This window comes from uncultured Pseudoteredinibacter sp., from assembly GCF_947500695.1.
GTDB lineage: Bacteria > Pseudomonadota > Gammaproteobacteria > Pseudomonadales > Cellvibrionaceae > Pseudoteredinibacter.
In genome coordinates this window covers 115,343-173,013 of sequence record NZ_CANMSS010000009.1, presented here as the reverse complement: position 1 = coordinate 173,013, position 57,671 = coordinate 115,343, and the positions used below count along the sequence as shown (strand labels likewise).

Annotated in this window: 44 protein-coding genes (2 of these 44 running past the window's edge); 16 read left to right on the top strand and 28 right to left on the bottom strand. The window is 45.7% G+C overall.

Features of this window, described 5'->3' with window-relative positions; all coding sequences use genetic code 11:
- A protein-coding gene (paaE, locus tag Q1A08_RS16240) for a 1,2-phenylacetyl-CoA epoxidase subunit PaaE (protein ID WP_299774810.1) crosses the window boundary here: on the top strand, nucleotides 1-630 show its 3' portion. The gene continues 450 nt to the left of window position 1, outside the view; 630 of the gene's 1,080 nt are visible here — the last part of the coding sequence; its start codon lies beyond the left edge, outside the window; the stop codon is at nucleotides 628-630.
- 93 nt (nucleotides 631-723) lie between these two features.
- Here the strand turns inward: paaE and Q1A08_RS16235 are convergent, their stop codons facing one another.
- Together Q1A08_RS16235 and speB are read right to left on the bottom strand one after the other, a co-directional pair.
- Entirely contained in the window at nucleotides 724-1,605 is an 882-nt protein-coding gene (locus tag Q1A08_RS16235) for a universal stress protein (protein ID WP_299774808.1), read from the bottom strand.
- A 194-nt stretch (nucleotides 1,606-1,799) separates the two neighbouring features.
- Nucleotides 1,800-2,726: an agmatinase gene (gene speB, locus Q1A08_RS16230; protein ID WP_299774806.1), complete on the bottom strand. Its 927-nt coding sequence runs from the start codon at nucleotides 2,724-2,726 to the stop codon at nucleotides 1,800-1,802.
- A 333-nt stretch (nucleotides 2,727-3,059) separates the two neighbouring features.
- On the opposite strand from speB, the gene Q1A08_RS16225 reads away from it, so the two are divergent.
- Complete coding sequence (locus Q1A08_RS16225; protein ID WP_299774804.1) at nucleotides 3,060-4,433, top strand: hypothetical protein; 1,374 nt, start codon at nucleotides 3,060-3,062, stop codon at nucleotides 4,431-4,433.
- Nucleotides 4,434-4,535: 102 nt separating this feature from the next.
- Here the strand turns inward: Q1A08_RS16225 and Q1A08_RS16220 are convergent, their stop codons facing one another.
- From Q1A08_RS16220 to cmoA, 3 genes are all read right to left on the bottom strand, one after another.
- Nucleotides 4,536-8,402 (bottom strand): Ig-like domain-containing protein, encoded by a 3,867-nt coding sequence (locus tag Q1A08_RS16220; protein WP_299774802.1) that lies wholly within the window; start codon nucleotides 8,400-8,402, stop codon nucleotides 4,536-4,538.
- A 394-nt stretch (nucleotides 8,403-8,796) separates the two neighbouring features.
- Nucleotides 8,797-9,768, bottom strand: coding sequence for a tRNA 5-methoxyuridine(34)/uridine 5-oxyacetic acid(34) synthase CmoB (cmoB, locus tag Q1A08_RS16215; protein WP_299774799.1), 972 nt, complete (start codon nucleotides 9,766-9,768; stop codon nucleotides 8,797-8,799).
- The gene (gene cmoA, locus Q1A08_RS16210; protein ID WP_299774922.1) at nucleotides 9,765-10,475 is read right to left on the bottom strand and encodes a carboxy-S-adenosyl-L-methionine synthase CmoA; all 711 of its coding nucleotides are present in this window, start codon (nucleotides 10,473-10,475) and stop codon (nucleotides 9,765-9,767) included. Before cmoA ends, cmoB begins: the two co-directional genes overlap by 4 nt.
- Before the next feature lie 257 nt (nucleotides 10,476-10,732).
- Between cmoA and Q1A08_RS16205 the strand changes: the two genes are divergently transcribed.
- Both Q1A08_RS16205 and Q1A08_RS16200 read left to right on the top strand, forming a co-directional pair.
- A complete protein-coding gene (locus Q1A08_RS16205; protein WP_299774798.1) occupies nucleotides 10,733-12,382 on the top strand; it encodes a tetratricopeptide repeat-containing response regulator in 1,650 nt (549 codons plus the stop codon).
- Between the two features lie 37 nt (nucleotides 12,383-12,419).
- Nucleotides 12,420-13,100 carry a sensor histidine kinase gene (locus Q1A08_RS16200; protein ID WP_299774797.1) on the top strand — a complete coding sequence of 227 codons (681 nt, stop codon included), beginning with the start codon at nucleotides 12,420-12,422 and terminating at the stop codon, nucleotides 13,098-13,100.
- 83 nt (nucleotides 13,101-13,183) lie between these two features.
- Here Q1A08_RS16200 and Q1A08_RS16195 read toward each other — a convergent pair whose 3' ends face one another.
- The 3 genes from Q1A08_RS16195 to Q1A08_RS16185 form a co-directional block, all read right to left on the bottom strand.
- Entirely contained in the window at nucleotides 13,184-13,573 is a 390-nt protein-coding gene (locus tag Q1A08_RS16195) for a thioesterase family protein (protein WP_299774796.1), read from the bottom strand.
- A 72-nt stretch (nucleotides 13,574-13,645) separates the two neighbouring features.
- Nucleotides 13,646-16,567 carry an insulinase family protein gene (locus Q1A08_RS16190; protein WP_299774794.1) on the bottom strand — a complete coding sequence of 974 codons (2,922 nt, stop codon included), beginning with the start codon at nucleotides 16,565-16,567 and terminating at the stop codon, nucleotides 13,646-13,648.
- A 140-nt stretch (nucleotides 16,568-16,707) separates the two neighbouring features.
- Nucleotides 16,708-17,337: an arylesterase gene (locus Q1A08_RS16185; protein WP_299774792.1), complete on the bottom strand. Its 630-nt coding sequence runs from the start codon at nucleotides 17,335-17,337 to the stop codon at nucleotides 16,708-16,710.
- 180 nt (nucleotides 17,338-17,517) lie between these two features.
- Here Q1A08_RS16185 and Q1A08_RS16180 point away from each other — a divergent pair, with 180 nt between their 5' ends.
- The 4 genes from Q1A08_RS16180 to tsaA all read left to right on the top strand — a co-directional run bounded on the left by Q1A08_RS16180 (nucleotide 17,518) and on the right by tsaA (nucleotide 22,316).
- Complete coding sequence (locus tag Q1A08_RS16180) at nucleotides 17,518-18,207, top strand: ABC transporter ATP-binding protein (protein ID WP_299774791.1); 690 nt, start codon at nucleotides 17,518-17,520, stop codon at nucleotides 18,205-18,207.
- Nucleotides 18,201-20,690, top strand: coding sequence for an FtsX-like permease family protein (locus Q1A08_RS16175; protein ID WP_299774789.1), 2,490 nt, complete (start codon nucleotides 18,201-18,203; stop codon nucleotides 20,688-20,690). The genes Q1A08_RS16180 and Q1A08_RS16175 overlap by 7 nt, the downstream gene beginning before the upstream one ends.
- A gap of 131 nt (nucleotides 20,691-20,821) precedes the next feature.
- Nucleotides 20,822-21,532 carry a glutathione S-transferase C-terminal domain-containing protein gene (locus Q1A08_RS16170; protein WP_299774787.1) on the top strand — a complete coding sequence of 237 codons (711 nt, stop codon included), beginning with the start codon at nucleotides 20,822-20,824 and terminating at the stop codon, nucleotides 21,530-21,532.
- A 61-nt stretch (nucleotides 21,533-21,593) separates the two neighbouring features.
- Nucleotides 21,594-22,316 carry a tRNA (N6-threonylcarbamoyladenosine(37)-N6)-methyltransferase TrmO gene (tsaA, locus tag Q1A08_RS16165; RefSeq protein ID WP_299774785.1) on the top strand — a complete coding sequence of 241 codons (723 nt, stop codon included), beginning with the start codon at nucleotides 21,594-21,596 and terminating at the stop codon, nucleotides 22,314-22,316.
- On the opposite strand, the gene Q1A08_RS16160 is transcribed toward tsaA, so the two are convergent.
- The gene (locus tag Q1A08_RS16160; RefSeq protein ID WP_299774783.1) at nucleotides 22,313-22,762 is read right to left on the bottom strand and encodes a hypothetical protein; all 450 of its coding nucleotides are present in this window, start codon (nucleotides 22,760-22,762) and stop codon (nucleotides 22,313-22,315) included. The two genes, tsaA and Q1A08_RS16160, sit on opposite strands and share 4 nt — an antisense overlap.
- Nucleotides 22,763-22,922: 160 nt before the next feature.
- On the opposite strand from Q1A08_RS16160, the gene Q1A08_RS16155 reads away from it, so the two are divergent.
- On the top strand, nucleotides 22,923-24,824 hold the full coding sequence (locus Q1A08_RS16155; protein ID WP_299774781.1) for a GGDEF domain-containing protein: 1,902 nt from the start codon (nucleotides 22,923-22,925) through the stop codon (nucleotides 24,822-24,824).
- Between the two features lie 17 nt (nucleotides 24,825-24,841).
- Here Q1A08_RS16155 and Q1A08_RS21515 read toward each other — a convergent pair whose 3' ends face one another.
- The 3 genes from Q1A08_RS21515 to Q1A08_RS16145 form a co-directional block, all read right to left on the bottom strand.
- Nucleotides 24,842-25,135, bottom strand: coding sequence for a DUF3325 domain-containing protein (locus tag Q1A08_RS21515; RefSeq protein WP_363323545.1), 294 nt, complete (start codon nucleotides 25,133-25,135; stop codon nucleotides 24,842-24,844).
- 11 nt (nucleotides 25,136-25,146) lie between these two features.
- The gene (locus Q1A08_RS16150; protein ID WP_299774779.1) at nucleotides 25,147-26,709 is read right to left on the bottom strand and encodes a PepSY-associated TM helix domain-containing protein; all 1,563 of its coding nucleotides are present in this window, start codon (nucleotides 26,707-26,709) and stop codon (nucleotides 25,147-25,149) included.
- Nucleotides 26,710-27,368: 659 nt separating this feature from the next.
- The gene (locus Q1A08_RS16145; protein ID WP_299774777.1) at nucleotides 27,369-27,833 is read right to left on the bottom strand and encodes a DUF4920 domain-containing protein; all 465 of its coding nucleotides are present in this window, start codon (nucleotides 27,831-27,833) and stop codon (nucleotides 27,369-27,371) included.
- A 272-nt stretch (nucleotides 27,834-28,105) separates the two neighbouring features.
- On the opposite strand from Q1A08_RS16145, the gene Q1A08_RS16140 reads away from it, so the two are divergent.
- The 6 genes from Q1A08_RS16140 to Q1A08_RS16115 all read left to right on the top strand — a co-directional run bounded on the left by Q1A08_RS16140 (nucleotide 28,106) and on the right by Q1A08_RS16115 (nucleotide 37,259).
- Nucleotides 28,106-30,337, top strand: coding sequence for a TonB-dependent receptor (locus Q1A08_RS16140; RefSeq protein ID WP_299774776.1), 2,232 nt, complete (start codon nucleotides 28,106-28,108; stop codon nucleotides 30,335-30,337).
- A gap of 217 nt (nucleotides 30,338-30,554) precedes the next feature.
- The gene (locus Q1A08_RS16135; RefSeq protein WP_299774774.1) at nucleotides 30,555-31,829 is read left to right on the top strand and encodes an imelysin family protein; all 1,275 of its coding nucleotides are present in this window, start codon (nucleotides 30,555-30,557) and stop codon (nucleotides 31,827-31,829) included.
- Nucleotides 31,830-31,842: 13 nt separating this feature from the next.
- Nucleotides 31,843-33,300 (top strand): di-heme oxidoredictase family protein, encoded by a 1,458-nt coding sequence (locus Q1A08_RS16130; RefSeq protein WP_299774772.1) that lies wholly within the window; start codon nucleotides 31,843-31,845, stop codon nucleotides 33,298-33,300.
- Nucleotides 33,290-34,366 (top strand): imelysin family protein, encoded by a 1,077-nt coding sequence (locus Q1A08_RS16125; RefSeq protein ID WP_299774771.1) that lies wholly within the window; start codon nucleotides 33,290-33,292, stop codon nucleotides 34,364-34,366. The genes Q1A08_RS16130 and Q1A08_RS16125 overlap by 11 nt, the downstream gene beginning before the upstream one ends.
- A 6-nt stretch (nucleotides 34,367-34,372) precedes the next feature.
- Nucleotides 34,373-35,560, top strand: a complete 1,188-nt coding sequence (locus Q1A08_RS16120; RefSeq protein ID WP_299774769.1) for a DUF1513 domain-containing protein — start codon at nucleotides 34,373-34,375, stop codon at nucleotides 35,558-35,560.
- A 295-nt stretch (nucleotides 35,561-35,855) separates the two neighbouring features.
- Nucleotides 35,856-37,259: a multicopper oxidase family protein gene (locus tag Q1A08_RS16115; protein ID WP_299774767.1), complete on the top strand. Its 1,404-nt coding sequence runs from the start codon at nucleotides 35,856-35,858 to the stop codon at nucleotides 37,257-37,259.
- 53 nt (nucleotides 37,260-37,312) lie between these two features.
- On the opposite strand, the gene Q1A08_RS16110 is transcribed toward Q1A08_RS16115, so the two are convergent.
- The 13 genes from Q1A08_RS16110 to Q1A08_RS16050 form a co-directional block, all read right to left on the bottom strand.
- The gene (locus Q1A08_RS16110; protein WP_299774765.1) at nucleotides 37,313-39,517 is read right to left on the bottom strand and encodes a TonB-dependent hemoglobin/transferrin/lactoferrin family receptor; all 2,205 of its coding nucleotides are present in this window, start codon (nucleotides 39,515-39,517) and stop codon (nucleotides 37,313-37,315) included.
- Between the two features lie 17 nt (nucleotides 39,518-39,534).
- Nucleotides 39,535-40,989 carry a DUF2271 domain-containing protein gene (locus Q1A08_RS16105; protein WP_299774763.1) on the bottom strand — a complete coding sequence of 485 codons (1,455 nt, stop codon included), beginning with the start codon at nucleotides 40,987-40,989 and terminating at the stop codon, nucleotides 39,535-39,537.
- A gap of 61 nt (nucleotides 40,990-41,050) precedes the next feature.
- Complete coding sequence (locus Q1A08_RS16100) at nucleotides 41,051-42,082, bottom strand: hypothetical protein (RefSeq protein WP_299774761.1); 1,032 nt, start codon at nucleotides 42,080-42,082, stop codon at nucleotides 41,051-41,053.
- A 12-nt stretch (nucleotides 42,083-42,094) separates the two neighbouring features.
- Nucleotides 42,095-42,910 carry a DUF4198 domain-containing protein gene (locus tag Q1A08_RS16095; RefSeq protein WP_299774759.1) on the bottom strand — a complete coding sequence of 272 codons (816 nt, stop codon included), beginning with the start codon at nucleotides 42,908-42,910 and terminating at the stop codon, nucleotides 42,095-42,097.
- Nucleotides 42,911-43,054: 144 nt separating this feature from the next.
- The gene (locus Q1A08_RS16090; RefSeq protein ID WP_299774757.1) at nucleotides 43,055-43,633 is read right to left on the bottom strand and encodes a PepSY-associated TM helix domain-containing protein; all 579 of its coding nucleotides are present in this window, start codon (nucleotides 43,631-43,633) and stop codon (nucleotides 43,055-43,057) included.
- 3 nt (nucleotides 43,634-43,636) lie between these two features.
- Entirely contained in the window at nucleotides 43,637-45,043 is a 1,407-nt protein-coding gene (locus tag Q1A08_RS16085; RefSeq protein WP_299774755.1) for a tetratricopeptide repeat protein, read from the bottom strand.
- A gap of 6 nt (nucleotides 45,044-45,049) precedes the next feature.
- A complete protein-coding gene (locus Q1A08_RS16080; RefSeq protein WP_299774753.1) occupies nucleotides 45,050-45,736 on the bottom strand; it encodes a hypothetical protein in 687 nt (228 codons plus the stop codon).
- A 1-nt stretch (nucleotide 45,737) separates the two neighbouring features.
- Nucleotides 45,738-46,148 (bottom strand): biopolymer transporter ExbD, encoded by a 411-nt coding sequence (locus tag Q1A08_RS16075; RefSeq protein ID WP_299774751.1) that lies wholly within the window; start codon nucleotides 46,146-46,148, stop codon nucleotides 45,738-45,740.
- On the bottom strand, nucleotides 46,138-46,533 hold the full coding sequence (locus tag Q1A08_RS16070) for a MotA/TolQ/ExbB proton channel family protein (protein ID WP_299774749.1): 396 nt from the start codon (nucleotides 46,531-46,533) through the stop codon (nucleotides 46,138-46,140). The genes Q1A08_RS16075 and Q1A08_RS16070 overlap by 11 nt, the downstream gene beginning before the upstream one ends.
- The gene (locus tag Q1A08_RS16065; protein WP_299774747.1) at nucleotides 46,530-47,873 is read right to left on the bottom strand and encodes a MotA/TolQ/ExbB proton channel family protein; all 1,344 of its coding nucleotides are present in this window, start codon (nucleotides 47,871-47,873) and stop codon (nucleotides 46,530-46,532) included. Before Q1A08_RS16065 ends, Q1A08_RS16070 begins: the two co-directional genes overlap by 4 nt.
- On the bottom strand, nucleotides 47,870-48,661 hold the full coding sequence (locus tag Q1A08_RS16060) for a DUF3450 family protein (RefSeq protein ID WP_299774746.1): 792 nt from the start codon (nucleotides 48,659-48,661) through the stop codon (nucleotides 47,870-47,872). The genes Q1A08_RS16065 and Q1A08_RS16060 overlap by 4 nt, the downstream gene beginning before the upstream one ends.
- On the bottom strand, nucleotides 48,658-49,149 hold the full coding sequence (locus tag Q1A08_RS16055) for a DUF2271 domain-containing protein (protein WP_299774744.1): 492 nt from the start codon (nucleotides 49,147-49,149) through the stop codon (nucleotides 48,658-48,660). Before Q1A08_RS16055 ends, Q1A08_RS16060 begins: the two co-directional genes overlap by 4 nt.
- Before the next feature lie 338 nt (nucleotides 49,150-49,487).
- The gene (locus Q1A08_RS16050; RefSeq protein WP_299774742.1) at nucleotides 49,488-51,380 is read right to left on the bottom strand and encodes a hypothetical protein; all 1,893 of its coding nucleotides are present in this window, start codon (nucleotides 51,378-51,380) and stop codon (nucleotides 49,488-49,490) included.
- Between the two features lie 412 nt (nucleotides 51,381-51,792).
- On the opposite strand from Q1A08_RS16050, the gene Q1A08_RS16045 reads away from it, so the two are divergent.
- Nucleotides 51,793-53,739: a GGDEF domain-containing protein gene (locus Q1A08_RS16045; RefSeq protein ID WP_299774740.1), complete on the top strand. Its 1,947-nt coding sequence runs from the start codon at nucleotides 51,793-51,795 to the stop codon at nucleotides 53,737-53,739.
- Nucleotides 53,740-53,785: 46 nt separating this feature from the next.
- Here Q1A08_RS16045 and Q1A08_RS16040 read toward each other — a convergent pair whose 3' ends face one another.
- From Q1A08_RS16040 to Q1A08_RS16030, 3 genes are all read right to left on the bottom strand, one after another.
- Nucleotides 53,786-55,324, bottom strand: coding sequence for a PepSY-associated TM helix domain-containing protein (locus tag Q1A08_RS16040; RefSeq protein WP_299774738.1), 1,539 nt, complete (start codon nucleotides 55,322-55,324; stop codon nucleotides 53,786-53,788).
- 34 nt (nucleotides 55,325-55,358) lie between these two features.
- Nucleotides 55,359-55,658, bottom strand: coding sequence for a hypothetical protein (locus Q1A08_RS16035; RefSeq protein WP_299774736.1), 300 nt, complete (start codon nucleotides 55,656-55,658; stop codon nucleotides 55,359-55,361).
- 294 nt (nucleotides 55,659-55,952) lie between these two features.
- On the bottom strand, nucleotides 55,953-57,671 hold the 3' portion of the coding sequence (locus Q1A08_RS16030; RefSeq protein ID WP_299774734.1) for a TonB-dependent receptor. 342 nt of this gene lie beyond the right edge of the window; 1,719 of the gene's 2,061 nt are visible here — the last part of the coding sequence; its start codon lies off the right edge, out of view; the stop codon is at nucleotides 55,953-55,955.

Genomic DNA, 57,671 nt, shown 5'->3' with positions numbered 1-57,671 from the left:
GGCAATAAGAGTGTGTCCAATATGATGTTCCGCGAAACCATTCTTGGCTTGAAGAATCGCTACCCTGAGCGTTTTCAGCTATTGAATGTGCTCAGTCGCGAGGAACAGGAATCTGAAATCCTTAACGGCCGTATTAACGCCGAGAAGGTGAATATGCTGGCCGATAAGGTCTTGGATGTGGCCAGTGTTAACGAGGTTTATATCTGTGGCCCACAAGATATGACCGAGGCGATTCGCGATACGCTACAAGAGCGTGGAATGGATAAAAAGAATATCCATTTTGAATTGTTCGGTGTCGCGCCAACAGCGGCTAAAAAGCAAGCTGTAAACCCAGAAGATGCTGGCCCAGTTCGCCAGGTTGCGGTCATTGTTGATGGTATGCAAACCAACCTAGAAGTCGCTGAAGGTGGTGTGAATATTCTGGACGCCGCTTTAGAGGCTGGAGCCGATCTACCTTTCGCTTGTAAGGGCGGTGTGTGTTGTACCTGCCGAGCTAAGGTTGTCGAAGGTGAAGTTAAGATGGATGTTAACTATGCCTTGGAAGACTGGGAAGTAGAAGAGGGCTTTGTTCTGACCTGTCAGTGTCACCCAACTACCGATAAAGTGGTTATCGACTTCGACGAGAAGTAAAGGGAAACGCTGCAAGCAATAAAAAAGGGGCTAAGGCCCCTTTTTTATTGCTTGCTTAAAGATCTTTGTTTTTACAGACTATGGTTTTACGGACTATGGTTTTACCACCAAGATATCGGTATAGAGCTTTTGAACAATCGCCTCAGCGGAATTGCCCATCAGTTTTGCTTTGACACCTTTTCTTGCCATAGAGCCACAAACTAAAGCGTCTGCCTTTACCTTGTTGGCAATACTGGGCACCACCTTGCTGGCATCGCCTTGTTTGATATGCACGTTTTCTTTTTTAAGTTGATATTCTTCACAGAGCTTTTCAATTAAAGGGGCTAGTTTCTTGCGTTTCTCCGCGACGTACTTTCTTGGATCGATCAAGTCCATATCTGCCAATACCTCTGGCACTTTTAATGCGTAGACTAAATGAACCTCATCGTTGAGATCATGGGCGAGGGCTTTAGCTTGCTCGATCACTGAGTGATTGAGTTTTATCTTGGCTTTATTGCGGCTGCCCAGATCGACGGCTGCCAAAATCCGTGGTTTTTTCTTCCAGCCTTTGCCGGCGGTGATCATTACGGGTGATTTACAATAGCGGAATAGTTGCCAGTCGGTAGAGGTATACATCCAAGTTTCACTGCGATGCCCTGACTTTATCACTAAGTCTACGTCATGACTTTCACAGAACTTACAGATTGCCTTGCTGATGTCTTTGCTCCAAACGGCTTTGGCGGTCACCTGTTTGGCGCTTAGCTTTTCTTTCTTGAGTAGAGTTTTAAGTTCGGTATTCCGTTGTTTTAAGACAAAATTCTCAAGATCTTTGCGACTGAGTTTGGCCGCTTCCAGATCTTCTGGGTTCTTGATGTCGGCGTAGCAAAACCCTAACAAGGTGATATGGGCCTTAGTCTTTTCCTGTAGGCTTAAGGCTCTTTTGAGTGCGGAATTTTTGCCTCCGCTGCGATCACAAACAACCAGTATGTGCTTCATGGATATCCCCGTTTGGCTAGTGTATACCCAATATATTAAGGGGGTGATTGTTTTTCAATCAATTTGCGCAACAATCGATTTGAAGTTTGTCTTAGATCATAAATTAGACGTCGTTAAAATACGACGGAACTGGTTGAGTGCTCAGAAATCACATGTTCTGAGCACAGTTATTAATATGGGAGCTAAGCAAGCTGCTATATAGCGCTACGTTTTGCGGCGATGACATGTAACAGCTCAAGAGCTAATGTAGCAGCCGCCAAGGATGTAACCTCGGCATGGTCGTAGGCCGGAGCGACTTCCATGACATCGGCCGCCACTATATTTAGATCCTGTAGACCCCTTACAATTTGTAGGGCTCTGTCCGAGCTTAGGCCGCCACTCACGGGCGTGCCAGTACCAGGTGCATAAGCAGGGTCAAGGCAGTCGATATCAAAGCTTAAGTAGACGGGCATATCCGCTACACGTTGCTTAATATTGCTAAGCACCTCTTCCAGTGAGTGTTCATTTGCCCAGGCAGCGTCCAGTACTTGAAACGGATGATTGTCATAATCGTACTCTGTACGGATACCTACTTGAATGCTGTTCTCAGGCTTTATTAAGCCTTCTTTAGGTGCATGGTAGAACATCGAGCCATGGTTGTATTTGGCCTCACTGGCTTCGGTATCGGTATGAGCATCAAAGTGTATAAGTGCCATTTGACCGTGCTTTTCTGCAGCGGCACGGAGCAGGGGTAGGGTAAGAAAATGATCCCCACCAAAACTAAGCAAGGTTTTATCGGCGGCAAAAATCTTGCTTGCCTCGGCTTTTAAGACTTCTAGCATTTCGTCGCTGTCGCCATCGGTAAAGCAAATATCGCCATAATCCACACAGCGTAATTTGTCGGCCAAGTGGAATGTCCAGGGCCAGCGCTTTTCTTCCCAGCGTAGTTGGGCGGAAGCTTGACGAATACCTGTGGGGCCCATACGTGCCCCTGAGCGTCCTGATGTGGCCAAGTCATAAGGGATACCCATGATCACAGCGTCAACGTCCTCGTTTAGTTCTCGACTAAGTGGCAGCCCCATAAAGCTAAATACATTGGCATAGGTATTGGGTTCGTTATCTAAATCTCTGACATAAAACATAGGCTATCGGGTCTCTTTGACTTCATTATTATGTATTTAGCTGGAACGACTGCAGTAATAGTTTTCATTACTCAGTTGTTGACAGTTTACGAATTATTCGAGCTTAAGGTCGGTTTTTCAAGGGGGAAATACCACTTGAGGGGTAGCTATAGAATTCTAGGTGCTTAAAGTTAATTAAATATGGGCCTGTTAGTAATCTAAAATATCGATTGGAAAAGCGGCTGATGTTGGCTTAGATTTGTATGTTTTTATACTTCCGAGAGGGATTACCCCTAAGGTAGTATATTGTCGTAATGGACGGCAGTGCAGAAAATCAATAAATAGGATGTTTTTATGTTTCACAAGCCCTTCGCCCGCTTGCTCTTCGCAACGGCATTTTTAAGTAGTAGTTTTTTAAGTACTAGCTTCGCGAATGCAGAAGAGAGCGGTATTCCCCACCTAAGTGGTCAATTGAAAGTGTCCATTAAGCAAGGAACCGTTGATGCAAATATTACCATCAGCAATATTCCTCGCTCAAAGGATCATAGCTTTCAGCTTAATACGGGCTTGAATATAAAGGGCATTACCAACGAGGACGGTTCGGAAAACTTCGCTTATCGCAGAAAGTCTTTAGAGCAGTTCTATGAGAGCTTTGCTTATACGATACCCAGTGATGTTCCCAATGAACTGTATCAGCCTGAAGTATTGAACTTTCGCTACAGCGGTAAATACCCGGTCTATGGCGAAGCTTTTAAGGCTCGTAGCGATTGGAAAGGTAACATCGCTTTTAATGGCAAAAGCCTTAGAATTGATGGTATGCAGACGGCTTTATTACCCATCTACTACGACAAGCTAAGCGATAGGCTTTATAAGGATGTCACTTACGACCTTCAAATAGACTGCGTAGATTGTACAAGTCTTTTTGTGAATGGCTCCAGTCCGGCACGCGCTTCCAGTCACCGATTTGTCTCTAAACTACCAGCTGAGCCGATGATGTATTTGGGAGATTTTGATTATATTGAACTTGGTGGTAATCGTGTTCTGAATCCGATTGTCAAAAAAGATCATATTAAAAAGGGTTTAAGTGTTGTTGCGCAGTATAAATCACTGTTGAGTAAGTGGTTTGATCAACCGTTAGGCAATGGCATCACCTTTATTCAAACTACACCGGTGAGCGAAAAGAACTCTTGGCTGTGGGTGTCGGGCGGCACAATTGTTTCCATTTCTCATGATTACTATGCCTTGGATAGACTATTTAGCGAAGAGGGAGATGCTCGTTTTAAGGCTCATGACTTTATTGCTCACGAACTCGGTCATGTGCTTTTCAATAGTTATCCTGGCTTACAAGGAGAGCTTTCGAATATCGTTGAGGAAGGTATGGCTGAATATTTGTCGTGGAACTTAGTCGCAGAGCTAAATGGGGAAAGGGCTAAGCAGTACTTAGTGGATTGGAGAAAGGAGAGGCTTAAAGGTAAAAAGCAAAAGCCATTAAGTGAGCTAAGTTTAGGCGATGATTTTTTTCAATCGAATAGCTTCCGTTACAATGTAATGCCTTTGTTTATCGATGCAATGGATACTTTGATTGGTCGAGAGAAGGTCATTCAATGGATGCAGGAGTTAGCATCTCAAGAGAAGTCTTTAAATGCTGAGAGTTTCCTTGCTTCTATTGAAACAGCGATCAATGATAATGATCAATATCAACATTTGATCCAAAGGGTAGAGTGGTAGCATGTTGGCTAGAAAAGCCGTCAGGCGGAAAATTCTGGCTTTGATCTTTTTATAGCTATTGAAATACCTGTGTGGTGGGCCATCCTTGGCCCACCAAGCACTTTAGATGATGTGGTTAACGTCATGACCTTCTTGCAGAAGGTTTATCTCAGCGAGTGAAAATTGTAAATTGCCAAGGTCTATATAGCTACCCATTGAGTTGTCATTCCAAATCGAATCTAGGCTGTTTGAACCGGACGTTAACTCAAGACTTGTTAATTCAGTCGACAATAAATCACTGAATAGAAGGGTGCTATCTTGAACTATTAATGCCAAGTCTTCTGCAAAATCATCTAAATCGATTGGGTCAGTATCACTGAAGCTTTCAATGAAGCTAGGAATTGTTTCGTCGTTCAGCTCGGCAATAAGGTTGCTTTCAGAAGTTACACCTTTGTCGTCGGCGCCAGTAACTACAAAGTTATTTCCTGATAAGCTGCCATCTGGGTTGAACTGCTGCCCATGCACTCCGAGTAACTCGCCTTCCTCATTGACCTCTACCCATGTAATTAGGTAGCCACCGTCTTTTAGGCTTAAAGTGTGCGATTCAACTTGTTGCCCAGCTTGGTTTTGATTGACAAGCGTTTGCTCTACAACAAGCTCCCCCTCAGGAGAAACAATGCTGTAATAAACTCCAGTATTATCGTCATCTTTCGAAACCCAGCTGACAAGAATGTTGCCGTCATCCAAGCCTGCTATTTCTGCTTGCTCTCCGGCTGAGGCATTAGCAACAAAGAAGGCTTCATCGTTTAAGGCTGTACCGTTTTCATCAAAACTCTGCATCATTACAGCTGACTCGCCGTGCTCATTACTTTCATGCCAACTTACTGCAAAACCTCCATCATCAAGTGCGCTGATGAATGGCCATTGTTGAGCAGCAGCGCTTGAGCTGATATCAAAGTTGCTTTGTAGGGGCTCGCCGGTGGCCGAATAGATTGAAGCCCTAATAATGCCCGCTTCGCCGAATTGATGATCTTGCCAGCTAACCACGATATTGCCATTGCTGAGGGTCGTGATAGAAGACATAACTTGGTGGGAAAAGGCGTTATCGGAAACTTGAATGTCGTGACTAATAGCCTCGCCATTACTGTCATAGATTCGCAAGAATACGCCTAGCCCGCTACCATCTTGTTCTTCGCTCATCCAGGTTACAGCAAAACCTGCACCTTCTAGAGCGGTAATCTCTGCTAGGGACTGATTGCTTTGAGTAAATTCATTAATAAGAATCTCGTCTCCCATTGCTTGTCCATCAGCGTCGTATCGACGTGCATAAACACCTAGCTTGTCACCGTCTTGATCTTCAGATTGCCAAGTTAAAACAAAGCCACCATCATCCAGGCCTACAGCGTCTGAGTGGCTTTGATTGCCAACTTCCTCTTGGTTAACTAAGAAGGCCTCACCGACTTTCTCTCCAACGGCGTTATAACGTTGAGCGTAGATGTCAAAGCCATTGCCTTCGATGTCAGAAAGCTGGGCAAAGCTTACGACATAGCCGCCGTCTTCTAGAGCGGCGATTGGATCCCAGTGGCGCGGAGGAGGAGGTGGCGGTGGGGTTCCGTACCTAACCGCAGTAGAGCTATTGGAGATGTTGCCTGCTACATCCTCAAAGCGTGCATAAATATAGCCGAAAGTCCCCCAGGCATGATTTGCTGAAAAAGCGTATCCATTTGTTAGGCCACTGGAATATAAAGTGCCAGAAACAGTATCAGAACCTGTTAAGGAATATCTAACGGCTTCGCTAGTGGTGGCGTACAGGCTGAATTGGAGAACTTGGGTTTGCCACTCCATACCAGCCCCGGCTTGATTCAAGTAGGCAGTGTTTTGGGTATCGATTGTTAATGAAAGATTACTCGAATCCCTACTCAGTCCAAATGCTTCGCTGGTGACATGAAAATCATAGTTGCCATGATAAATATAGGGCACATCGTATTCCCATTCACCGTTGCTATCGACATTCACATCAGCGATTTTACTGCCGTTTTGGTAAAGCGAAATTGTGGAATTTGCGCGAGCAGTACCCTGCAGGGTAGGCGTGGTATCGTTGGTCACATTATCCCAGTCGTACCAACCACTATCACTTGAACTTTTAAGATCGATAGTAGGTGTTGGAAGTTCTGGGGTAACTTCAAGGCTAACTGTCGCCGTTGATGTGCCGCCTCGGCCGTCACTGATTTTGTACTTTATTTCATCGTTAACAACGCTGCTTAAGCTATTGTCTGGGGTATATAGCAGCTTGCCATCATTTGTAATGCTAACTGTACCATGGGAAGGCTGTTGAACAATTTTAGTAATTGTCAGTGAATCCCCATCGGGGTCTTTATCGTTGTTAAGAACGTTTAGGGTGGTTTCGCCCTGTACCTTATAGTTATCGTCTTTGGCTTCAGGTGGGCTATTCAATACGACTTCAAATTTAAACTGCCCAGATTTGTCGCTGCTATTGCCCGCCAGATCTGTTTGAGAAGCCTTAATTTTGTGCATTCCCTCTTTCAGATCGCTAGCGACGGTGATCGACCAATTTCCGTTTTTATCGGCGGTGGTATCACCGATATTTTTTCCGTTTACCCATACGGTGACTGTCGCATGGGCTTCAGCGGTACCAACGATTTCAGGTTTAGTGTCATCGGTTATGTCTTGATGTTTAACTTTACCTTTGTCTTTTCCGACATTGTCTACGAGGTGAGTAATTTCAGGTGCTTCTATCGAACGGTCGACAGTAATTTCAAAATCATTACTCTTACTACTCAGGTTTCCTGCTGCATCGATGGAGTAGGCGCTAAAGCTGTGTTTGCCTTCGAGCAAGGCTGCAGTTGGAGTAAAGGACCAAACTCCATTGCCATTGCCGTCATCGATTACTTTGGTAAAACCAAAGAATTGGCCCTCTTTATAGATAGTGATTGTGCTGCCGATCTCACCAGTGCCGTTGAGGGCAGGGGTGTCATCATCCGTGTGATCTTGATGTTCTAGATCGTCCTGTAGTGTCCCAACGTTGTCTTCACCGTAGACAATCGCCGGGCTGTCTGGAGCTTCTGTATCGATGATGATGCGATAACCGATATAGGCATCCCCAGAACTATTGCTGGCTTTGGCGGCAAAAAGGGATTCGCCTTCGGGTAGTGGCACAGTAACCTGAATTTCCCAAACCCCTGAAGCATCGGTGGTGACTGGGCCATAGGTAGTCCCTTGCACTGTCATGGTTACGCTAGATCCGGGGGTAGCGGTACCTCGAATAAGTGGTGTGTTTTCATTACGAAAGCCATCATCCACTATCTTTGTGTCAGGTGGTAAAACTACCGCTGGTGCAGAACTGCTAGTATTCGTATTACCCCCTAACTGGGAACTTTGAGCGGCTAATATCTCTAATTTCGCTATCTTTTCGACACTGCTGGTATTACCTGCTTGGTCGGTAACTTTGGTACTTAAATTGTGTGCGCCTTCGTCCAGTTTAATATCGACCGTCCATTCGCCTTTGTCATTGGCAGCTACAGTGGCGATGACTTTATTATCATCCATGATTTCTACGTTAGCACCAGCTTCCGCTCGACCTTTCATGGTAATGTCGCCATCAGTTGTTGACTGACCACTGATTAGGGCCTGCTGATCATTGCTCAAAGATACGTTTTCAGTCATCTTGACGCTGTGATCAACGGTCACGTTAAATGATTGGCTATGGTTAGATTCTTTACCTTTACTATTAACTTGTGTGACAGTAAAGGAGGCTTCTCCTTCATCTAGGCCATTGGCATTGAACTTCCAAATGCCACCTTTATTGGTTTTGGTCGTGCCGATAAGCTCTCCATCTTTATAGATATTTATCTTTTGTCCTGCTTTCGCCGTTCCGCGCAGTTGAAGAGACTCATCGTCGGTCACTCCTCCTTGTCCCACTTGTCCTTTTATTGAACCGTAGTCGTCAGAGATATTGGTAATATTGGCCATGTCTAGTTCCCTGCTTGGCGTAGAGCCTAATCGCACTTGTTTGTTTTTAAGAATGTGACTCGAGCAAGTAGATATTATTTAAAGTGTGATAAAGGTCTAGCTTTTCTTGGGAAAATACGTAATCTGAATGAGCTAATTCAGTGAGCGTTAAGAAATTCTAATTCTTTCGGTGGGTGTGCCAAGAATAATTATGGCAAGTAAGTAAATGAGTTGAGTAAGACGCCTAAAAAGAACCACTAAAAAGTGACGGGACGAACTAAGAAGTTATTGCGGGTAAGATTTCGATTGCTAATGAAAAGCGCCTAGGCAATATTGTTTAAGCAGTCAACCATTACTTTCGATAGCAAGGTAAATTGCCTAATGGGTAAGTACGCGATTTACCTTGCTTCAGGGGCTATACTTCTGCAACAAAAACAGCTCGTCTTGGAGCAGGGTGCCCCTCTGCGGTCTTGCTTTCATCATCGGGATCTAAGAATTCATTTAAAGAATGAAACAACATCCAGTCGGTACTGCGTTGTTCTTCACAGCTGGTGGTGTTTTCATCGACCACTCTTGGATTTTTGTAACCACACTTCCTCATCCAGCTTAAAAGTGTTGCTGAGCTTGGTAAAAACCAAACGTTATTCATCATTGCATAACGTCCTTCTGGTACCAAGCATTCCCCAAGTTCACCCTCGATTACTAGTGTTTCTAGTACGAGCTGCCCCCCAGGCTTTAGGGTGGCTTTTAATTCTCGCAAATGATCCATGGGGGAGCGGCGGTGGTAGAGAACCCCCATGCTGAATGTCGTGTCAAAGGCTTGAAGGTTTTCAGGCAATTCTTCAATGCCAATAGGCAACAAATCGACAGGAGCCTTTCCGATAAGCTGTTTTAACATATAAAACTGCACAACAAAGCGCGGTGACGGATCAATGCCGATGACACGGCTTGCACCCTCCCCAAACATTCGCCAGCAATGATAGCCGTTGCCGCAGCCAACATCTAATACAGTTTTATTTTTAAGGGGCGCTAAATGCGGTAATACTCGGTCCCACTTCCAGTCGGAACGCCACTCGGTGTTAATAAAACTATCGAAGACTTGGTAGGGCCCTTTGCGCCAAGGGATTAGTGCGCGTAACTGTTGATCCAATTGAGTTTGCGTATATTGATCAATCTCATCGTGCAGCCCAATATGCACCTGATCTTTAAAGTTCAGGTATTCAGCTTCGATTTCAGGCATGGCAGCCATAGCTGCCTGCCACTTAGGCAAATCTCCATAACGCTTTTCATTAAGGTGGGCAGAAATTTGGACGGGCATGATTCGGGCCCATTTTTCTAGTGGGCCCGAATCTAAACTGTTTAAGAGGTCTTGGTAATACTCAATCATTTAATGGCTATTAAAGAGGCAAAATTAAAACACTGAAACCAAACATCAGCACTGCTAAAGCCGGCATCGCTTAATCGTTCTTTGTGCACATCGAGTGTTTCGGGGATGAGCACGTTTTCTATGGCACTGCGTTTCTGAGCGATTTCGAGATCGCTGTAACCATTCGCGCGCTTGAAATTATGGTGCAGTTCAACCATTAGCTCCTGGTGAGCTGGATTTTCGAACTGGACTTTCTCTGAAAGAATTAACACTCCGCCAGGCAGTAAACCTTGATAAATATTGTGAATTAGCTGGCTGCGCTCTTGTTTGGGAATAAATTGCAGCGTGAAGTTAAGCACGACTACAGATGCCTTCTCTATTTGGCAATCTTGTAAATCTTGGCAACGCAGATTCACAGCTAGCTCGCTGCTATCAGCCGCCATGACCTGTCGACAGCGATCTATCATAGCTTCTGAGTTATCAATCGCGATGATTTCACAGTTGCTGGCACGAATATGATGACGCATGGCTAGGGTCGCTGCTCCCAATGAGCAGCCTAGGTCATAGCAAAAGCTGTTGCTCTGGGCGTAACGTTGGGCCAGATCACCAATCATGCTGATGGTTGTGGCATAGCCCGGAACAGACCGCTTGATCATGTCGGGAAAGACATCTACTACCTTTTGATCGAACTTAAAACCGGCGATATTGGCCAATGGCTCGGCGAAAATTTGATCGCTTAGCCCGCCTTCTTTATTGGCTTTAGGGCTTTTTGGCTGATCTGACACCTAATTTACCTTTTTTGGGGGGCCAAGCTGAAGATTAGTCATAACTGGCCGATATATTGAGGGCGAGATTTTAGCGGTGCCTAGAGCAAGTGACAAATGTAAAAGCAGATTTCCGTAAAAGTGCTATAACAATAGATAGAAAAATACAAAAACAGCCGCTTCTCGCGGATAGTGTTTGCTGATTTTAGAGTTAATCATCTATGTCCTACCCCAATTATGGTTCCTTAAGGATGTTAGTTGTCGATGATTTCGATAACTTTAGGGTAACCGTAGCCAAATTAATGCAATCCCTCGGGGTTGCTGCCGTCGATATGGCTGTTAATGGCACTCAGGCTGTTAGAGCCTGTAAATCACGTCGATATGACGTGATTCTATGCGATTTCAGTTTAGGTCAAGGTAAAAACGGCCAGCAGGTTTTGGAAGAGCTCATGCAGGAAAAGCTGTTACCAAAAACTAGCTTATTTGCTTTTGTTTCGGCGGAATCCAGCCGCAGTGTTGTGCTTGCGGCGAACGAGTTTGAGCCACATGGCTATTTTACTAAGCCGATTAATGGCAAGGCTTTACAGCAACGACTAGAGCGCATGCTGCTTCAGCGAGACGCTCTTATGCCAGCTTTGAAAGCTCTGGATGAAAATAATCACGAATCGGCCATTGCCCATCTTCAAGAGTTAATTGACTCTAGTAGCCGCTATACCACAGCCTGCCAAAAACTGCTTGGCCAACTTTATATAGATACAGAAAATTACACATTGGCAGAGCTGCTTTTTGAAGGTGTGTTAGAAGCTCGCCGAGTTGATTGGGCCGTAGTAGGACTGGCAAAAGTAAAGCAGTGCCAAGGGCTCTGGGATGTTTCTACTAAGATGCTACGAGAGATTATCTTGGAAAACCCTTTGTGCATGATGGCTTATGACACCTTGATTGCTGACTACGAACGTAAAGGGGATAGCATAGGTTTACAGCAGTTATTACAAAAGGCTGTAAAAGTTTCACCTTTATCACTGCGGCGCAATAGAGATCTGGCATACGTATCATTAAAAAATAATGATGCGGCTGCCGCTGCTGGTGCATTCAGAAAAACGGTTCGTCTTGGAACAAATTCCTGCAACGATGATATTGAACATCATTTGCAATTTGGTCGAACTGCCGCTGCAATGTCTCATGAGGATCACGAGGAAGGTAGAGATTACCTACGTGATGCCTTGATCAATCTCGAAAGTCTGGATCGACGTTTTGAGCTGAGTGAAGATGAGAAGCTACAAACGGGTTTGATCGAATCTCGTATATACCTAGCTCAAGGTAATACTAAAAAGGCCAAGGAAGTACTTAGTCAGACAGAGGGTTACATGGGCGCTGACGGTCGTAGGCAAGAGTTTGAGACTGAGTTAGATCGGGTTTATGCCTTATTCGATTTGGGTGAGAATACTCGTGCAAAGCAATGTCTCGGTGAGTTGGTAAGACTCTACGAAAAAGATCAAAAGGCGTTGGAGAAGCTCGATATACTTCTGGATGAGCCTCTTAGCGAAGAGAACCAAGCGAAGGTTAAGGATATTAACCGTGAAGGGATCAGTTTTTATAAGAACCACCTTTACGAAGACGCGATCAATTGTTTTGTGCAAGCTCGGCAGCTATTCCCCAATCACGTGGGCATTATGCTCAACCTAGTGCAGGCCTACACTGGGCATATAAAGGCCTTTGGCTTTAGTACAGAGAGAATGCAGCACTGTGAAAAAGTGCTACAAGCGGCAGAAGCACGAATCGAAATGGATAACCCTCAATTTGAGCGTTTCAGGCAATTGCGTGATATTTGTCGCTCAATCAGCCAGGGTGGCCATCGAGTTTCATTTGAATAAAACAGTATAAGGGCCCACAGTGATACAGGACCTACACATGAGCAATGATAATATTAGTTTTCCTCAGGTTTTAGCGGCTAGCGTGCAGGACATGAAAAGCTCATTAAGCATGTTGCTGAGCTCGCTTGATGTGATTACAGATCTTCAGGAAAACCTTGACGACATCCAAAAACAAACTCATGCAAGCTTGCACTATGAGGCTGCTAGACTGAATACAGAGATATTTCAGCTGCAGTTGTTTCATAAGCTGTCTAAGAATGACCTTGTCCCTCAAGTTGATGAGCACTACCTGATTGATATCTTGCAAGAGCAATTGGCCAATTGCGATTCGCTTTTGCAGATTCGTGGCGTAGACGTTGAATTGGAATGTGATGAAGATTTTAGCTGGTATTTCGACAGTGAGTTAATTGCTTCACTGATCTACAAAACCCTGGTGAATTGCGCGCGGTATAGTCAAGGCCGCATTAAATTATCGGCAATAGAAGACGAGGGGCAGCTACTTATTTCGATTTCAGATGATGGCAATGGTTATCCGCAGTTTATGCTTGAGCAGGCCCAGTTGCAAAAGTTACCCGAGCAGTTTAATAGTACCCAGCTCGATTTCTTTTGCAGCCGAAGAATTGCAGAACTTCACACCAAACAGGACGACTGTGGTAGTCTAAGTATAGCTAATGGTGGCGCCTACGGTGGAGGCTTGTTCCAGGTGCGCTTGCCTTAAAGAAGTTTTTTACAAGTAAAATAGCTGCCATTGGCAGCTATTTTACTGCTCTTATTGTTGCTCTAAGCCCTTGCTTTGCATTATTAGATTTTATGGGCTTCAAGCTGCGCTCTGATGTCATCAGGAATAGGGCTGGCTTTTTGAAGTTCATAGTCAAAATGTACCAAAATAGCTTTACCCTTTGCGATGACTTGACCATCTTGCTCAGCGATTTGAATCACTTCAAATGAAGAATTTCCAATCTTGCCCAATCCCGTTTGAATGCTCACGCTCTTACCGATAAACGTCTGGGCTGTGTGGTCAATTTCCTGCCTTGCTAAAATCAAGGTCCAGTTGTGCACATCCATTTCTGGGTTGAAAATTTTAAATACGGGCGTGCGTGCATCTTCAAACCAAATGGGGAATATTGTATTGCTTATGTGGCCAAGCGCATCCGTTTCGGCAAAGCGCGGCTCTAGTTGGTGAATGAACATTGAGGGGGTCCTACTGCTTAATGGTGAGCTTGCACCCGCTAGGCGGGCGCTTCGTTAATTATCAGCTATTTACTAAAGGCCGATGATTTCTAAGCCAAGTTGGCTGGCGGTCTCTTCGCCAGCTGGTGGGCAGATAACAACGGTAGAGGCTCGCTCGGGTTTTAAATAGCTTTGCGCAACGCGCTGTAAATCGGCAATCGTTACTTTCAAGATGCGCTGCCTAAAATCCTCTCGGACCTCGGGGCTGCGGCCATGAAGGCGAGCATGAAAATCCTGTTTGGCTTCGCCCGCCGGAGAGCTTGGTTTATCGATGGCGCTAATCACACCTAAAATGGCTTCTTCTAGTGCCTGCTCATCGTGCTCAGTGTTGGCTAACCAGTCGAGCGCCTTGTCAAAATCATCCAGCGTTTCGCTAAAACGAGGGTCGCGATAAGAATAGAATCTAAACGATGCAATATTGTTATCTTGGCTGGCACCACCACCGTAGGCACCACCTTGTTCGCGGATAGCCCTATGCAAAAAGCCATTACGCAAAAAGCCACCTAACACAGATAACGCTGCCGCATCTTGGTGGCCGGATGCAACGGTTGGATAGGCTTTGGCACAGAAGTTAACTTGGGTGTTAGTCGTCCAAGCTTGCTGAATGCGTGAATCCTGTTTATCAAGAGACAGCGAGCTATTCCCAGCTTCTTGATGTTTTGGCCATAGGGCTTGCAAATTATCGCTTAGTGAAGCCAAAGAATCCTTATCGCTGACCAGTAAGTATTGCTTACTAGCAGCGAGAACTTTTTTATGGATCTCTTGTAATCGTGCAGCAAATTGCTTCAAAGCAGCTTCATTGGCAAAGCTATCATCCAAGTTTTTAATTGCTTGAATACCGGCTAAACCCGTTAGACGGTGGGTTAAATTAGCACAGGGGCTAATGCCAGCACTGGCGGCTGTCATAGCCAAGCTATGCCCATTGCCAGTAACGCTTTGTTGCATACGCGCTCTAGCATGCGCCACGAGCTCTTGTAGGCGCTGCAGCTCATCAAAGCGAACATTTTGTAAGGTATCCAACATCAACTCGCAAAGAGCCTTATGATTTCTACTTAAAGCCTTGGCTGACAAAGTGATATAGGCATTTATCTCTTGGCTGTCATTGACTGTACCGCGTACGCTAGAAAACGCTGACATAGAACCGACGATTTGCGCCTGCTTCATTTGGCTTTGCAAATAATCCAGCTCTCCAACGCCTAACTCGGTAAGCGCCATGCAGTAGTAGGGCAGTAAGGAAATTAGCTCTTCATCCAAGTGTGGAGTTTGAATAATTATTTGCTGATACACCAAACCATTGGTACCGGCTGCGTAGCGGTTATAGGGCAGTTCGCCAATGGTGTCTTTGATGGGACTCGGATATTGGCTGCTGGCAGGAACATCAGCGATACCTACTTTCGGTAAAATCGATGCGTCATCTTGTTGGTTCTGACGTTCTAGTAAGGCAAGGCTTTGATCAATAATCGCCTGCTTTTCTTCTTCATTGAGTTGCGCTTTGATGTCCGCAAGCTTCTGCTTTTCAGCATCGAGTTCTTGCTTAGCCAACTGCGGGTCAGGCGACATGGTGAGCGTGACTCGGTGCTGATTATCAAGCAGTAAGCGGCGCGCTAGGTTCTGTACGAAGTCCGCTTGTTCGGCCTTTGCTCTAAGCTCGGCAAGTGCTGGCTCAAGATTTAACAGAGCCAGTACATCGCCACGATGGGTGGCTGCGGTAAGCCCCGTTAAAATTAACTGTAAGCCATAGGGGTAGCTATCACCGCCAATCTCACGTTGCTGGAGCTCTAATTGATGTAAGGATGCCTCAACTTGCTCTTGTGGTAGACCGTTTTCAGCAAGCTGACGTAAAACATTCAACACCAAGTCTTCAAGGGCTTGGGTTTGCTCTGGGTTACTGCCTTCGATGCCACAGCAGAAACTCAATTCAAATTGCGAATCATCGAGTCCGCAAAGCGGAGACGGTGCGCTGCCAAGGTCAGTCGTTTCCAAAGCTTGCTGCAATGGCGAGGCACTGTTATCAAACAATAAACTCGACAGTAGCTGGGCTTCGAGTGTGGCCGCAAGATCGGTACTTTTGCCAAGCAGCCAGCTCATTACGATATGGGTTTTATCGTTTAGGTCGGCTTCTGGGTCATCTAAAGGGTAGCTGGCCTGGCTGTGTTGCGGGCTATTGTAGCGTTGCTCCGGCGGCACCGAGATGGTTTTGTCTAAGGCGCTGAACTGACTCAAGGCTTGTTGCTCAAACTTCTCTTGCAGCTCTTGAGCTGGAATATCACCAAAGGTCATGAAAATGGCATTACTCGGGTGATAGTGGCTCTGGTAGAAGGCTTGCAGCTCTTCATAGCTAAGCTCGGTAATCTTGGCTGGGTCACCACCTGAATTATGATGATATGTGGTGGTTGGGTATAGCTTTTCACAGAGCGTATGCCACAGCTGTGAGGGGATGGAGCTCATTGCTCCTTTCATTTCATTGTAAACCACGCCCTTGTACACCAAATCACTGTCGGCGTTTTGGGTCTCCTCGAATTCAAGACGGTGGCCTTCCTGGGCAAAATCCAATGGGTCTAGGCGTGAGAAAAATACTGCGTCGAGATAAACGTCCAATAAATTATCGAAGTCTTTGCGGTTTTGGCTGGCGAAAGGGTAGGCCGTCCAGTCTGAACTGGTAAACGCGTTCATAAAGGTATTGAGCGAGCGGCGAATCATCATGAAAAAAGGATCGCGCACCGGGTACTTCTTACTGCCACATAAAGCGGTGTGTTCAAGTATGTGGGCGACACCAGTTGAATCTTCAGGAACTGTGCGCAGAGCCACCAAGAAAACGTTTTCACTATTGTCGGCTTCGATGTGAATATGTTGGGCACCGGTGACCTTGTGGCGGTATTCGTGGACAACAATATTTAATGAATCCACGGCTTCGCTGCGGATTGTTTCAAAGCTCGGGTGGGGCAATTGGCTCATGCAAACCTCATATGTGACACCAATAAATGGCGATATTCCGTAAAACCAGCATTCTAGCGGTTTTGGCGGATAAGTGGGAGTGGCGATAGCCGTACGCTTAGCTATCGCTTAGTCATCAGCAGTACTGAATATGGTGAATCTTATTGCGCCTGTATCATGGCTAAGATGCTGGGCCAGGCGGTTTCCAGCAGGGCACCTTGAGCGCTGGAGTTTGGGTGGATACCGTCAGATTGCATTGCATCGGGCTTTACCGCGACGGATTCCAAAAAGGTGGGTACCAAACTGACTTCGTACTTTTTAGCTAGCTCCGGGAAAGCTTCGCTAAATAGGCGGGTGTAGCGTTTACCGTAATTGGGGGGGATTTGCATGCCAATAAGCAAAACCTGTGCTTTCGCCGCTTGGCTTTGCTCAATAATGTTGGCCAGATTAGCCTTCATTCTACCTATTGGGTAGCCTCGTAGACCATCGTTTCCACCGAGCTCGACGATAACCCAGCGAGGGCTGTATTTCTCTATCAGTGCGGGCATTCTCGCGAGGCCACCAGCGGTCGTCTCACCGCTGATGCTCGCATTAACGGTGCCAACATCGTATTGCTGTAACTTTTCCTCTAGCAGTGCAACCCAGCCCTCTTCGGGCTTCATGCCATAGGCAGCACTGATGCTGTCCCCGAGCACCAATAGATTTTGTGATTTGGGGCTGGCTTTATCGGCGAAGGTCAGTTGACTGACCATCATGGCCATTAGTAGGCAAATGCTGTGCGTTATTTTCATTTTATCTCGCATGCTTGGCAATTTATCGGTTTGGGCAGTCTTTATTCTAAAATCATGTTGAAATCCTAGCCAGTACCCTTGGGTAAAGTAGTGTGAACCATCTTGCTTGCAAGGGATCTGCTGCCAGAATACCTTAGTGCCAACAGGCCCTATATAACGTTAACTATAAGAGAATTGTACATGTTAAAGGTTACCGAACTTGGAAAGGTTGTGAGTACAGCCGCTGGAGAATTGGAGATACTGCAAGAAATCTCCTTTGGGCTGGCAAAAGGTGAAAGCCTTGCAATTGTCGGAGCGTCAGGTTCAGGTAAATCAACCTTATTAGGGATTCTCGCCGGTTTAGATACGGCCAGTCATGGTGATGTTGAGCTGGCTGGGCAAAGTCTGCGCTCCCTTGATGAAGAAGGTCGAGCAGCGCTTCGGGCGGAATATGTAGGCTTTGTGTTTCAATCCTTTCAGCTTTTACCTGGGCTATCAGCCTTAGAAAACGTTATGTTGCCCTTAGAGTTGCATGGCCATAAGGATGCCCAGCAGCAAGCCGAAAAGTTTCTTCAGCGAGTTGGCTTGGAGCATCGCTTGAACCATTACCCCAAGCAGCTATCTGGTGGAGAGCAGCAACGCGTTGCCATTGCACGTGCTTTTGCCAATGAACCGACGATTTTATTTGCCGATGAGCCAACCGGTAATCTCGATGCTAAAACCGGCGCCACCATCATTGAGCTGTTGTTTGAATTGAATCAAGAGCAGGGTACCACCTTGGTTTTAGTGACTCACGAAGAGCGCCTAGCCGCTCGCTGTGAGCGTCGTATTACCTTAGAAGCTGGTCGTCTTGAAGTGACTGATGCCGCAGCGGAGGCAGTGCCATGTTGAGTTTGAAGCTACTCTGGCGCAATTGGCGCAGTGGTGAGCTTCGATTACTGGCAGCGGCTTTGCTATTGGCTGTGGCTGTTGTCAGTGCGATCGCCATTTTTACCCAACGCTTAGAAGGCGCTTTGATAAAGCAAAGTAATACCTTTCTAGGCGCCGATCGAGTAGTACGCTCATCCCGTCAATTACCTCCTGCTTGGTACGACAGTGCCGAACAAGCTGGCTTACAGCAGGCTCAAACACTCAGTTTTAACTCCATGAGCTTTGCTGGCGATGCTATGTATTTGGTCGATATCAAAGCGGTGAGCGATGCTTATCCTTTGCTAGGTGAGCTGGAAATCAGTGAAGAGCCTTTTAATCAGCAAAGCGATTCCCTGCAAAAGATTAAATCTGGCCCACCGCGAGGTGAGGTTTGGGTAGATTCACGTTTATTGCCGCTATTAGGTATCGAGCTAGGCGGCCAGCTATTTATTGGTGAAGCTGAATTTACCGCCAGTAAGGTTATTGTTCGCGAGCCTGATCGCGGAGATAGTTTGAGCTTATTGGGTACACGCGTCATGATGCATATTGATGATGTACCCGCGACCGAAGTTATTCAGCCTGGCAGTCGCATCCGCTATAACTGGCTTCTCGCTGGAGAAGAGGCAGTATTGACATCTTTTTTAGATACCGCCAAAGAGCAGTTTAGTTCTCATGAGCGTATTATCGATTTGCAATCTTCTCAGCGTGGTTTATCACGAACCTTAGATAGGGGAAAACAATTTTTAGGTTTAGCCGCGATGTTAGGTTTGTTACTCGCGGGCCTTGCTATTGCTATCGCCGCGCAACAGTTTGCAAGGCGACATACGGATCAAGTTGCACTGTTAAAAAGCTTAGGTGCCGGTGCCAATAAAATTCGCAGTTTGTATGCAAAACAATTATTTGTTTTAGCGCTTGTCGCTTCATTTGGTGGCCTGTTATTGGGTGAACTTTTGCAGCGCTTAATTGCTTCTGTGGTCAGCTCAATGTACCCACTGGACTTAGCATTTGCAGGGCTAATACCCTATGGTCTGGGGCTTTTTACCGGTCTGTTGTGCTTATTATGTTTTGCTTTGCCGCCGCTGTGGAATTTGCCCACCATTCCTCCCATTCGTGTTTTGCGACGCGACATTCATATTGCGAGTGTATCTAGCTTTTGGCAGGCCGCATTGGGCATCGTAGCGGTGTTTATATTGGTGGCTGTTTATAGTCAAGATTTGATTTTAACCGCGGTGGTGATGCTTGGCTTCTTTGCATTATTAAGTTTAGCCGCTCTGATTGCCTTATTGATGTTAAAGCTGGGTAGAGTATGGGGTAGTCGTAGTGGAAGCAGTTGGAGATTGGCTTGGGCAAGCTTGTTACGCCATCGAGGCCAAACAGTCGCACAGATCCTAGTTTTCGCGACCGCCATTATGTTGCTATTGGTGATTTTTGTTGTCCGCACCAGTTTGATCGAAGAGTGGCGATACAAACTACCAGAGAAAGCACCAAACCACTTCTTGGTGAATATTGCGCAGCACGAAGTGGAGCCTATTAAGCAATTATTTGCTGATGAGCAGCTGGAGTTGCAAGGCCTGTTTCCGATGGTAAGAGCACGATTGGTGGAGATCAATAACAGTAAGCCTGGCGATAAAATGAAAGAGCAGGCTGAAGTAATGAATCGCGAAGCCAATCTAAGCTGGACCGATACTTTGCCAGATGACAATCAAATCTTAGAAGGTAAGTGGTGGTCTCAGCTGGAATTGGATGGCAAAAAGCACTTTGTGTCGGTAGAGAAAGAAATTGCACAAAGGCTAAAACTAAAACTGGGTGATCAGTTGAAGTTTAGTGTTGGCGGCTTAGCGTTAGAAGCTGAAGTGAGCAGTATTCGATCCTTAGAATGGGATAGCATGCGCCCTAACTTTTACTTCCTATTCTCTCCCGGTGCCTTAGATAGTTATGCGCCGACCTATCTCAGTAGCGTTTATATTCCCTCACAACAAAAGCCTGTTATTAATCAACTTTTGCGTCAGTCGCCAACTGTGTTGGTGGTGGAGTTGGATCTTGTTATTGAGCAGATTCAAAATTTAACAGCACAGGTGAGTGACGGTGTTGAGCTGGTGTTGATTCTAGTGTTGCTGGCTGGGGTAATGGTATTGCTCGCGGCGGTGAACGCCAGTATGGACTATCGCTTACAAGAGGCAGGAATATTGCGAGCCTTAGGCAGCAGTCGCCGCCGAATTCTAGGCAGTACGGCATTAGAGTTTATATGTCTAGGTGCCTTGGCTGGGTTGTTAGCTATGATAGGCGCCGAGCTGCTGTTGCTAGCCATGCAGCAGTGGGTTTTGGAAACCCCGCTACAAGCACACCCTGAACTATGGATAGCAGGGCCATTTATCGGGGCTGTGATCGTTTGCTCAATGGGGCTTTGGGCAAGCCGAAAGGTGGTAACAGCACCGCCGATGCAAGTCCTACGAGAACTTGCTTAGAAAAAGGAAGAGCGCCACTATTTATTAAAATCTTACTGACAGATGCTGACAAGGGGACTGTTGGATAATGGTGGCTCACTTGAATTAAGCAAACCCAATAAGTGGTTTATTGGATAGATGAGGAGAATTTGATGATCAAACTGTTTGGCTTTGGAAGTGCATTTGGGATGCCTGATCCGTCTTCTTTTGTATTGAAGGTAGATTGCTATATGCGCATGGCCAATATTGATTTCACGCGAGTGGATGGACAAGAGTATCTACGTAAAGCGCCAAAGGGCAAGCTGCCCTACATTAATTGGGATGGTAAGGTAATCGCAGATTCTCAAGCTATCATTAATGCATTGGACGAGCATTACCATTCCCCATTAGAAGCACAGCTTAGCGAAGTGCAAAGAGCTCAATCTTATCTGTTAACTAAATCTTTAGATGAGAATCTATATTGGTGCTTGGTGCATTCTCGCTGGATTCGTGAAGATGGTTGGCCAGCGACGAAAGAGGCCTTGTTTTCATCCTTACCCGCACCATTATCAATTCTAGTGCCGATTATAGTGCGCCGTGGAATTCGTAAAAGTTTGAGTCAGCATGGCTTGGGGCGTCATAGCGAAACAGAAATCCTGTCAATCGCTAAACAATCAATTGATTCACTGGCGATTTTATTGGGAGATAAGTCTTATTTTTTTGGCGAGCAGCCTAGTAACTTTGATGCGGCGGCCTTTGGTTTGTTAGCACAACTGGTTTTGTCGAATAGTGAAACGGCGATATCACCTTATGCCAAAGCCCATGCTAATTTAGTGGCGTATTGTGATCGAATTGCAAAAGCCTATTACCAAGAGGCTTTTTAAAGCCTAGTAGAGACAGAGCTGTTAGAATTGCAGACGGGCAGGCTAGTAAGAAGAGTGCAGTGTGGGAATTGAATTAGATTTTATAGCGAGGGTTCGCTCCCCTTATGTTGAGAAGTTCGCTATCCCCCGTCAACCTGGCCTGGCCCCTGGGATTAGATCCCGCATCGAATTAATTGGTGAGTATGCCCAAGCTGATTGCTTGCAGGGTTTGGAGCAGTGTAGCCATATCTGGCTGCAGTTTATCTTTCATGAAAGCCAAGATACGCCCTGGCGCCCTAAAGTGCGTCCACCTAGGCTAGGGGGGAATCGTAGCATGGGGGTGTTTGCGACTCGCTCTCCCGTGCGCCCTAATCCAATTGGTCTTTCGGTTGCGAAGATCGAAAGCATCGATTTGCAAAACCCAGCCATTGAAGTTTCCGGGCTAGATCTTTTAGATCATACTCCTATCCTCGATATCAAACCCTATGTTCCTTATGCTGACGCAATAACGACTGCGCGTAACGAATTTGCCACAGAGCCACCTGCTCAGTTAGACGTTAGCTTTTCTGTGCATGCTGCTAATATTCTTGAAGAGTTGGCTGACGATAGTTTGAAAGAAATCATTACTCAATTATTAGCGCAGGACCCAAGGCCTGCGTATCAGCGAGGTCAGGCTGGTGATCGTGAATATGGCGTAAAGCTTCGCCCATTTCGTTCAGAAGAAACCTTTAATATTCGCTGGGTTTATAGACTTACTGAAAATGGGCTAGAGCAAATAAACGTTTTTTCTATCGATAGAATTTAGCCCTTCTTTGATAAATAAGGCCACTGCTGCCACGTACCTATCGCATAGGCAAGGCCGTAAAAGGTGCAGATGGCTGAGCTCCATATCCAAAAAGAGCTTTGAAACTCTATGTTGAACGGCGCGATAAACAGAACAGATAGGCCGCGCAACAAATAGATCGTAGTAATCACTATAAGGGCGGTTCTTATCAAGGGGAGTCGCGGAGCCCGGCCTGCGGCTGATAATGCATAGAAACCCCAGCTGAACAAAATGGTGGCGATCCCTATAGTGATTAGGGTGGGTTGTAATTCACCGGCTTCGGCCATTTTTGCCATAGCTTCGCCTGCACCAAAAAAACGATACCAATCTGGCCCCCCAATAATAATAGCGATGTGCAATACCGCCGCCACGATACTTAATAGCGCAGCTATGAGTAGATATTTATTGTTGGGTAATTGGATTTGCATGTTATCTCGGCCTAATAGGAATGGATGGTAGATTAGCCTGTTTTTAATGAATTTTCTCTATTTTCGGCAACTCAACTGTACAGATTCGTTTTAGCGACTAAACTGTGATGGCGTATTTTGTGGCCAGAGGTATTCAGGGCTTTGCTAGCGAATCAGACTTATGAGTACATCAAGGCCCTGGATTAATATTGTCCTATTTATACTTTGCTCAATTTTTGCGCGATTTGTTTATGCAGACTGCGCAGAAAACAAAGCAAGCTCGCCCATTAATGCTATCGACCCTGCCTGCCAACATTATCAGCTAAGTGGTGAATGGTCGGGCGTTCCTGGCGTGTTGATTCCGCCAAAGCAAATCTCTTTATCTTCACATGACTATCTCGATAGGATAGCCAAGTTTATTATTCCCGGTTATTGGGAATTAAATAGCTTGGGTATTACTGAAAAAGAGTCGCGGGCATTGATTAGCCTTTGGACTGAAGTGTCTCTTTCCGGACAGCTCAAAGAAGGGGAGCGTTTAGCTTTGTGGCCTGGGCGCTTTCAATCAGCCTATCGTATCTACGTTGATGATGGGCGAGGGCATATTGTTAAGACATACGATACTTTATCTGAGTTCGTTCCGGAATCTAGCCAGCCGATAACTGAATTGCCCCAAGGGCGAGCTGCTGGAAAGCTCATGAATGGCGCTCATACCCAACTGCCAAAACTGTATCCTGGTGCCAAAGTTATCATTCACCTGTACAACGAGGATTTTAGAACTGGCGGTGCATCTCAGCCACCGCTATTAGGCAATGCCGATACTTTATATCGCGAAATGATGCAGCGCTGGTCCTGGCATATTTTGTTTTTAGGGGCCTGCCTGCTAGTCGCCATCTACTCCGCTTCTCAAGCGATCTTTAGTCGCAGCCGCAGGGCTATGTATGCTTTTTCGGTGGTAATGTCACTAGGTGCGGGTGTACGCCTTTTAGTGACGGGAAGTTTGATCGCCTATTTTGTTCCAGGTTTAACCGTCGTCAGTCATTTCTATTTTACTTGGATTAGTTTTCTAGGCTTATTGGCTATTTTTATTTATGGCCAAGCTCATATATTGCCGGATGTGTTCGAGTCTAGGCCTAAGCTGAAAACCCTTAGTGCGGTTTTGGCAGTATTGCCGATACTTTTGCTGCTGTGCATTCCTTTGGTCGACTTGCATCAGTTTCTATTACTGGGGCATGGTCTGCGCTTGTTATATATCGCGCTTGCCTTGTTATATGTTGTATTTTTGATCTATCACGTGATTAGATTCCCTTTTAGACAATGGATCCCTTTCGTGGGGATAATGCTGATTTTGATTGGGGGAACCTCAGATGCTCTCTACTATCGCCGCAATACCGACCCTTATATAGAGCTTTTTGCCATCGCTATGTTTACGTTTATAGCGGTGCAGGTAATGTATGTTGGTTGGGGCTATATGAAATTGCTGATCCGCGAAAAAGGCCTGAGCCTGCGCTTGCAAGAGCTCAATGAAAGCTTGGAGCAACAAGTTAAGTCGCGAACTCACGACTTGCAAGAGGCCAACAAGCGCTTGGCGCTAGCCGCGACTACGGATGCCTTGACTAAACTTCCTAATCGCAGAGCTTTTGATTCCAAAATTGAGCATGAACTTGATCGTGCTAAGCGGGATCATAGTGAACTATGTCTTGCTATTGCCGATGCGGATTGGTTCAAAAAAGTTAACGATAAATATGGCCATGATTTTGGTGATCGAGTGCTGCAGAAAATGGCGGATTTTTTCTCCCAGCGATTACGAGGAACAGACTTTGTCGCTCGAATCGGCGGCGAAGAATTTGCGATAATTCTACCTGTAACCAACCTAGTTGCTGCTCAAAAGCTGATGGCTGAGCTTTGCGAAAACATTAAGCAGCTTAAGTTTGAAGGGCAACCCGATTTTACTGTTAGTATCAGTATAGGCGTGGCGCAGTGGCAGCCTCAAGAGAGCTTTGTGGGCCTATATCAACGCGCAGACAAAGCTCTGTATAACGCTAAACATTCTGGTAGGGGTACAGTTTGTGTTGATAAGTCCTGAGCAATCCCATACTAAAGCTAGTTTTTTATAGTATTCTCGAAGTAGCTGATCAATAAGCTTACAAAAAACAATGCGATACTAAGAACCCCTACATAGAAACACAATCCAAGTGCCCAACCCCAATTCAGTTGACAAGTGTAAACGGCCAGTATCAGTAGTATGGCGCCCGAGTACTGCATGAGCTCTTGGACTCTTTTTCCAGGGTGGCGCAATCGACTCAAAAAAGGTATAGCTTTCCAGTGTTTTGGCTTCGCAAAGGCCATGCAGGAAAACCCTAAGCAGCTAATGATCAGTACAGCAAAAATAGTCATCGATATTCTCTTTATGCGACTGCACTATGTGCGTTTGTCGATCTGATCGGGCTCTGTTGTCGTTGCTCTTTTTTACTTAAGATGCCCCATAGCAAAAGGCTGATAGCTGCCATGCTAAGCATAACAATATCAGTCGCAACAAATAGAGTGTCGTTTTGCCAGCTGCTCTGACCTAGGCCTCGGTTTGTACTGAAAAAGTTGACGATAGGAACGCTGAAGAGCGTGATGCTAAGCACAAGACTAAGCTTTTTCCACATAGTGTCTTTTACCCAATAGGCAGCCAGTACAAAGCTCGCTAACCATGCCAAAAACATACTGTGAACCTCCCAGTCGGCTCGCTGATCAAGATCTATTGCCAATAGTCGGTTGGACATCATAAAAACGCAAATTGAGATGGGTAGACCGATAATAGTGCCGCCATTTACGATGTCGACTAGCATCTGTTGTTTGCTGAGCGCCTGTGCAGGGCGTTTACGTTTTTGGGCATAGTAAATTGCACCGGTAGCTACCATCAAAGTGCCTAATAATCCGGACAAGATATAGAGAAGCCTTAGAGCTGGACCGGCAAATAAGCCTTCGTGCAAATTAATAAAGACATTACGAGTTTGCAGGGCTCCACTTTGCTCTTTGCTTGATTCGAGCTTGCCACTGCGACCATCAAATTGAAGCTTGTTTTGCTCTTGAACTGGACCACTCAGATGGGTGTTGACGAATATTTTGGCATTGCGATCATTTGGATTTTTAATTTCGATAAAGCGCACTAAAGCATCGTCGTTGATGGAAGCTTCAATATTTTGGCTCAATATATCCATACCAACCAAGTCAGCATTTTCTCCGGCCGCTTTGATACTAGATCGGCCGCGCATTTCATTAAGATCAGCTCGTAGCGATTTGACATCAAAATCGTAGGCCGCAACGCCAACAAAGGGCATCCAAGTACTAATAGCGAAGATGAGTCCGCTATAGGTAATCATAAGCTGAAAGGGAAGGGAGGCGATGCTACTTAGATTATGCATATCAAGCCAGGCGGCTTTACCTTTTTGGGGGCGAAAGCTAAAGAAATCTTTAAACAATTTACGGTGAGCGACCACACCGGTAAGCAGGGCAATAAACATGGCTAAGGTAAAAATCCCCACTAAGCGAAAGCCCCAGCCGCTCGGTAAGTAGTGCAAGCGGTAATGCATTCGATATAAGGTTTGCCCGCCTGCCGTTTCTCTGTGGTGGAGTTCTTCGCCAGTACCTCGGTTAATAAGCTCTCGACCGTTGTTTTTTTCTGAATCTCTCGGATATCGCCAAGAGACTCTTAATTGAGGGTTGTCACGATGATTTGCCGGTGAAATAAACCAGCGTTCAGCATCGGCGGCATGAGCTTGAAGGTAAGTTATCGCTGCATTGAGATCAGTTTCTAAACTGACTTCCTCGGCCGCACTCAACTCAGGCTTCATCCAGCTATCAAGCTCGCTATCTAAGTAACCTAAGGTGCCGGTAACAAACATAAAGTATAGCAACCAGCAAAACACTAGGCCTGCCCATGTGTGCAGCCAGATCATTGAATGTCGGAAATCTTTTTTCATGGTATTTGCTGAGTTACCTGCTGGATTAAATTGTAGGGTGCTTTGGGTAGGGTTGCCTTGTAGTTAAAGTAGAAATGCTACGCCAGAAAGGGTGAGGGTTAGCAGGGTAAGTCCTTGCCAAAGTTTTTTTTGTGAGCGCACCGAAAAGGCCCAAAGAATTATCACGCTGTATATCAAAAAGGCAGACAGGGAGGCATAGAGCGCCGCTTCAGGTTGCGAAATGCCTGCAAATCTGTGTAGAGATTTGGCTAGTACAACCCCTATAGAGTTGCTCGCAAGGTAGCCAATCAGAAACGCTGCGATAATTCTGAGTAATACTTGGCCATTATAGGATCTAATATATCCGCTGACTCTGTTCATATGAGATGCCTTGGCCTAGATTAGGTGGGTTTGACTCTTACGTATGCAGTGCTTTTGAGAGAAACTTATTTGAAAGGCGCTAGTTCGACTTTGTTGGAGCGTAAGCCCATATAGGCATCTTCTACGGTATTTTAATTTGGTTGTTCAGCTGAGCTCAAAACACATGGTTGTGCATTCCAATGCTAATGATAATTATTAGCAAGTCGGGTGTTTCTCTATCTATGCTTTTGCGGGGGAGGTGGGGTAGAGAAGCCCCGGCTTGTAGTTCCAATAGTCGGGGCTTGAGGCTAATGCAGCTCTTAATCGCTGATGGTCACACCAGTGGGTTTTAGGCGGTAAAGGTTCATGCCCTTTGTTACCGAGGTAGGGTCAAATTCAAGCTTATTTTCTTCAGCTCGGTGGGCTAAATAGGCTTTAGTCTGCTCAATATTTAAATCCGTGCTGTTTAATACGCCAGTCGCATAAGCTGTTTTCCCTCTGGAGCTAATAGGAAAAACCATATCGCCGTCTTTTACCTTTACGATCAGGTTGTCGTATTGCTCGCCAGCGCTTAACTCCATCCAGCAACCTTTTTTATGGCAGACCTCTTTGATGATGCCTTTTACGGTAATTGTCTGATTTCTGTAATCTTTCGGCGCCTGCATTACTTGTGCTAAATCTTGTAACTGATCCATTTTGGCGCCGTCGCCAAACTTTACATCAGCCATAGTAAGGCTGCTAGTCATGGCCAATATTGCTGTGATTCCAATTTTTAGCTTTTGCATGTTGATTCCCCTTGATCGTTGCTCCCTGAGCGGTGGCTTGTCGGTACTTTGTAGTTCTTAACCCAAATAGTTTCCTTTATAAAGCCACTGTATGCCATAAGCCACTTTATTTTTAGGTTCTATATTGGTGCAAAATGGTTTCAAATGATAATGCATATCATTCTATATTTCCATAGAGAATATACAAATAAATTTATAGCATAAAAATGGACGTTAAATTTATAATAAACCGAAAATATTCTCATTTACATTAAACTGGAAGGGAGTTAAGTATGAGATATCAAGGGGGAAAATCTGTATTGGCCATGGCGATTGCCTGTGCGTCGATCAGTGCTCCGAGCTTTGCTGAAAAAAAGGCAGACGAGGAGTTAGAACTAATTGAGGTTATTGGTCACAAATTAACCTTGGTCAACCAGGATACGCCGGCGTCTATTTCGGTCATCACTGCCAAAGAGATTGCTCGTCAACAGCAGAGTGAGCTCAGTCAGCTGCTGAAGAACATGCCCGGCGTAGATTTAACTGGCGGTGTCGTGCCTTTGGCCAGTCAGCCGGTTGTGCGTGGTTTGTATGGGGAGCGAATTCACGTATCGGTTGATAATGTTAAACGAAAAATTGAATCTGACGGCGGTAACAATATCGCAAGCATCAACAGTATGGGGATTGACCCGCAAAGCTTAAAGCGAGTGCAAGTACTGCGTGGTGCCGATTCGCTGACAGTGGGTTCGGGTGCCTTAGGTGGCAGTATTCGGCTCGTTACCAAAGATGCCAGTGATTATCTGGATAAGAACGGCTTCGGTGCAAAGGTTTCTTTGTCTCGTCAGGATGCTACAGATGCCTTGATAAAAGGAGCGACAGGTTTTTATATGGATGAGCAATTGGATATGGTTTTGGAGCTCAGCCAATCCGATTATGAAGATATCGATATCGTGGGTGATCGTGGCGAAGATAGTGGCGTTGCTTCACTGGCGAAGATCAAAAACGATTCGACTCGTCAAAATGCTATGTTTAAGACGCGTTGGACGATTGATGATCGACAGCAGTTGGCGGTAAAACTTGATTGGTCTGAAACCGAAGCATCCGATCAGCCTTATGCTATGAGTCAGCGCTATGGGGTTTTGTACCCACAACTCTTCCAAGATTTCAGTAATGATTATCTAGAGGGTAGTGTTAAGTACAGTTTTAACCCAGACACTGAACTGTTAGATCTAGATGTTCAGGCGGTTTTTTCTGAAAAGAATTATGATAAAACGAGCAGAGGGTTCTTAACCTATCGAAATGGTGCGCAGCGAATTTTTGACAGTATTGACGAGGGCGAAACCACCCGTAAAAGCTTGCGTGTGGCCAATTTGTCGACATTTGAAGGTGACATTAACCACAAATTAGCTATCGAGTTTAACTATGAAGTTGAAGATTTTGTTCAGAATCAGTTAGACAATACTATTTCAGCTGGCGTTACCACTTTTTATGGTGACAGCGAGGCTACAAATATTTCGGCTTCAATCATCGATCAATCCAACTTCTTTGATGAGACTTTATTGCTAACGTTGGGCGTGCGCTTTGACTCCTACGAGCGGAGCAATAATCAATTCAGTGAATTTGGTGATAACGATGACAGTGAAGTGTCGAGTAACATCGGCCTCACATACAAAGCCTTGGATTTCTTGAATTTATTTGCCAGCTATAGTGAAGCGTTTCGTGCGCCATCTGTACAGGAATTATACAAGAAAGATGAATGGCGTTGTCATATTGGCGGCAAGATTTGCTACCAAGAACCGCAGCCAGATCTGATGCCGGAAACTTCAGAAAACTGGGAAGCTGGTTTTGGTTTACATTGGGCAGATATGGAATACGCTGACAACATCAGTGCCAAGGTGATTTTCTTTAACAACGACATTGTTAACTTTATCGACAATGTACCATTCATGTATTACATCGACGAAAATGGTGAAAAACAACAGGGCTCGCCAGGTCCGCGGCCGGCCAACGGCATCCCTGTAGCTACCCACCGTGACTACAGCGCCAAAAACATTGGAGGCTTGCAAAGTCGTGGTGTGGAAGTTGAATTGGAGTACAGCTGGCAAGATCTTGATGTTTATCTTGGCTATTCGACTATGAATATGGATGCTACCGGCGTGCCTAATTTCTTCTTGGGGAATGTCGATACCGACAAACAGCCCTACCAAGAAGCGCCAGCGGATAAATTAACGCTAAATGTGAATTACCAGTTGCTGGATTCGGTGAATATTGGCGCACAGGTGCTGAAATACAAGGAGCAAAAGCGCCTTTCTGAGCTGTATTTGAATGCGGGTTATGGCGTTGAAGGCTACAGCGTGGTGAACCTAAACGCGACCTACCAAGGTCAGGGTATGCTCGATGGCTTAAGCTTGGTTGTTGGTGTTGATAACTTAACAGATAGGCGTTACTTACGTGCTCCGGCCAGCTCAGCTAGCGATCCGGCAGAGGTTGGGCGCAATGTAAAAATGAGTATTAGTTATCAGTTTTAACTCTCCTCTTTACGGGCAGCTTTAGGCTGCCCGCTTTTTGCCATTTATCCTATTTGAGTTGTTGATAACTATTTGCATTTAGTGGTAGGATTTTGCCCGCGAAATTTACAAATCTGCTATCGAATTCCTAGGCTGAATAGTGGCTAAGAACCGCTTCTGGCTCCGACCAATAGATAGCCATAAATGTTCACTACAGCAACTAGCTCGAGGAAGCTCCATGTTATTTAGCTCCAAGCGTTTTATTTTAAAAGCACTCGCTATGGCCGCGGCGCTATCGCCCAACCTTTATGCTGAAGGGGAGACTGAAAAGCAAGTCGTTGCGCATTATGCCGATATTGCTCACGCGACCTTTGAGGATGCTTTACAAACAGCCAAGAAGTTAGACAAGAGCATTGCTACTCTGCTGGCTTCGCCTTCAGAAAAAACCTTGGCGCAAGCGAAAACAGCTTGGAAAGCCGCTCGTGTTCCTTATCAGCAGTCAGAAGTATTTCGCTTTGGTAATGCCATTGTGGATGATTGGGAAGGGCAGTTGAATGCTTGGCCCTTAGATGAAGGTTTAATAGATTATGTCGATGATGCCAGCTATGAAGCCGAGTTAGGTAATGTGGGCTCCAATGCAAATATCATTGCTAACACCGAGCTTGATTTGGGTGGTAATCGCCTAGATATAAAAAACTTGAGCCCTGAATTACTGGCTTCGCTAAATGAGCTGGGAGGCTCTGAGGCGAATGTAGCAACCGGTTACCATGCCATCGAGTTTCTACTTTGGGGGCAAGACCTAAATGGTCACAATCCAGGTGCTGGCCAGCGCCCATATACAGATTATGTTGTTGGTGAGCAGTGCAGCAATGGTAATTGTGAGCGACGTCGTGAATACTTGTCGGCCATTAGCCAGCTATTGATGGATGACTTAAGTTATATGGTTGCCCAGTGGGCTCCAGCAAAAGATGAAAACTATCGCCAGAAGCTATTGGCTCTATCCAGTAAGCAAGGTTTAACCCGTATGCTTTTTGGAATGGGAAGCCTCGCTTTGGGCGAACTGGCTGGGGAGCGTTTGAAAGTATCCTTGGAAGCCAACTCTGCTGAAGATGAGCATGACTGCTTTAGTGACAATACCCATTACTCTCATTTTTATAACGGCCTTGGTATCCGCAATATCTATGTTGGAGAGTATCGCCGTGTAGATGGTGAATTACTAAGGGGGCCCAGTATCCAGTCTTTGCTTGAAAACAAAGATAAGAAGCTAGCCGCAAAAGTGCTACAGAGCTTAGATAATAGCCAGTCGAAACTGCAAGCATTGGTGGATAGCGCAGAGCGGAAAGAAAATCCGGAAGCCTTTGATCAATTAATCGCCGAAGGTAATGAAAAGGGCGCTGAAATGATTAATGCGTCTATCAATGCATTGGTAGAAGAAACTCGAAACATTGAGTTAGCGGCAAAAGCCCTTGATATTGATAACCTTAACCCAGATACAGCCGATCACGAATTTTAAAGATAAATTGCTAATGAAAAAAAATGAACTTGGCTCCGCTAAAGACCAGAGAGCCAAGCATAAAACCGAGCGCGTATTGGCGCCTCGGTTTTTTTGCGTTTTAGCCTTAATGAATTTTGCCGCTACGAGTATTGCTGAACAAGACTTGAAGCCAGACAAAAGCCGGGTCAACCCAAAAGGTATCCATTCTTTTTCGCAACCTGCGGCAAATATGCCTCTAATGCGAAGGTTAGATTTTAGTGTTGGCAATAGCTTTTTTCGCAACCCTTGGGTGGTCTCACCAGCGAGCACTGATGCTAGAGATGGTCTTGGTCCGCTGTTCAATACCAACGCCTGTCAAAACTGCCATATAAAAGACGGGAGAGGGCATCTACCACAAAGCGATACGGATAACGCCGTTTCGCTTTTGTTGCGTTTAAATGTTTCAGGTAAGCATAATCTAGCGCCCCACGAGGCAAGCAAAGCCGACCCTAATTATGGCGGGCAATTACAGGATTTTGGTATTCCAGGAGTTCCAGCCGAAGGTCAGATTAAGATTCAATATGATAAAAAACGAATACGCTTTGCCGATGGCAGTGAGGTAGAGCTGCAAAAGCCTCGCTTTTCTATTGCTCAGCTTGCTTACGGTGAGTTACACCCAAAAACCCAGATATCAGCACGTATAGCCCCTGTTATGGTAGGTCTCGGTTTACTCGAGGCCATTACCGATTCAACTCTAGAAGCCATGGCTGACCCAACTGATAAAAATGGTGATGGTATTTCTGGCCGTTTGAATCGAGTTTGGAGTGTTGAAAATCAGTCGCTGGTAATAGGCCGCTTTGGTTGGAAAGCCGGGCAGCCAAGTTTAAAGCAGCAAAATGCCGCGGCATTCAATGGTGATATGGGAATCCGTTCAAGTTTATTCCAGAGTGAGAATTGTACGGTTGCAGAGATATTGTGTCGTAAGATCTCCAGGCAGGACGATCTTAAACGCCCGGGTAGCGAGATCGAAATTAGCGATACATTATTGGATCAAGTTACCTTCTATACCAGTAATCTAGCGGTTCCAAAGCGCCGAAAGCCGCGTGATGAGCAAGTGCTGGCCGGAGAAAAATTGTTTGAGGAGCTGAATTGCTCCAGCTGCCATAAGTCTTTGCTTAGCACCTCAAGTAATTATAAATTCAGCTGGTTGGCTAACACACGGATCAAACCCTACAGCGATTTATTGCTTCATGATATGGGTCCTGAGCTTGACGATGGCAGCCGTGAATTTTTGGCCGCAGGCAGTGAATGGCGTACCGCTCCATTGTGGGGCTTGGGTATGATTAAAACAGTTAATGGCGTTGAGGCTTTATTGCATGATGGTCGTGCACGTAGTGCCGAAGAAGCTATTTTATGGCATGGCGGCGAAGCGGAACCTTCAAAGCAGGCTTATTTAAAGCTCTCTAAAAAACAACGCGAACAGATGATGGCATTCTTATATGATCTTTAAACATCTAGGATATAAAACCACGTTAGCTATTGTGACTGTTAGCTTAGCGGCTTGTAGTGCAAAAGCTCCTGAAGATGCCTTTATTCATCGGGCACTGCATGACTATATATTGCCACTGCATGGCAATATGGCTGAGCGTAGTAAACACTTTGATGAAGTGGTAAGCACTCAATGTAGCAACTCGGCTAGTGAGCTGGATAAGACAGCCTTGCAAGAAGCTTGGCGCTTGAATATGAGAGCTTGGCAGCAACTACAGGCGATCAACTACGGCCCAATAAATGAGCAAAACTTGGCCTGGAAGTTTCAATTTTGGCCAGACAGCAAGAACCTTGTTGCTAAAAAGATTCGACCTTTGTTAGCAGAGAATGCTGATTTGTCAGTGGAGAAATTCGCCAAGTCTAGTACCGTTGTTCAGGGCCTGTCAGCGGCCGAGTATTTATTATTTGATCCTAAACTTGCTAGTAAGTCACCCAGTAAAGGGGCACTGTGTGGTTTGCTAAGCATGCAAGCCAGTCAGCTCAAGGTGAATAGCAGTAAATTATTGCAAGAGTGGCAGGGTAGTTATGGCAAGCAATTGAGTAACTATGGGCCTGAAAATGTGTCTTTTCCTGATGCAAAAACAGCTGTTGCCTATATTATTGACGGCCAGCTTGCCCTGCTGGAAACCGCGAGCAATAAAAAACTGGCGGACGCATTAGGTAGCAAACGCAAGAACGCTAGAGTTAACCCCTATCTATTGGAATCTTGGCGCTCGCAAAACTCCCGCAAAAACTTGCTAGCTAACTTGGCGAGTGTCGATTTGTTATGGCATCGAGCGGGAATGAAGAGCTATCTTGAAAGCCAGGGCGCAAAAGACTTAGCCGATAAAATAGAAGCGGAGCTTTTGGCCACGCAAGAACTATTAAGAGCCGATAGCCACAGCTTCTTCAGCGCTTTAACTGCGGGTGAAACGGATAATGCTAGCGCGGTTAATCAATCCTTGAAATCCTTAACCACGCTGTACAAACACGATATTCCAGCAGCTTTAGGGATTCAGCTTGGATTTAATAATAACGATGGGGATTGAGTTCAGGTGAACAGACGAGAGTTTGTTTTTGCTGGGCTTGGGCTTTCATTAGTGGGTTTGTTTTCTTGTGATACACCGCTTAACGTACGAACTCTGCTGTTGAGTGGCTATCAAGATCGTTTCAATAAAGCGAACCCTTATGGTATTGCGGCTGCGGGCATAGAAGGCAAGCTGCGTTTTATGTTGCCGCTACCTCAGCGTATCCATCAAGTGTTGGACATGTCACCGCTGCCGCTAGATGCTGTTAAGCCTATAAGCAGCGAGGCTAGAACCTGCCTGGCTATTGCTCGTAGGCCTGGTACCGAGTTGTACCATGTGGATGTTGAGCGTGGCCTTTTACTCAATAAAATCGTTGCTTCTGCGAATCGACATTTCTTTGGCCACGCTTGTCGCAATAAAGATGGTAAGGTTTTGGTGCCGCAAAATCATCTGGATAAAAAAGCCGCCAGTATTGCAGTTTTTGATCCGGCTGATGCTTGGCGATTGCTGGAAGAAATCCCCTTGCCAGGCATAGGCCCTCATCAAATTGAATGTTTGTCGGATGGTAAAACCCTAGTTGTGGCAATGGGAGGGATCCATACCCAGCCGAATACCGGGCGACGAAAACTCAATATCGATACCATGCAATCATCTCTGCTATACATTGACAGCAATGATAGTAAGGTTCTTGCCGAGTACTACCCGGAGGATCCGAAGCTTAGCCTACGTCATATGGCCGTTAGCAGAGATGATCGAGTCATTATCGCCGCGCAGTATCAAGGGCCAAGCGAAAATATTTTACCCTTGGCTTTTAGCCACCATGGTGAAGAGAATTTACTGGCCTTCAGCGCGGCACAAGAGGATTGGCGTGCTCACCAGCAGTATATTGGTAGCGTGAGTGTAGACTCTTCGGGCAGCACAGTCTATTTAAGCTCTCCTCGCGCTGGGATTGTAAGTCGCTGGAATTTAAACAGCTTAGAGCTCGAAGAGAGCTATGGTTTGCGAGATGCCTGTGGCCTAGCCTATGCCAAGGAGCAGCAAGCTTTTTTTATCAGTAATGGGCTGGGGCAGATTGTGAATGTAAAAAATACAGCTATTGATCAAGTTGCAGATCAAAACATGGCGCAGAAACAAGCGCTAAAACAGAGCCAGATCAACACTACAGCCTTTGAGAAAGCTATGATTTGGGATAATCATTTAACCATCCTTAGTTAACTGACTTAAGGCACCTCTGAATAATGCAGATTAGCTCAGGCTTCACGTCAATGTCGTAATCTAGGCGCTTCTTTGAAGGCAGGTTGGTCGCCTGTCGAAAAGGAGCAACGAAGAGTACGAGGTTGACGTGAAGCCCCATAGGGCGGACCCTGAAGCGCTCATCTACGTTGTTGCGCTTCTTGCCAAGGCCTACGGCCATTGCCGGCGAAGCGCGCCTAGTAGCTAAGCGCTTCAGGGCTCCGCTGAGCAAAACCTGCACTATTCAGAGGTGCCTTAGGTATTTCGAGATCGAATTATGAATCGCCGCCAATTTCTATCGGCCAGCTTAGCTGGCGCGGGTGTAGCTTCAATCGCCAGCTTAACTGGCTGTATGCCCAAGCTTAGTATCGAACAGCTAGGCGAGTATCAGTACCAGCTGCGTTTACAAGAAGCGCAATTTGAATTGATACCAGGCACTCAAACCCCAGGCTTGGGCTTTAATGGCGTTTATCCTTCGCCCATTATTCGAGCCAAGCAAGGCAAACCTGTCGTCATTGAGGTGATCAATGAACTCAGTGAGCCTACTACAATTCACTGGCATGGTATTCGAATTGACATTGCTATGGATGGGGTGCCTTTTTTAAGTCAGAAACCCATTATGCCGGGTGAGACTTTCCGCTATGAGTTTATTCCCCCTGATGCTGGTACCTTTTGGTATCACCCACATATGAACAGTGTGGTGCAGCTAGGGAAGGGTTTGGTTGGCTTATTGCTGGTAGAAGAGGCAGATAGCGAACAGTTTTCACCAGGTGACTATGCGGCAGATTTACCGCTAATGTTAAAGAACTGGCACCTTAATGATGACGGCTCTTTCAAGCCGCTGACGATTCCTCGCTATGCGGCGCGAATGGGAACGCCGGGTAATTATGAAACTGTCAATGGGGTTAATAAGCCCAGCTTAAGCGTTCCGGCCAATGCTTGGATTCGCTTACGATTCGCTAATGTAGACAATACGCTGGTTTATAAGCTGCGGGTAAAAAATAGACCCGCTTACATCGTTAGTATTGATGCTAACCCATTGTCTGAGCCTAAACCGCTGGAGAGCCATTCCATTGGAGCAGGTATGCGTGTTGATATCGCTATTAAAGCGCCCTCGCCAGGGGAGGAAGTCATTATCGAAAATGGTAAAGGGCGATTATTCTTTGAATTGATGCGTTTAAAAGCTGAAGATTGGCCACTAAAAAAGCCCGTTGCAGCAGAAGTTCCCATGCCGATGCCGAACCCGCTATCTGAACCAAAACTGGATCAGGCCGAAACAAAGCACTTCGTTTTTGAGTGGGAAGGAGCGGTTACCCCAGCAGATAAACTGGGTAAAGCCAAGCACGCTTTTTGGACCATTAACCGTCGGGCTTGGGAAGGCATGAAGCCTGGGAATATTCCGGCACCTCTGGCAAAGCTTGAATTGGGCAAGAGCTATATTTTCGATTTGAAAAACAATACACCCCATATGCACCCGATTCATATGCATGGGGTGATGTTTAAAGTGATCAAATCAAACAAAAAGCAAATTGAGCCATTTTTTACCGACACCGTGTTAATGGAGAAAAATGAAAGGGTGCAAATAGCATTTGTTGCTGACAACCCTGGGCGTTGGATGTATCACTGCCATGTTATCGAACATATGAAAACGGGGTTGATGGGGTATATCGAAATCGTTTAACAGGAACGGGGTCAGATCCCTAAACCAAAACGGGATCTGACCCCACTATGTGCTTAGAACTTAAAGTCAGCACGGACCGTGAAATTACGACCTGGCTCGGTATAACGAGAAATGCCGTTGTCACGAACACCGATACCTGGGCGTAAGTCGTCACGACCTACAAAGCGAATGCTGTCCCAAATGTAATACTCTTTGTCGGTAACATTAAACACACCGGCGCGTAGAGTGAGCTGTTCAGTAAGCTTGTAGAAGGCGGTAATGTCTAGTACTGCTGCACTATTGCTTAGGTAATCACGCTCAACACGTTCACCCTCACTATTAGTAGAGTAGGCATCGCCAGCATCTTTGGCAGCAGTGTAAGTTAACGTAGAGTTAACTCCCCAAGTTTCGTTAGCGTAGCTAATACCTAACTTGGAGCTGAATGGTTGAACGCTGGTTAATGGGTCGCCATTATCCTGTTCGCCGTCAATATATGCTGAGTTAAAGAAAGCACTTAGGCCTTCAGGAGCGCCTAATGTCTTGTTTAGATCGAAGCTTGCCACTAATTCTAAACCTTTAGTGTCAGCATCACTAACGTTAACAGGAATATTGTACTCGTCGACTTCTCCAAGTTCATTGATACGGCTGCCTATAGGGCGAGTCTCGATAAAGTCCTGGAACTTGTTGAAGAACCCTGTAACCGCAAAACGTGCGCCTTCGGTTTTGGTTTCAAAAGTAAGCTCATAGTTGGTAGACGTTTCAACGTCTAGATCTGGGTTAGGACCTGTACTCCAATTATCTTCCGAGCCGCTTCGAGTATAAAGTTGCTCAACAGTGGGGGCCTTAAAGGCTCTGCCGATCTTGGCAATAATTTTACTGTTGTCGCCAACTTTTTGGGTGAGACCTAGGGCGCCGCTGAAGAAGTTAAAGTCTTGTTTGCCTAGACTGTTGCCACCTAGATTATCCTGGAAAAATTCTGATGGAGTGGCGTCGTACTCATAATCATCGTAACGTAAGCCAACTTCAAGCTTCGTATCGTCACTCAGGCTAATGCGGTCCAATACGAAAAGGTTATAATTCGTAATTTCCGAGTGGGGAACCAAGGCTTGGCGGGTAGTGAAAGCTGGATCTTGGCCAGCGCGAGTTTGTACGCGGGTTTCTTCGTTATCGACTTCTTTGTCAGAGTATGCAAAGCCGTAGAAAATATCGTGTTCAACGTTTCCGCTTTTGATACGTTTGTTGAAGTCAAACTTAAACTGAGTTAACTCTTGATCGAAAGTACGTGTGTCGACACGTGGCGTTAAGCCGCCATAAAAGGTAACCGACTGGTGGGTTTTTGCTTCAAAGTTGACATTTTGTCGATCGATGGACCACTCAATGCGATCAAATAAGCCCGCATCCACGTTGGCTTTCTGGAAAATACCAATGCGTTGACGTTCACTGGTATCGTCACCAATTCGACCTACATACCAAGGGCCATTGTATGAGCGCGCGTCGGTTTCGGTTTCTACTGTGCGATCTTCCACAATAAAGCCAAGGGTATTATTGGCGCTGAAGTCGTAGTTCATTTTTAAGAAGATATTGTCGCGATCAATATCTTGAGGATCTGGACGTTCACGACCGGAGCCATCTATATCGGCGCCAGCAGTATGGTTTTCGGTTTCATGTCCTTTACGCTTGGTGCCAATCAATAAGGCTTCAAGGCCGCCGAATCGACCCGCAGCGGCGATGCTACCCATCGCAGTCTCACTAGCACTGTCGTAAGAGGCACTTAACTTGGCCGCCGTATCATCACCGGAATCTTTTAGAAAATCATCAGCATCTTTAGTGACAAAACGGACCGAGCCGCCAAGTGCGCCGCTGCCTGAGATCACAGAGTCTGCACCTTTGGTAATACTAACTTGCTTAACGGTTTCAAGTTCTAGGCCGTTTCGACCACCTTTAAAATAGCCGTAAGCTTGCCCGCCTTCGTACTGCAAGGATTCACCTTGCTCGATACCGTCGATGGATACTGCAATACGGTCATCCGCAACACCGCGAATGTTAAATCCAGTACCGCCCCAACGACCATCGGCTGCCTTAATAACAACACCCGGGATGTCGCGCACGAGATCATCTAGGTTGTTAACCATATTCTCTTCGATTTTAAGGCTAGAGATCACCTCTTGGTTCTCTTTGGTTTCACCTTTTACTTTGGTGGTTTCCAGCTCTTGCACTTGAGCAAAGCTGTTACTGCTCGCTAGAGCAATGGCCAAAGCTAATGTAGACTTCTTAAACATTTCTGTCTCCCCGTTATTTAGTTGCTTGCAAGCTCAGCGTTAGCAACTAATGTTGGTCTTAATGTCAGCTCTATATGCTGAATCTCTTTTTGGCCTTTCTCGGTTAGTTTTAATGGCTTTCCTAGCTCAAATGGAATGCTTATTTTTTCATGGCCGCCATGTTCCCTCGCGGCTTCTATTATTAATTGGTATTTGCCCTTGCTTAGGGGTTTACCGAAATCATCTAGACCCTGCCACTCAATGCTGTATTGGCCAGCGCGACGAGTAGGGCGGGCCATAATATCTAATAGATTTGGCTCTTTGCGGCCAAGGCGACGCCACCAAAGGCTGTTTTTGCTCATCCAGCGTTCGCTGTCGCCTAATAGCAGTAAGTTCTTCACGACTTTACGTTTGCTGTTTTCTATCCACAGCGCAACGTAAGGCTTGCGGTAATTGCCACTGCGAATTTTGGGCAGTGAAAAGTGAATGGAGGCTAGAGGTTCTTGTGCTTCGGGGCCACCATTGTGATTCCAACCTGTGCTGGCATATTGCCGCCCTTGCTCATCGATCAGTAGGGCTTCAATACTGTCTTGAGATTCCACCCAATCGATAGCTTCTGATACGGCCATGGTGCTTAAAGCCGTAGCGTTGGCATCGGCGGTGGTCGCGTCTTTAGCAACAACAATGGCGTTGTGGGGAAAGTCTCTCGGCCAGCCGTCTCGTGCCTGTAAAATATGACTGTATTCTCGGCGACCAATTTTTCGGCTGCGGGCATTGTGGCCGCTATAGGCGATAGCGTTATTGGCTAAAGTTAACTTGCCTAGTGTCGAGCCTTGGCTGTCATCCATTTGATTTGGGTTGGCAATGCTCACTTTCCAAGGGGTATCGTGGCCGCCTTGCCATTGTGCAATATCACCACCAATATTCAGCATAATTGCTTTGGCACTGGGTGCGCTGGCCTTTGCTATGTTTAAGGCCTGATCGATAATGTAACCTTTGGCGATGGCTGAAAATTCCCACTTGAAATCCTGTGGGACTTGATCTTTTGTTAAGTCATACTCTGAATACAGAGCTTTACGTGCTAATGCTCGTATTTCCTTTCGGTCAGGGCGAGCTTGCTCTTTTTCGGCTTTATTCCACGCCGCGATAACATCTCCGAGGCGGCAGCTGAATGCCATCGGCAGCTGCTTTTGCCAGTGTTGGCAAAGCTCTACCATCTTTTGCAAATCAGTCGACAAAGTTTTTTTCTTACCACTGTGAATTTGCATTAATTCGCTATTTGGGTCGTAACTGCTATAGACATTCTCGAGTCGTTTGATTTCATTAATAACGTTTTGTTGTGCGATAGCAGCCTCTGATCTCTCAGCGTCTATACGAAGCTGCATGGAGGTGCCGAGAACATTATCATTATGAAATTCAATAGCTTCGGCGCTGCTTGCTAAACTGTGGGCCAGTAGGCCAGCCATCATCATAGATGAAAGGAAACGTTTCACTTAAGTTACAACCTGTAATTTGAAAACTTGCGCCCCGAAGGGCGCTGTTTGGGCTTAGGGATTAATACCCTGCAACCTTTTCGCTCTTCTTTTTGCTAGCCGCGATATCGTCTGCTGAGATAAGGCCATCTTGGTTTTTATCCCAGCGATTGAAAATACGCTTGCCGGAGATCTGAAGCTCATCAAAAGTCATGCTCTTGTCTTTGTTGTCATCCAGCACATCGAAACGAACATAGGTCTGTTTGATAGCTGCCCGACGCATTTTGGAGATGGCTGCATCTACACGATCTTCGTATTCACCGAGATACTCGTTTAATACTAAGTCGCCACTCTTATCTTGGTCGGCAAGGTGGAAAATTGAGCGACGTTCGTTAAGAAATTCATCTTTAGTGATTTTCTTATCTTCGTTGCCGTCATAAATGGTAAACATACCCTTTTTACTGTGAGTAGTAGGCATGCGAATTACTGAGCGGCGACGAGGCTTTTTCTTAGCCTTTTTCTTGTCAGTCTTGGCGGTTTTTTCTTCTTGCTTTTTCTTCCACTTGTTTTCTGGCTTTGGATCGTTATCGTCGATCACGCCATCTTTGTTGCTATCCCAGCGTGTCCAAATACGATCGGCAGAAGCTTGGAACTCTTCCCATGTCATTACTTTGTCATCGTTTTTATCTAGAGCATCGAAACGTACAATAGTTTGCTTTACCTGGCCTTTGCGATCTTCTTCGATACGATCATCGAGACGGCCTTCGTACTCATAAACATATTCTTCGGTATCTAGAGTGCCGTTTTTATTACTGTCTACTTTGTCGAAAAAGCTACGGCGAGTGTCGTTGTACTCATCCCAGCTAACGCTGTTATCTTTGGAGTGGTCATGCTCGTCTAAGATGCGAGCAAGACGCGCTTCGGTCATTGGCATAGCGCGATGGCCGCGATCGTCTTTTGCCGCTTTGGCGCGATCCGCCTTGCTTAATCCTTTGCTCAAAGCCGCTTTGGCTTCATTGGCTTGACTTTGCTCGCTTACCGCTGTGTTTTGAGAGCAAGCGCTGATGCTGGCGACAGCAACGGCGATGGGTAATGCTTTTTTTAGAAATTTCATGGCTATTCTCGCTTAGATGTTTTCAAACACTTGCACGCTTAAGGTGGTTGTGTGGCTTAGGGTTGGGACTTTGGAGCCCTCTGGAGCTGGTCCTCGATAACGAGCACGCAGTAAGTACTTACCGGCCGGCAGGCTTAGTTTTGCCACTCCTGCTTTATCGGTAGTGAAGTTGACGGGCTTACTTTTCTCTTGGTTTGCCTTGTATACCAAGATTTCTTGCTCAGCCATGCCTTTATTGTCTAGAAGAATTTTTAGGGCGAATTCTTCATCGGCAAACAGTTCGGTCGGATTATCAATCGGTAGGATCTGCAAGCCGGCTGCTTCAACTTTTAATGCACCATTGCTTGGCGCTTTACGGCTAACATAAGTGTCTGCACGAGTAATCGATTGAAAATGGTTTTTAACTTCGGCGCCTTTTGGGGCTGGCTCCTTAGGATTCATTACGCGCTTTTCTTCACCATCGAGATCGTAGATCAGGAAAGTAGCGCCATGGCGGGCACCGGTAGTGATACGGTAAGTCCCTTCGTCTTTTAGCTCATGTTCTAAAACGATGCGGGTCTTCAGCTCAGCCTTGCTGTCTGGATTTACCACCTCACCTGAAGGCGTGGTAACTTTGAAGTTGCCCTTGTTGAAGGCGGCTTCAGGTATAAAAAACTCCTCGGAGAAGGAGGCATCGAAGCTTGCCATTTTGCCCATGACGGGCTCGAAACTGGTTGGGGCAATATAGGGGGTGTGAGCAGCGGCGGTGCTGACGGCTAGGGCCGTTAGAGACGCCAGCCCTAATGAGCTAAGCATGTGAGCTTTTGATTTGCGAACTAAGCCGAGCATAAGTGAATTCTCCAAGGTTTATTTAAATGCCATTCTTTGTGATGACTAAATCACGTGAATACTAATGCAAATGTAAATGATTCTCAATAAAAATAAAGAAATCTCCATATTTTCTTCATGGTTTGAGGGTTTATAGAGCCCTAGTCAGGACACTAGAGCTGTAAATGTACAAATCGCGGCGGTAACTAAGCCAAGTAGCATGGCGGGCTTTAAGTAGCGCTTATTGGGTAATAGCAAGACCAAGCCGCTTAGCGAGAACAGCAAAATTAACACCGAGCTAATGTCGAGAAGTAGCTTCCATGCGAAACCAGTGTGGCGACCTTTGTGTAGGTCATTAAGCCATGCCCATACACCAGAGTCACTGCGGCTTGCGCTTACCAAGCCGCTTTCAAGCTCAAGCTCCCCGCTGGCAAATGCTCCAGGCATTTGGGCGTCAAAAAATATAACATCACCATCATCTTCGAGTTTTAGCTTGCCAAAGCTAACGTCCAGCTCGTTCTCCAGCTGAGTAATCTGAGCTGGGCTAAAGGTAAGCCCTTGGCTTGCCTTATAATTTACAAGTTGAAATTCTAGCTCTTGCTCCTGAGCTTCACCGATAAACCAATCTGGATGGTTCAGGGTGATGCCGGTAAAGGCGAAAAACAGCAATAAAAATAATAAGGCGACGGCTGCATAAATATGGAGTAGGCGAGACCAGCGCCACAGGGTTTTGTTTACTTTCATGGTTTATCGGGTATTTTTTTGTCTAATCAGGCGTTGAAGAATATCCATGTTACTAATTAAGTCCCTGCGGCTCGGATCGAGCTTAAGTATATTTTGTAAAAACTCCTGTGCGGATTTGTAGCGCTTTTGTAGGTAAGCCACTTGTGCTCGTTTCATCCATGCGGCTTCCCTGTTTTCTTTCATAGCAGCCGCTCGACTGAGTAAGATATCAGCACGATTAAATTGTCCTTGAGCAATTCGAATATCAGCCAGATCCAATATCGCTGAACCATTGGCTGGATTGTGTTTTAGTGCTTGCTGCAACAACTGAACCTGACGCTTACTTTGTCCTTTATTGGCAGCAAGTCTCGCGCGTTGATGATTCCAGTGGCTTAAAGCTTGGCTATCAAAGTGTTTGCTTTGACTCTTTGTTGATGTGATCAGCGTCGTTAAATCATTCCAGTGGCTCTGAGAAGCCAACCAATCAAGCATTGGCCCAATGTATGAATAGTCTTGTAACAAGGAGGGGCTTGTTTTAACAATGTTCACAGCTCTGGCGATATTGCCCGCTTGCACATTGAGCTGTGCTAAAAGTTGTATGTTCTGCTTTTGTTTTTCACCTAATCTATAAGCCATTTCCATAGCAGTTAATGCCCGCTGGCTTTGCTTAGCGCTTACTGCGGCATTGGCTTTGTGTAGCCACAGTTCAACATTGTTTGGCTCGTCTTTTAAAAGTTCATCAATTAACGCATTGGCCTGTAGATGCGACCCTGATTGGCTAAGCGCCATCAGCAAACCTTTTTGCCAGTGTTTGTTTTCTGGCGCTAGGGCATAGGCTCTTTGATAGGCTGCGACGGAACTGAAAGCTGAGTGTTCACGTAGATTGAGATAGCCAAGCTGACCAAAAAGATCTGAGCTGGCACCTCCTAAAGCAATCGTTTCGGCTAGGTACTTTCTGGCTTTCTTTGCTTGATTTTGGCTAAGTGCTAGGCCCGCCAAGGATTGGCTTGCCAGAACGTAGTCTCCATGAAGTTTTATCGACGAAAGATAATCCTGTTCGGCTTTCTGGTATTGCTTAAGTTGTGTTAGAACTTGGGCTCGTACGTAAAATAGAGCGGCACTGGCTTGTTCCGGCCACAACTTGGCAAGTTCTGCATTCGCCTTTTGGTATTGCTTTTCATCTAATAAGGGGCGCACCTTATCAATCAGAGCAAACTCTTCGCTGTTTAACTTAGGGGTATTGCTACTACTACTGAGAGGCTTAAAACTCATTTCCCAATTCGGCGTTGGCAGTGTTATTTTTACCTCCGCCTGTGCTGTGCTTGTATGAAGTGCAATGGTTAAGCTAAAGCCCAAAGCAATGCACATTAGGCTCGTTCGCTTAAGGCGCAATAACTTTAAACTTACTGATTTTTGAGTATTCAGTTTCATGTTGATCTAGCTATGCTCCAGCTCAAGCGGCCATATGAACTCAGCTTTGACCAACTTGCCATCCATCTTAGGAGGTGTAAAGCGAGCTTGGCTTATTGCTTGCTGAAGGCTTGGCTTAAGCTCGGGGTACTTTAACTGGGTGATTTGTTGTAGATGCACCTGGCCCTGTTCGTCAATCATGACTAGTAGCTTAACTAGTGCTTTGTTGACGCCGCGTTGGTATAGGCGGTGCGGGAAACTGACACGTATTGGAGTCAATAATTGCGGGCGTTGATCGAGTTGATCAAGACCGAAGGCCTGCCAATCGGGTGTCCAGTCTATGTTGAGATTTACTTGGGTTAAGCTATCAATGGGTGGTTTTTCTACCTTAATCTCTCTAATTTTTACATTTTGCTCTGCCATTTTTAAAGCTAGGCCTTGAGCGTTGAAGCTAAAATCAATATCAACGCCGCTATTATTGACTTGCTGTTGTTCCTGCGCTGGTGGTGGAGGCGGCGGTGGCAATGCAACACTCACTTGCCTTACAACAAGGTCCTGTTTCGGTTTTAAAAAAGTCGTTTTGCTTAGCTGGATAACGGTTAATAGCACAACTAGGCAGGCAGCGGATAATACGACTGAAATAACTCGACGCATTGGAATATTTAATGTGGTTAAGTTGAGTGTACTGCTGTTTATAGAGGCGGCGTTGGTCATATTAACTTCCTCGCTTGGTAGCAATGTTGATGCTCTCGGCACCGGCCAGCTTGGCTTGGTCGATAACGTCCACCAAAATCTGGGCTGAAGTATTTTTGTCGGCTTGAATAATGAGCGATTTTTTCTGTTTGGCCAGAGCATGAGCGACCGTGGCCCGCACGCCAGATACGCCAATATTGGCGCCGTCGTAGACTACTTCGCCGCTGGCGCTGATGGCCAATAATATGACATTGCGCTCTAATCGCTCGCTGGAAACGGCCTTGGGTTTATCAACTTCGATTCCGGTCTCTTTAACAAAGACCGTAGTTACAATAAAAAATATTAGTAGAATAAAAACCACATCTAGCAACGGTGATAGATCGATACTGTTGCTCTGTTCTTGTTCGATTCTTTGGCTCAGTTTAGACCTCATCTCTTAGCTCCTTTGCGAAGTCATTAAATAAGAGGCCCTGTTGAAATCGACTCTTTAAAAAATGGCTGAGGAGATACCCTGGTACTGCAAATAGCAGTCCAAGCTGTGTGGTACCTAAAGCTGTGCCAACGCCGCCGGCAATTAAGGTATTAAAATCAACATGGTCAGCCGCCATATCAGCAAAAGTTTGCAGTAAACCCATAATGGTGCCGAGCAAGCCCAAAAGGGGGAGTGCCGCTAAGCAAGAATCGGCAAGTTGACAGCGCGCTTGTCGTAGTTCAAGTTCATCGCTGGTATTTAATAGCGTGTCAAACAATATGCTATAAGCGATCAGGCCAACCACGATAATGGCCCAGAATATCCATTGATCGGTTTGGAAGATCATGGCGTTGTCGCCTCGGCTTGCTCTTTGCACCATTCAAGCTGGCTCAGCTCTACAGCAAAGGCTTCGGCTTGACTGTTATGGCGGCGTACCCAACGTTGTAAAAATGCGTGTAACAATAGCGCAGGAATAGCCACCACAAGACCAAGCTCGGTGGTTACCAGTGCTTCAGAAATCCCTGAGGAAACCGCACTTGCATCACCCGAACCAAAGATGGTCATTAACTTAAAGGTTTCTATCATGCCGCTTACTGTGCCAAGCAGGCCGAGCAAGGGCGCGACGGCGGCGATAACCGCGATAGTACCTAACCATTTTTCCAGGCGATGCTTATCGGCCATTAAACTTGTGAATAAGCGATCTTCGCGCTGTCCTAAATGATTTTCTTGTAGACAAATTTCCAATAGCTGAGCTTGTATACCAAGGCTTTGGCGACCTTCAAATTGCTGTTTCAGCTTCTCGCCGGCGGCTTTATCTCCGCGTTTAAAGGCGAGGGTAGCTCGGCTGGCCAGTGCAGGAATCCATTTTGGCTGTCTTAATAACTGCAAGCTCTTTAACAAGGCACATAGGGTGGCAATTAAACCGAATGCCAAAATTGGTATTGCCCAAACCCCGCCTTTATAAATATGCTCGCTGATACTCTCTTGCTGCTGAGCGATCTTAATGGCTCGTTCTAGGCTAGGGTCAAAATGTAATGTCCCCTCGAGTGATCGAGATTGCTCAAGCCAACTTTGCTGTTGCTGCTGGTTTGCAGTAAGAATAATTTCAGGGATTTTCTTGTCGTTTAGCCAGCCAGCGAAGTTATCAGCCGCGGCCCAGCGAATCGGGCCTAGTCGCAATACTTTGGCATCTCGCAGCTCACCACTGGCGGCAATAACCTGCAGGGTTTGCCAGCTTGGATTCAGTGCTTGCTGCTGCAACTCGGCTTGTTGCTCAAAGAGTGACAGCAGTTGATCGCTATCATGGCTGCCATTTAGATCTGTCTGCTTACCAAGATAATCAACAAGAGCGTAAGCTTGGTAGGCGTCCTGTTCTTGCCAAGATTTTAAGCGGTCCTGCAATTCTTGCAGTGCTAGAGTCTTCTCATCAGCTAAGCGCTGGATGGCCGCGGCCTGATCTCTTAAACCTTCAACTTTAACTTCGGCATTGTGAAGCTTCTTTGATAGTGCTTGGCGTTCAGAAGATTGCTTCTTTTGAAGCTTTAGCAATTTCTGTTGCGAGTTTTTGATGTCTCGATTTAGCCCTTTTTCCAGCTCTTGATTACTCAAGGCCTTAGGGCTATTAATGAGGCTTAGACCTAGACTTAGATATAAGGCAATAATAATGATCGGGGAGCTCTTGCTCATAGCCGCTCTCCAGATAACTTGATATTCAATGGTAAAATGCGAGCGGTTTCTGGATTTTTTGCAGCTTTCAAAATATCAGCAAGCTGTTCGCTAAGCGTATTGTCACTGCACCAAAGCCATTGATCACTGCCAGCTTCGCCAAATCCGGCGTATTGACCATCCCGACTTAAATACCAGCCTTTTGCGACACCCAGGTAAATTTGATCAACCAGTATTTCTTGTTGTTCCGCGCTGTTTTTCTGAGTGGCGATTGGCATCAATGCTTGATGTACGGTAACTTTTTCGCGAAAGCGATCGAAGCTTTTGTACATATCTAGGTAAAGATCGAGTCGCTTGCTAGGGTGTTCTTTTAGTAAGACAAGCTTTTGTATATTTTCATGCCAGTGGTTTTTCAGTGGCTCGGGTAGTCTAGGGAGTAAGGCATTAACGTGTTGATCAGCCTGTACAAGAGCCTGTTTCAGCTTTCTCTGTCGGCTCTCGAGAGTATTCTGTTCGACGGCAAGCTCTTCCCGTTTTTGCTGGGCCTTAGTTTTTAGGCCCGAGTGCTTTTTCAGATGGTTTTGTAGGCCTTTAGATTCAGCGGTTAGCAGATCTAAGCGCTGCTCCAGGACAAGTTTGTCTTCTTGCCAGTCTATTCGCATGGTTTCGCGTTGTTGCTCAATAGCTAACCATTGCTGCATTAGGCCTTCTAACTGCGAAGCCGGGGACTGGTTTTGAGCGCTAGCTGTGCAGCTGAAGATGGTAAGCACAGCTGCCGCCGCGAATGTGCGGATAGCTAGCGTGTTCACGATTTGGACTCAATGCTTAAGGTGGTAAATTCGCCTTCCAGTTTTAGTTCGACTTTATCAATCAGTGGCCAATCAAACTTCAGGCACTTAGCATTATGGCCACCATGTTCACGAGCGACTTCGGCGCAGAGTTTGTATTGGCCGCTAGCTAGGGTATTAGCCTGATGATCTAAACCATCCCACTGTAGTTGGTATAGGCCAGGGCCTTTAGTAGCACCGGTGACACCGTCGGCTGCTTGTTCGTTTTTGCGCAGAACACGTCGCCAAAAGTACTTAAGATCCTTTAACCAGCGATCATCTTCATACCAAAGCTGGACCACTCGTTGAGGCTTGTTTTTAGCACTGGCAACCCATACGGCGGTATAAGGGCGCTCATAATCACCAGTATCAAAACTGGGCAGTTCCAAAGTGATTTGATACTGCTCTGCATTGGAGTGAGGTAGGTAAAGGCCGGCCAAGATGGCTAAAAATAGACTATTTCGTAACATGGATGCTTTAAATAACAATAAGATGGCGAATGAGAATCGTTATTATAATTATTTGTGGGGCAAAATCTACATCTCCATATTTTCTCCATATTTGTTCACGCCCGGAAATAGGGACTACTTACTGCATTTAATAGTGCACAGCAATCAGGTTGAATAGCCAAGTAGCGTGATTTGCATAGGAGGGCAGGGCTTAGGAAGTAGAGGGGGCGAGGGGATAGAGAGGATTGGCTAGGTCACTGAAGAGTTTAGAAAGTGCTAGGAAAAAGCAGATTAGGAGTGCAGGTAGGACTATAGATTGAACAACCCTAGGGCAAGAGCGCCCTAGGTTGTAGGTTTATTTAGTCTTTGTTTGGGTCCGTCAGGTCTTTCTCTTGTCGTAAGTAACCGGCCGCTTCTTCATCCTGCTGGATCAAGTTAGCTTGATTCTGCATAGGGATTGCTCGTGATTGTTGATTAATGTCGTGAATCTGAGAAGCATTGTGCAGATCACGCTCACTGGTAATGGCTGCAATAGATTCACGATCTTTCAAGAAACCGATAACGTCACCTCGAATACTGGCCAACTCTTGATCGTTTTTATGCATTTCCAGAATATAACGTGGGTGCTCTAGGTTTCGCATACCGCTGGCGGCGAAGGTGCTGGATACAATACGGCTGACAATAACCCATGGGGTAATGCTAGAGCGCACCAAGGTATTTTCCGAGCGGGTAGAATCGTGAATGCTGGTGCCGGTGGAGATTTTGGATTCGGTAAATGTACCTTCGACTTTTACATAGATCAGGTGGCTTTCAAATTGCATTTCCGCAAAGAAAACATGGGCTGCATTACTTAAGATGCGCGCAAAAGCACGAATAAATACCGCCGCTAAAAACACATGAATAACGGAGCCAGCCAGTTCTGATAGCTCTGTAATTTGAGTATCACTAAGGGTAGAGCCTAAACGCTTAAAGCCAATTTCATTAATGTAGTTGTAAAGCTCACCTACATTAAATGCCAACCAAACGGTCAATATAGAAGCTACCAGAAAGCCGATATTGCCTGTAATTAGGCTAAGCATACGGCTGCTATTAAAAGCTGGACCTAAGTCCATCGCTTTAAATTTAGGCTGTACCTCTTGGATCATTTCGCCAAAAAACTTGCCTTTACCTTCAACCTGCTCTTCAAGGTTTGGTTCTAATTCTTGATAGACACGGTTAGGAACTTCCTTATAACGGCGGTTCGCCATAACGAGGTTATCAAGATTAATAAAAATCTCATTGGGGTGGACTGATTCCTGCCAGTTCTCACGCAGCTCCGAAACTTCAGCCTTAGGGTCACAATAGGCTAAACGCTTTTTCAGCATCATAGCGCAGAGAATAGTTGCAATAACGGCGGCAATACTGATGCCGAGAAGATAAGCCCAGGTATTGGGTGCCGGCAACCAAGCTAAGGTCTCGCCCAATTTAAGAGTGCTCCAGCCACTGGCCTTTAACGTGAATGACAAAGCCAAGCCCACGATAACAGGCAGCAATATTGCGCCAGCGATGACCTTCGTTAGCTCTTTACCGCCTAAGCTAGAGATGCGTTTATCCGCTGTACGATTAATGTCTTTTCCTGCAGCGCGCCAGACTAATAATAAGTAGATCGTCAGGGCTACAGAATAGGCCGGGAACGCAAATTCTCCAATGTCCCCTGCAAAGCCTGCTAGCGAAACAAAGGCTGTTAAGGCATAGGCGATAAGAGCGACTGCGGTTCTAACCCAAGCGCCAAAAAGATGTTGCGCCATATTTCGAACTGGGTAAGGCATAAAGGTGAGTTTTGGAAACACACTGTGTATAAAGCGAGCGACGATACCTTCAGGCTCCACAAAAGTGGAATTCTTGCGGCCCACCAGCATCTCGGTAAGACCTTGGCGTGTATAGGCAAGATGATCGTATTCTTCCTTGGCAGTACTGGCTTCTGAGTGACTAAAGTTCTGCGCAAGAGAGGTTGGGTGGTTACGACCAACAAAGAAACGTAGAGTTGCGATAATCCCGCTGGCGCAAAAGCGGATACCACTGGCCAATAGAAATAAGCCAAATAACACCAAAATCCAGCCGATGCCGGCATTTTCTTTAACAATAGCAGCCGCTTTAAACAGTAGGAACACACCCATTGCTACTTCGGCAGCCCCTCGAATAGCGGTTACTAGCCCTTCCTTTTTGAAGGGGTTTCTGAGTCCGAGATCAATCGAGCCGTAATCAAAAGCCATTTTGAAATCCTTAGCTTATATTAGAGAAACGGCGCTTAGTGTGCCCCAGGGTCGCTTGGCCATCAAGCTTCCATTTACAATGCGGGTCTGGTTGAAAAATGATCAGTTTTGAAGGCTTTGGTCCAGATATTTCTGACTGAAGAAGAGGGCTAAGCTCGATTAAATCTCAGCTCTGATATAAGCAATGTTGATCAAGCAGGGCTGCGAAAGTGATATTGGTATCTAACAGTTGATTATAAAGTGCTAGTTAATATTCTCTTTGGTTAATTACTAAGCGCTATTTGTATGAATGGTGGACTCGGACCCCAACTTAAGTGTGTTAGCTTTAACTAAAAGACTCAGGGGAAACGGGGGCTCAACTCCCAAAGGCCTTGAATAGCTGTGATTACGAGTCTAGTGAGTCGGGTTAGAGATGCAAAATAAGAATAAGGCATGGCTGCTGTTAATTTCTGCGCTTGCTGCCATCACAATCAGTCTATCCTCCAAGGTTGTCGCGGATGGGCTACCAGACCTTTTAGCCGAGATTGAAAAAGAGCGTTTCCTTATGAAGTCTGATCTTCAGGAAAGGCAGCAGCTTGAAGCCTATCTAGAAAATTTGAATTCTTATCCGCTTTCTATTCAGGGGCAGTTCTACCTCTACTATCAAAATGCACTTGTACGAACTGGAAAGCTGAAAGAATCTATAGCTGCAAGGAAAACTCTACTAGAAATCCATAGACAATCACCGCTATCCCCATCTCTTCTTCGCTATAGCAAAATGCTGCTTGGGCTGGCCTACGCTAACTTATCCAAAGGTGATCAATCTAAACCATGGTTAATCGAGGTGATTCAGGACGCCGAAGCCGCTCATGACTATAAAATTGTCTTTCATAGTTCTTTGATACTAGGTGATGTGTATTCTGGCGAAAAGGATTTTGCGCAAGCATTTGCCAGTTATCAGGTGGCTCAAAAAGTGCTATCTGAAGAACTTCTCCCGGGGGATGATCAACAGTTGGCCTATGCCTGGCAGGCTGAAATGCATTATCGTACTGGTTTTGTTTATCGCAGTATGTGGCGAGATGCGGATGCTGTGGAATTTTTTAAACGTGCCTTAGAATTTGATGTGCTGATAGACAATTCTAGGAACATCAAGTACGACCTAAACCAAATTGGTGATGCCTATTTTCGCTTGGGAGACATTGAGCAAGCCTATTCTTATTACCTCCAGCTTGAAGAAAGTTTAAAGGTTTCTACCACCGCTGATCAAGGGCGCTATCTTGATTTCACCAGCTCAATGATTAACTTTCACGTTCATCAGAATAACCTAGAAAAGGCAAAGTTTTACCTAGATAAAGCAAACGCTGTACTGCCCCAGGTTCAATCAAAATCGATTAGGGTGCGGTATTTTCTAGCGAGTTCTAATTATTCAATTTTGGCCGGTGAATTCTCTAGGGTTATTGAAAATTGTGAAACCATTGAGTCTGAGCTCACGAATAGGTCTCGTGCAGAATATGGTGGAGACATTATGCGCTTAAAAGCTGAGGCTTATTTTGGCTTAGAACAGTACCAAAGGTCCTCAGAGCTTTTTGAAAGAGTTCACCAGCTTTACCTTGAGCGTAGTGATCATGTTCGCCTGATGACTGCAGAGGTAGAAAGGGCACGTTTTGATTTTGAGGCTGAAACTTTAAAAGTTGAACGACTAATGCAAGCCAACAAATTCAAAGAACTCGAGCTGGCGTCGGAAAGGGATAAGTTTCGTGTGTCCATGATTATCATAATTCTGGCTTTGCTGCTTATATTATCTTTAGTCGTCATGGTTGTTTTTACTCTAAGAAATGAAAAGCGACTGAAGTTTCTAGCTGATTACGATGCTTTGACATCAGTTCCAAATCGTCGATCGATCATTGAATATGGCGAGCAGTTATCCAGAGGCAATGGTAGTTTTTCTGTATTGCTAATAGATGTTGACCATTTTAAAAGTATCAATGATAACTTTGGTCATGCTAAGGGTGATAAAGTTCTTCAATATATTGCTCTGCTTGCTTCTAGCTATTGTAGTGATGTAATCCGTTTTGGTCGTTTGGGAGGGGAGGAATTTCTATTTGTTCTAAACGATGCTTGTGAAAGCACAGCCTTAACGCTCGCACAGTCTTTTTCAGATAGCCTTCAAGAAAAATCTGTAGAGGGAATTAAGAGTCCGACGGTAAGTATTGGTGTAGCCATTCAATCTGATACAGCCCTGAGCTTTGAAAAGCTGTTAGAGCAGGCCGATGAAGCGCTCTATCATGCTAAAAGCAGCGGCAGAGATTGCATAAAGCTGTATTCAATAAGCGATGAATGTCAGGGTTTCACAAGCCATTCAAATGGAACGATGGTGTAAAATCCTCGGGTATTCAAGGCGGGCTCATTGATCATGAGACGCTGGCTTATAGAACGCTGCGCTTAAATCCTTGATGGGCAAAAATTAACGCAAAACCTAGCGCCAGAATATCTACTAAAACTGTGCTATCAGCATGATTCCAGGCTGTATTATCGCTTAGAGCGAGAACGCTACTCAGCGGAATGAGGCTACTGGTAAAGGCACAAATAATTAAAAGAATTCCACTGGCATCCCGTTTAATTGGCAGTAGTGCGATACCTATACATGCGAAAAATACTAAATAGTAAAGGCTGGTATAAGCCGAAGCTAGAGATTGCCAGTGAGTAGGAAAAAGTTTGGCGGCAGCAATAATGCTGGAAATACCTGCGATGCAGCCCAAGCTTACGCCGATACTAAGGCGATATAAAAGCTGATCCGAGCGAAAGCCTGATTTGTTGCGGTTTTGCTTTCGTTTGGCCTCGATCCAAAGAAGGTTGCCGCTATAAAATAACATGGCTCCAGCCAACCCAAGCACAAGATAAATCCATTGAGTAACACTGCCCCCATAGTTTCCAAAGTGCAGAGCAAAAAAACTGCTTACTGTAGCTTGCAGAGCTTCTTGACGGCCCGGCATATAATCTGTGGCTAGGATCTCTCCAGTAAAGGCGTTCAAATTCACTAAACCATGTCGGGGTCGGCTTGCATGGTGTCTCGGGTCCTTACCCGCGACAAACAGCATATGCTTGGGTTTTTCTCCCCGGCCTTGACGATAATTTAATATCTCAGGTTTAAACTCGGGTGCTGATACCGCGAGATCCTTCAATAATTGATCAATGGGATAGTAGGTGCTATCAGAAGACGGTGCGGCAACAGCGGGTGGCCCAGTTCTAGGTGCTGTTGAATCCTTGTGGATAGTCACCATCTGACTACTATAAAAATAGTCATGCAATGCGAATACCACCGCCGTTAAGGCCATGATTAGGTGAAACGGAAAGCTAAAAACACCTAGCAAATTATGAATGTCTAGCCATTTTCGCTTGAACTTTCCAGCCAGCCTCAGTGCAAATAGGTCTTTCAGTAATGTGGGTAGTAAAATAATTAAACCTGAAACCAAGGCAAGTGCGTAAAGTGCTGAAACAATACCGGTTATAGGCATGGCCAGTTCATGGTCAATCAATATGCCTACTTGCTGGTGTATGGTGTCAATTAGCTGGCCAACGATTGAGGCTTTTTCTTTGCTAACAATGAGCTCTTTATCGGGGCCAAAATCAGCAAAATAATTGACAGCCGGCGCATGATCGTCTGCACCTGGATCTCTCTCTTGCCAGTGCATTCTGGCAGGATACTCGGGGCTGGGGTTTAATATTATGTTGAAGTTCTTGGCGGCCCCTGGATGTTTCTGAATTACAGCATCTATCAAATCCTGGCTTTGTTCAATCGGGGTTATGTACTCCATTTGCAGTGGAGGGGATGCCCAGCGCTGTATCTCTTCCTCAAACATAGAAAGGGCGCCAGCATAAAATGCGATAAATAAGAATAGGCCACTTAAAATGCCTACCCAGCTGTGTACTTCGCGATATACGCGAACGATATCATTTCGAATCATTGTTATTGTCTTTTCAGGCTTTAGCAATAAATATTTACCAGGGCCACACAAATGGCCAGATAGCTAGATTTGCGGCGGTTAGATAACACCAAGCACGTAATCCGCTGCGGAAGATAAAACAGCTACTTAGAATGAGGACCCAGATGGGGGCTATGCTCCACATCAAAAACTGACCTTGAACAGAGAAAATAAATACTGGCCCAAACACTAAATCCATTAATAGCCCGGTTATGGCTACTGTCAGTAAGAAACCTAAAATAATGGCGGCACTCAGTTTGGCTAACCACTGTTTATTGGTATAACGAAAGCGTTTGGCTGAGTTGTCTGCACTCATCATGAACTCCTTCGATCCTCGTTTTTTTTGAAAATAGCGATAAGCAAGGGTAATAGGCTCAGATATAGCATCATCAAACTGACGAATAGAAAAATTGCCGCAGGTTTGCCCATAAATTGCATTAGGGAAATTACGGCAAGCAAAGCCATAACCATAGCCCCTAAGTTCAGCATTTTTGAAGAGTAGGAGTGTTTTAGTAAAAGTTGGTTTGGGCTGGCCAAATAAAAACAAAAAGCCGCTAGCAGGCAAAGCCCGCTAGCAACAAGGAGGAGAAAAGGATCCATTTACTTGAGCCTAGTTGAAATTATAGGTCACAGAAACACCCACATTGCGAGGTTGCACAATGGCGACATAGCCTTCGGGGTTTCTTCGGCCAATAGGTTCCACCACAGTAAACGCTTTTTCATCGAAGGCGTTGTTTAGGAATGCCGCTATTGACCAGTTTTCATAACGGTAGTCTGCACTAAATCGCGCAATGCCATAGTCGCCCGCAACTCGGCCGGAGCTGTTTTCTAAGTCACCAAAGTATTCGGCAACATACTTATAAGAAGCACCTACGTTAAATTCGTCTGAGAACCAATATTTAGCAGACAGATTAGCCGTCACACCGGGAGCAGAATTGAGTTCATTGCCTGTGACTGAACTGTATTCGGCGCCACCGTCTTTGATTTCAGTCTCTAGTAAACCAAGGCCAGCGCGTAGCTCTAGATCGGCGATAGGGCGGAATAAAGCTTCAAACTCTGCACCATAGGTTACGGTTTTATCCATATTGGTGATTGCTCGCGCCGAGTTTAGTGCTTGATAACCGTCATAATCGTTATAGAAGATATTGGTGGTTAAATTGGCTCGTCCATCATCGGTTGATACACGCCAGCTTAATTCATAACTGTCTACAGTTTCTTTATCGTAGTAATAGTATTCCTGCGCAAAGAAATTGAGGGCGCCGCCTGCGGCGTTATAACCCTGGCGAGCACTAAAGGACAACACGTTTGAGCTTGAGATGTCGTATTGCAAAGCCACTTTCGGTAAGAAGATAGTTTCATCAACATCTAATTGTGCAATGATTGGCAGATAAGTGAAGTCACGTAGCTGGGATTCCTTCTCAAAACGACCGCCTAGCGTTACGCTAAATTGTTCGCTAATCGCAAAATCCACTTCACCATAGATGGCTTTAGAATCGTTTTCGTCTTTACCAAAATATGGAAAGGCACCTTCACTCAGAATGTCCTGCTCGCGATCAAAGTAGGCTAAGCCGATAAAGCCACTTATATGATCGCTGTTGTTGCCAAAGTTTAGTTTGGCATCAACGCTAAGGCTGTTTTGATCGAAGCTAAGTTGTTGCTCGCGCGCTGGGTTGGGCTCGTAAGAGTCAAAGCCCCACTCATAATTCATGTAGGCCACCAAGATATCAAAGCTCATGCTATCGCTTATACGAGTATCTAGTTTGATGCTGGTGGTATTGGAATCTGTTTCTATATCGCGCAAAAACGTACGTTTATAAGCCCATGGGTTGGTCGCTGTGTAATAAATACGCCCAGTATCTCCTTGCTCATTATTACGTGAGTGGGTCAACAGAACGCGGGTGTCGTCACTCACTTGCCACAATAGCTTACCTTTAAAGCGAGTGGTATCGATCTCATTTAAAGGGTAGCTAGGCGGGTTACTGGCAAAGCCTGCTGGGTCGGTTAAGGTTTCGGCATCTAAACGCTGGGCGGTAACTCGGAATGCCAAGGTATCATCCATGATTGGCCCGGATAGCATGACTGAGGTATCCACATAGTTCTCTTGATTGCGATAACCTACACGAGCGGCGCCTTCCCAATCGAATGTGGGGTCGGCGGTTTTGATATAGATGGAGCCGCCAATACTGTTGCGACCATTGGTGGTTGATTGCGGGCCACGATAGACCTCGATTTGTTCCACATCCCAAATGCCGGAATCACCGGTTAGGTCAGCAACAAAGGGCTCTGCAACGCCATCGATAAGGGTTGAAACGCGAGCCTTGGCGCCACC

Coding starts and splice junctions, on each gene's coding strand:
- Q1A08_RS16095 (WP_299774759.1), bottom strand. CDS start 42,910: ATGCTCGGCTTAGTTCGCAAATCAAAAGCTCACATGCTTAGCTCATTA.
- Q1A08_RS16100 (WP_299774761.1), bottom strand. CDS start 42,082: ATGAAATTTCTAAAAAAAGCATTACCCATCGCCGTTGCTGTCGCCAGC.
- Q1A08_RS16110 (WP_299774765.1), bottom strand. CDS start 39,517: ATGTTTAAGAAGTCTACATTAGCTTTGGCCATTGCTCTAGCGAGCAGT.
- Q1A08_RS16040 (WP_299774738.1), bottom strand. CDS start 55,324: ATGATTCGAAATGATATCGTTCGCGTATATCGCGAAGTACACAGCTGG.
- Q1A08_RS16130 (WP_299774772.1), top strand. CDS start 31,843: ATGAAAAAAAATGAACTTGGCTCCGCTAAAGACCAGAGAGCCAAGCAT.
- Q1A08_RS16125 (WP_299774771.1), top strand. CDS start 33,290: ATGATCTTTAAACATCTAGGATATAAAACCACGTTAGCTATTGTGACT.
- Q1A08_RS16160 (WP_299774783.1), bottom strand. CDS start 22,762: ATGCAAATCCAATTACCCAACAATAAATATCTACTCATAGCTGCGCTA.
- Q1A08_RS16195 (WP_299774796.1), bottom strand. CDS start 13,573: ATGTTCATTCACCAACTAGAGCCGCGCTTTGCCGAAACGGATGCGCTT.
- Q1A08_RS16185 (WP_299774792.1), bottom strand. CDS start 17,337: ATGAAAATAACGCACAGCATTTGCCTACTAATGGCCATGATGGTCAGT.
- Q1A08_RS16080 (WP_299774753.1), bottom strand. CDS start 45,736: ATGACCAACGCCGCCTCTATAAACAGCAGTACACTCAACTTAACCACA.
- Q1A08_RS16045 (WP_299774740.1), top strand. CDS start 51,793: ATGCAAAATAAGAATAAGGCATGGCTGCTGTTAATTTCTGCGCTTGCT.
- Q1A08_RS16205 (WP_299774798.1), top strand. CDS start 10,733: ATGTCCTACCCCAATTATGGTTCCTTAAGGATGTTAGTTGTCGATGAT.
- Q1A08_RS16155 (WP_299774781.1), top strand. CDS start 22,923: ATGAGTACATCAAGGCCCTGGATTAATATTGTCCTATTTATACTTTGC.
- Q1A08_RS16055 (WP_299774744.1), bottom strand. CDS start 49,149: ATGTTACGAAATAGTCTATTTTTAGCCATCTTGGCCGGCCTTTACCTA.
- Q1A08_RS16090 (WP_299774757.1), bottom strand. CDS start 43,633: ATGAAAGTAAACAAAACCCTGTGGCGCTGGTCTCGCCTACTCCATATT.
- Q1A08_RS16135 (WP_299774774.1), top strand. CDS start 30,555: ATGTTATTTAGCTCCAAGCGTTTTATTTTAAAAGCACTCGCTATGGCC.
- Q1A08_RS16225 (WP_299774804.1), top strand. CDS start 3,060: ATGTTTCACAAGCCCTTCGCCCGCTTGCTCTTCGCAACGGCATTTTTA.
- Q1A08_RS16140 (WP_299774776.1), top strand. CDS start 28,106: ATGAGATATCAAGGGGGAAAATCTGTATTGGCCATGGCGATTGCCTGT.
- speB (WP_299774806.1), bottom strand. CDS start 2,726: ATGTTTTATGTCAGAGATTTAGATAACGAACCCAATACCTATGCCAAT.
- Q1A08_RS16150 (WP_299774779.1), bottom strand. CDS start 26,709: ATGAAAAAAGATTTCCGACATTCAATGATCTGGCTGCACACATGGGCA.
- Q1A08_RS16175 (WP_299774789.1), top strand. CDS start 18,201: ATGTTGAGTTTGAAGCTACTCTGGCGCAATTGGCGCAGTGGTGAGCTT.
- Q1A08_RS16180 (WP_299774791.1), top strand. CDS start 17,518: ATGTTAAAGGTTACCGAACTTGGAAAGGTTGTGAGTACAGCCGCTGGA.
- Q1A08_RS16035 (WP_299774736.1), bottom strand. CDS start 55,658: ATGAGTGCAGACAACTCAGCCAAACGCTTTCGTTATACCAATAAACAG.
- Q1A08_RS16115 (WP_299774767.1), top strand. CDS start 35,856: ATGAATCGCCGCCAATTTCTATCGGCCAGCTTAGCTGGCGCGGGTGTA.
- Q1A08_RS16085 (WP_299774755.1), bottom strand. CDS start 45,043: ATGAAACTGAATACTCAAAAATCAGTAAGTTTAAAGTTATTGCGCCTT.
- Q1A08_RS16070 (WP_299774749.1), bottom strand. CDS start 46,533: ATGATCTTCCAAACCGATCAATGGATATTCTGGGCCATTATCGTGGTT.
- Q1A08_RS16200 (WP_299774797.1), top strand. CDS start 12,420: ATGAGCAATGATAATATTAGTTTTCCTCAGGTTTTAGCGGCTAGCGTG.
- Q1A08_RS16050 (WP_299774742.1), bottom strand. CDS start 51,380: ATGGCTTTTGATTACGGCTCGATTGATCTCGGACTCAGAAACCCCTTC.
- Q1A08_RS16235 (WP_299774808.1), bottom strand. CDS start 1,605: ATGAAGCACATACTGGTTGTTTGTGATCGCAGCGGAGGCAAAAATTCC.
- Q1A08_RS16170 (WP_299774787.1), top strand. CDS start 20,822: ATGATCAAACTGTTTGGCTTTGGAAGTGCATTTGGGATGCCTGATCCG.
- cmoB (WP_299774799.1), bottom strand. CDS start 9,768: ATGATTGAGTATTACCAAGACCTCTTAAACAGTTTAGATTCGGGCCCA.
- Q1A08_RS21515 (WP_363323545.1), bottom strand. CDS start 25,135: ATGACTATTTTTGCTGTACTGATCATTAGCTGCTTAGGGTTTTCCTGC.
- Q1A08_RS16145 (WP_299774777.1), bottom strand. CDS start 27,833: ATGCAAAAGCTAAAAATTGGAATCACAGCAATATTGGCCATGACTAGC.
- Q1A08_RS16190 (WP_299774794.1), bottom strand. CDS start 16,567: ATGAGCCAATTGCCCCACCCGAGCTTTGAAACAATCCGCAGCGAAGCC.
- Q1A08_RS16075 (WP_299774751.1), bottom strand. CDS start 46,148: ATGAGGTCTAAACTGAGCCAAAGAATCGAACAAGAACAGAGCAACAGT.
- Q1A08_RS16065 (WP_299774747.1), bottom strand. CDS start 47,873: ATGAGCAAGAGCTCCCCGATCATTATTATTGCCTTATATCTAAGTCTA.
- Q1A08_RS16220 (WP_299774802.1), bottom strand. CDS start 8,402: ATGGCCAATATTACCAATATCTCTGACGACTACGGTTCAATAAAAGGA.